Origin of the sequence: Paenibacillus turpanensis, from assembly GCF_011421635.1 — a bacterium.
Lineage (GTDB): Bacteria > Bacillota > Bacilli > Paenibacillales > YIM-B00363 > Paenibacillus_AK > Paenibacillus_AK turpanensis.
Genome location: NZ_WTLI01000027.1, coordinates 1 through 57,671 on the forward strand (window position 1 = coordinate 1; position 57,671 = coordinate 57,671).

Annotated in this window: 57 protein-coding genes, 1 tRNA gene, 1 pseudogene and 1 riboswitch (1 of these 60 running past the window's edge); of the genes and pseudogenes, 1 reads left to right on the plus strand and 58 read right to left on the minus strand. The window is 52.2% G+C overall.

Going from position 1 to position 57,671, the window contains the following annotated elements; genetic code table 11:
- Positions 1–420: 420 nt before the first annotated feature.
- The 53 genes and pseudogenes from lysS to GQS10_RS20510 all read right to left on the minus strand — a co-directional run bounded on the left by lysS (position 421) and on the right by GQS10_RS20510 (position 53,219).
- Positions 421–1,938 (minus strand): lysine--tRNA ligase, encoded by a 1,518-nt coding sequence (lysS, locus tag GQS10_RS20250; protein ID WP_424991815.1) that lies wholly within the window; start codon positions 1,936–1,938, stop codon positions 421–423.
- Positions 1,939–2,022: 84 nt separating this feature from the next.
- Positions 2,023–2,499 (minus strand): transcription elongation factor GreA, encoded by a 477-nt coding sequence (greA, locus tag GQS10_RS20255; RefSeq protein WP_166245661.1) that lies wholly within the window; start codon positions 2,497–2,499, stop codon positions 2,023–2,025.
- A gap of 222 nt (positions 2,500–2,721) precedes the next feature.
- Positions 2,722–3,732: a tRNA dihydrouridine synthase DusB gene (gene dusB / locus GQS10_RS20260; RefSeq protein ID WP_166245663.1), complete on the minus strand. Its 1,011-nt coding sequence runs from the start codon at positions 3,730–3,732 to the stop codon at positions 2,722–2,724.
- A gap of 36 nt (positions 3,733–3,768) precedes the next feature.
- Positions 3,769–3,975: a helix-turn-helix domain-containing protein gene (locus tag GQS10_RS20265; protein WP_166245665.1), complete on the minus strand. Its 207-nt coding sequence runs from the start codon at positions 3,973–3,975 to the stop codon at positions 3,769–3,771.
- Positions 3,927–4,433, minus strand: a complete 507-nt coding sequence (folK, locus tag GQS10_RS20270; RefSeq protein WP_166245667.1) for a 2-amino-4-hydroxy-6-hydroxymethyldihydropteridine diphosphokinase — start codon at positions 4,431–4,433, stop codon at positions 3,927–3,929. The genes GQS10_RS20265 and folK overlap by 49 nt, the downstream gene beginning before the upstream one ends.
- The gene (folB, locus tag GQS10_RS20275) at positions 4,430–4,798 is read right to left on the minus strand and encodes a dihydroneopterin aldolase (protein WP_166245669.1); all 369 of its coding nucleotides are present in this window, start codon (positions 4,796–4,798) and stop codon (positions 4,430–4,432) included. The genes folK and folB overlap by 4 nt, the downstream gene beginning before the upstream one ends.
- Before the next feature lie 20 nt (positions 4,799–4,818).
- Entirely contained in the window at positions 4,819–5,580 is a 762-nt protein-coding gene (folP, locus tag GQS10_RS20280; RefSeq protein WP_166245671.1) for a dihydropteroate synthase, read from the minus strand.
- A gap of 59 nt (positions 5,581–5,639) precedes the next feature.
- Positions 5,640–6,509, minus strand: coding sequence for an aminotransferase class IV (locus GQS10_RS20285; protein ID WP_166245673.1), 870 nt, complete (start codon positions 6,507–6,509; stop codon positions 5,640–5,642).
- On the minus strand, positions 6,506–7,090 hold the full coding sequence (pabA, locus tag GQS10_RS20290) for an aminodeoxychorismate/anthranilate synthase component II (RefSeq protein ID WP_166245675.1): 585 nt from the start codon (positions 7,088–7,090) through the stop codon (positions 6,506–6,508). The genes GQS10_RS20285 and pabA overlap by 4 nt, the downstream gene beginning before the upstream one ends.
- Positions 7,091–7,121: 31 nt before the next feature.
- Positions 7,122–8,684 carry an anthranilate synthase component I family protein gene (locus GQS10_RS20295; protein ID WP_166245677.1) on the minus strand — a complete coding sequence of 521 codons (1,563 nt, stop codon included), beginning with the start codon at positions 8,682–8,684 and terminating at the stop codon, positions 7,122–7,124.
- Between the two features lie 168 nt (positions 8,685–8,852).
- Positions 8,853–9,791 carry a cysteine synthase A gene (gene cysK / locus GQS10_RS20300; RefSeq protein WP_166245679.1) on the minus strand — a complete coding sequence of 313 codons (939 nt, stop codon included), beginning with the start codon at positions 9,789–9,791 and terminating at the stop codon, positions 8,853–8,855.
- Positions 9,792–9,907: 116 nt separating this feature from the next.
- On the minus strand, positions 9,908–10,915 hold the full coding sequence (locus tag GQS10_RS20305; RefSeq protein ID WP_166245681.1) for a peptidylprolyl isomerase: 1,008 nt from the start codon (positions 10,913–10,915) through the stop codon (positions 9,908–9,910).
- A 28-nt stretch (positions 10,916–10,943) separates the two neighbouring features.
- Positions 10,944–11,816, minus strand: a complete 873-nt coding sequence (gene hslO / locus GQS10_RS20310) for an Hsp33 family molecular chaperone HslO (protein ID WP_166245683.1) — start codon at positions 11,814–11,816, stop codon at positions 10,944–10,946.
- 26 nt (positions 11,817–11,842) lie between these two features.
- On the minus strand, positions 11,843–12,607 hold the full coding sequence (locus GQS10_RS20315) for a type III pantothenate kinase (protein WP_166245685.1): 765 nt from the start codon (positions 12,605–12,607) through the stop codon (positions 11,843–11,845).
- Positions 12,604–13,482 carry a carboxylating nicotinate-nucleotide diphosphorylase gene (nadC, locus tag GQS10_RS20320; protein WP_424991816.1) on the minus strand — a complete coding sequence of 293 codons (879 nt, stop codon included), beginning with the start codon at positions 13,480–13,482 and terminating at the stop codon, positions 12,604–12,606. Before nadC ends, GQS10_RS20315 begins: the two co-directional genes overlap by 4 nt.
- Complete coding sequence (gene nadB / locus GQS10_RS20325; protein ID WP_166245689.1) at positions 13,460–15,097, minus strand: L-aspartate oxidase; 1,638 nt, start codon at positions 15,095–15,097, stop codon at positions 13,460–13,462. Before nadB ends, nadC begins: the two co-directional genes overlap by 23 nt.
- A 34-nt stretch (positions 15,098–15,131) precedes the next feature.
- Positions 15,132–16,070, minus strand: a complete 939-nt coding sequence (gene nadA / locus GQS10_RS20330; RefSeq protein ID WP_166245691.1) for a quinolinate synthase NadA — start codon at positions 16,068–16,070, stop codon at positions 15,132–15,134.
- A 297-nt stretch (positions 16,071–16,367) separates the two neighbouring features.
- Entirely contained in the window at positions 16,368–18,308 is a 1,941-nt protein-coding gene (gene ftsH, locus GQS10_RS20335; RefSeq protein ID WP_166245693.1) for an ATP-dependent zinc metalloprotease FtsH, read from the minus strand.
- A gap of 73 nt (positions 18,309–18,381) precedes the next feature.
- Complete coding sequence (hpt, locus tag GQS10_RS20340) at positions 18,382–18,918, minus strand: hypoxanthine phosphoribosyltransferase (protein WP_166245695.1); 537 nt, start codon at positions 18,916–18,918, stop codon at positions 18,382–18,384.
- Between the two features lie 76 nt (positions 18,919–18,994).
- The gene (gene tilS, locus GQS10_RS20345) at positions 18,995–20,440 is read right to left on the minus strand and encodes a tRNA lysidine(34) synthetase TilS (protein WP_243735305.1); all 1,446 of its coding nucleotides are present in this window, start codon (positions 20,438–20,440) and stop codon (positions 18,995–18,997) included.
- Between the two features lie 44 nt (positions 20,441–20,484).
- Positions 20,485–21,390, minus strand: a complete 906-nt coding sequence (locus GQS10_RS20350) for a serine/threonine protein kinase (RefSeq protein ID WP_341805110.1) — start codon at positions 21,388–21,390, stop codon at positions 20,485–20,487.
- A complete protein-coding gene (locus tag GQS10_RS20355; protein ID WP_166245772.1) occupies positions 21,374–22,126 on the minus strand; it encodes a vWA domain-containing protein in 753 nt (250 codons plus the stop codon). The genes GQS10_RS20350 and GQS10_RS20355 overlap by 17 nt, the downstream gene beginning before the upstream one ends.
- 519 nt (positions 22,127–22,645) lie before the next feature.
- Positions 22,646–23,557: an AraC family transcriptional regulator gene (locus GQS10_RS20360; protein ID WP_166245697.1), complete on the minus strand. Its 912-nt coding sequence runs from the start codon at positions 23,555–23,557 to the stop codon at positions 22,646–22,648.
- Between the two features lie 234 nt (positions 23,558–23,791).
- Entirely contained in the window at positions 23,792–26,290 is a 2,499-nt protein-coding gene (gene spoIIE / locus GQS10_RS20365; RefSeq protein WP_166245698.1) for a stage II sporulation protein E, read from the minus strand.
- A gap of 356 nt (positions 26,291–26,646) precedes the next feature.
- Positions 26,647–26,720, minus strand: a tRNA-Met gene (locus GQS10_RS20370).
- Between the two features lie 257 nt (positions 26,721–26,977).
- On the minus strand, positions 26,978–27,478 hold the full coding sequence (locus tag GQS10_RS20375) for a S1 domain-containing RNA-binding protein (RefSeq protein ID WP_166245700.1): 501 nt from the start codon (positions 27,476–27,478) through the stop codon (positions 26,978–26,980).
- 96 nt (positions 27,479–27,574) lie between these two features.
- Positions 27,575–27,901: an FtsB family cell division protein gene (locus GQS10_RS20380; RefSeq protein WP_166245702.1), complete on the minus strand. Its 327-nt coding sequence runs from the start codon at positions 27,899–27,901 to the stop codon at positions 27,575–27,577.
- 38 nt (positions 27,902–27,939) lie between these two features.
- A complete protein-coding gene (yabQ, locus tag GQS10_RS20385; RefSeq protein ID WP_166245704.1) occupies positions 27,940–28,536 on the minus strand; it encodes a spore cortex biosynthesis protein YabQ in 597 nt (198 codons plus the stop codon).
- Positions 28,533–28,817: a sporulation protein YabP gene (gene yabP, locus GQS10_RS20390; protein ID WP_166245774.1), complete on the minus strand. Its 285-nt coding sequence runs from the start codon at positions 28,815–28,817 to the stop codon at positions 28,533–28,535. The genes yabQ and yabP overlap by 4 nt, the downstream gene beginning before the upstream one ends.
- A gap of 81 nt (positions 28,818–28,898) precedes the next feature.
- Positions 28,899–29,192: an RNA-binding S4 domain-containing protein gene (locus GQS10_RS20395; RefSeq protein ID WP_166245706.1), complete on the minus strand. Its 294-nt coding sequence runs from the start codon at positions 29,190–29,192 to the stop codon at positions 28,899–28,901.
- A gap of 9 nt (positions 29,193–29,201) precedes the next feature.
- Positions 29,202–29,474 carry an HU family DNA-binding protein gene (locus GQS10_RS20400; protein WP_166245708.1) on the minus strand — a complete coding sequence of 91 codons (273 nt, stop codon included), beginning with the start codon at positions 29,472–29,474 and terminating at the stop codon, positions 29,202–29,204.
- Positions 29,475–29,645: 171 nt separating this feature from the next.
- Complete coding sequence (gene yabN / locus GQS10_RS20405) at positions 29,646–31,187, minus strand: bifunctional methyltransferase/pyrophosphohydrolase YabN (RefSeq protein WP_166245710.1); 1,542 nt, start codon at positions 31,185–31,187, stop codon at positions 29,646–29,648.
- Between the two features lie 13 nt (positions 31,188–31,200).
- Entirely contained in the window at positions 31,201–32,883 is a 1,683-nt protein-coding gene (locus tag GQS10_RS20410; protein WP_243735306.1) for an oligosaccharide flippase family protein, read from the minus strand.
- A gap of 109 nt (positions 32,884–32,992) precedes the next feature.
- Positions 32,993–33,535 carry a stage V sporulation protein T gene (gene spoVT, locus GQS10_RS20415; RefSeq protein WP_166245714.1) on the minus strand — a complete coding sequence of 181 codons (543 nt, stop codon included), beginning with the start codon at positions 33,533–33,535 and terminating at the stop codon, positions 32,993–32,995.
- Between the two features lie 337 nt (positions 33,536–33,872).
- The gene (locus tag GQS10_RS20420) at positions 33,873–34,946 is read right to left on the minus strand and encodes a peptidylprolyl isomerase (protein ID WP_166245716.1); all 1,074 of its coding nucleotides are present in this window, start codon (positions 34,944–34,946) and stop codon (positions 33,873–33,875) included.
- Entirely contained in the window at positions 34,933–38,460 is a 3,528-nt protein-coding gene (gene mfd, locus GQS10_RS20425) for a transcription-repair coupling factor (RefSeq protein WP_166245718.1), read from the minus strand. The genes GQS10_RS20420 and mfd overlap by 14 nt, the downstream gene beginning before the upstream one ends.
- A gap of 51 nt (positions 38,461–38,511) precedes the next feature.
- Positions 38,512–38,745 carry an anti-sigma-F factor Fin gene (gene fin / locus GQS10_RS20430; RefSeq protein WP_166245720.1) on the minus strand — a complete coding sequence of 78 codons (234 nt, stop codon included), beginning with the start codon at positions 38,743–38,745 and terminating at the stop codon, positions 38,512–38,514.
- Positions 38,746–38,794: 49 nt separating this feature from the next.
- Positions 38,795–39,370: an aminoacyl-tRNA hydrolase gene (gene pth / locus GQS10_RS20435; RefSeq protein ID WP_166245722.1), complete on the minus strand. Its 576-nt coding sequence runs from the start codon at positions 39,368–39,370 to the stop codon at positions 38,795–38,797.
- Between the two features lie 167 nt (positions 39,371–39,537).
- The gene (locus tag GQS10_RS20440) at positions 39,538–40,185 is read right to left on the minus strand and encodes a 50S ribosomal protein L25 (protein ID WP_166245724.1); all 648 of its coding nucleotides are present in this window, start codon (positions 40,183–40,185) and stop codon (positions 39,538–39,540) included.
- Between the two features lie 81 nt (positions 40,186–40,266).
- Positions 40,267–41,217 carry a ribose-phosphate diphosphokinase gene (locus GQS10_RS20445; RefSeq protein ID WP_166245726.1) on the minus strand — a complete coding sequence of 317 codons (951 nt, stop codon included), beginning with the start codon at positions 41,215–41,217 and terminating at the stop codon, positions 40,267–40,269.
- A 43-nt stretch (positions 41,218–41,260) separates the two neighbouring features.
- Positions 41,261–42,652 (minus strand): bifunctional UDP-N-acetylglucosamine diphosphorylase/glucosamine-1-phosphate N-acetyltransferase GlmU, encoded by a 1,392-nt coding sequence (gene glmU / locus GQS10_RS20450; protein ID WP_341805112.1) that lies wholly within the window; start codon positions 42,650–42,652, stop codon positions 41,261–41,263.
- Between the two features lie 103 nt (positions 42,653–42,755).
- Positions 42,756–43,040, minus strand: a complete 285-nt coding sequence (spoVG, locus tag GQS10_RS20455; RefSeq protein ID WP_166245728.1) for a septation regulator SpoVG — start codon at positions 43,038–43,040, stop codon at positions 42,756–42,758.
- A gap of 127 nt (positions 43,041–43,167) precedes the next feature.
- Positions 43,168–43,548, minus strand: coding sequence for a RidA family protein (locus GQS10_RS20460; RefSeq protein ID WP_166245730.1), 381 nt, complete (start codon positions 43,546–43,548; stop codon positions 43,168–43,170).
- Between the two features lie 41 nt (positions 43,549–43,589).
- Complete coding sequence (gene purR / locus GQS10_RS20465) at positions 43,590–44,414, minus strand: pur operon repressor (protein WP_166245732.1); 825 nt, start codon at positions 44,412–44,414, stop codon at positions 43,590–43,592.
- A gap of 138 nt (positions 44,415–44,552) precedes the next feature.
- Positions 44,553–45,407 (minus strand): 4-(cytidine 5'-diphospho)-2-C-methyl-D-erythritol kinase, encoded by an 855-nt coding sequence (gene ispE / locus GQS10_RS20470; protein ID WP_166245734.1) that lies wholly within the window; start codon positions 45,405–45,407, stop codon positions 44,553–44,555.
- 682 nt (positions 45,408–46,089) lie between these two features.
- Positions 46,090–46,269 (minus strand): annotated as a pseudogene (locus tag GQS10_RS20475) (small, acid-soluble spore protein, alpha/beta type); the annotation flags it as partial.
- A gap of 130 nt (positions 46,270–46,399) precedes the next feature.
- Positions 46,400–46,672 carry a biofilm formation stimulator Veg gene (gene veg, locus GQS10_RS20480; protein WP_166245736.1) on the minus strand — a complete coding sequence of 91 codons (273 nt, stop codon included), beginning with the start codon at positions 46,670–46,672 and terminating at the stop codon, positions 46,400–46,402.
- Between the two features lie 146 nt (positions 46,673–46,818).
- Positions 46,819–47,676, minus strand: coding sequence for a sporulation peptidase YabG (gene yabG, locus GQS10_RS20485; protein WP_166245738.1), 858 nt, complete (start codon positions 47,674–47,676; stop codon positions 46,819–46,821).
- Positions 47,677–47,855: 179 nt separating this feature from the next.
- The gene (gene rsmA / locus GQS10_RS20490; RefSeq protein WP_166245740.1) at positions 47,856–48,746 is read right to left on the minus strand and encodes a 16S rRNA (adenine(1518)-N(6)/adenine(1519)-N(6))-dimethyltransferase RsmA; all 891 of its coding nucleotides are present in this window, start codon (positions 48,744–48,746) and stop codon (positions 47,856–47,858) included.
- Entirely contained in the window at positions 48,743–49,294 is a 552-nt protein-coding gene (gene rnmV / locus GQS10_RS20495) for a ribonuclease M5 (RefSeq protein WP_166245742.1), read from the minus strand. The genes rsmA and rnmV overlap by 4 nt, the downstream gene beginning before the upstream one ends.
- Before the next feature lie 130 nt (positions 49,295–49,424).
- On the minus strand, positions 49,425–50,564 hold the full coding sequence (locus GQS10_RS20500; protein WP_166245744.1) for a ubiquitin-like domain-containing protein: 1,140 nt from the start codon (positions 50,562–50,564) through the stop codon (positions 49,425–49,427).
- Between the two features lie 210 nt (positions 50,565–50,774).
- A riboswitch (cyclic di-AMP (ydaO/yuaA leader) is annotated at positions 50,775–50,957 on the minus strand.
- 175 nt (positions 50,958–51,132) lie between these two features.
- Positions 51,133–51,918, minus strand: coding sequence for a TatD family hydrolase (locus GQS10_RS20505; protein ID WP_166245745.1), 786 nt, complete (start codon positions 51,916–51,918; stop codon positions 51,133–51,135).
- A gap of 20 nt (positions 51,919–51,938) precedes the next feature.
- Positions 51,939–53,219 carry an HD domain-containing protein gene (locus GQS10_RS20510; protein WP_166245746.1) on the minus strand — a complete coding sequence of 427 codons (1,281 nt, stop codon included), beginning with the start codon at positions 53,217–53,219 and terminating at the stop codon, positions 51,939–51,941.
- A gap of 342 nt (positions 53,220–53,561) precedes the next feature.
- Between GQS10_RS20510 and GQS10_RS20515 the strand changes: the two genes are divergently transcribed.
- Positions 53,562–53,816: an AbrB/MazE/SpoVT family DNA-binding domain-containing protein gene (locus GQS10_RS20515; RefSeq protein WP_166245778.1), complete on the plus strand. Its 255-nt coding sequence runs from the start codon at positions 53,562–53,564 to the stop codon at positions 53,814–53,816.
- An 88-nt stretch (positions 53,817–53,904) separates the two neighbouring features.
- On the opposite strand, the gene rsmI is transcribed toward GQS10_RS20515, so the two are convergent.
- The 5 genes from rsmI to holB form a co-directional block, all read right to left on the minus strand.
- Positions 53,905–54,798 (minus strand): 16S rRNA (cytidine(1402)-2'-O)-methyltransferase, encoded by an 894-nt coding sequence (gene rsmI, locus GQS10_RS20520; protein ID WP_166245748.1) that lies wholly within the window; start codon positions 54,796–54,798, stop codon positions 53,905–53,907.
- Positions 54,791–55,555, minus strand: coding sequence for a methyltransferase (locus tag GQS10_RS20525; RefSeq protein ID WP_166245750.1), 765 nt, complete (start codon positions 55,553–55,555; stop codon positions 54,791–54,793). The genes rsmI and GQS10_RS20525 overlap by 8 nt, the downstream gene beginning before the upstream one ends.
- Positions 55,556–55,627: 72 nt before the next feature.
- On the minus strand, positions 55,628–56,017 hold the full coding sequence (gene yabA / locus GQS10_RS20530) for a DNA replication initiation control protein YabA (RefSeq protein ID WP_166245751.1): 390 nt from the start codon (positions 56,015–56,017) through the stop codon (positions 55,628–55,630).
- Positions 56,018–56,041: 24 nt separating this feature from the next.
- On the minus strand, positions 56,042–56,851 hold the full coding sequence (locus GQS10_RS20535; protein WP_166245753.1) for a PSP1 domain-containing protein: 810 nt from the start codon (positions 56,849–56,851) through the stop codon (positions 56,042–56,044).
- A protein-coding gene (gene holB / locus GQS10_RS20540; RefSeq protein WP_166245754.1) for a DNA polymerase III subunit delta' crosses the window boundary here: on the minus strand, positions 56,838–57,671 show its 3' portion. Its footprint extends 162 nt past the window's final position; the window shows 834 of its 996 coding nt (coding positions 163–996); its start codon lies beyond the right edge, outside the window; it ends in the stop codon at positions 56,838–56,840. The genes GQS10_RS20535 and holB overlap by 14 nt, the downstream gene beginning before the upstream one ends.

A 57,671-nucleotide genomic window follows, 5' to 3' on the forward strand; every position in this document is an offset into this window, starting at 1 on the left:
TCGTTGTTCAGTTTTCAAGGAGCACTTGTCTTGACTCACCATCAAGTAAGTCTTTGTGTCGTTTCTCTCTCGAGGCGACAAGCAATAGAATATCATAAAAACAAACCTAATTGCAAGTGCCATTTTCAAGAAAAGCGGACTTTTCAAGATCCTCGTATTCGCAGCACCATATTTAAGAGCTGCCAAACGTAAATCTTAACCGTCATCCAGCATCCTTCAACCCGCTTGTCCTGTAGCAGAAACACCGAGTGATCCGGGCGCCGTCCGAAGCGGCAAGAAAGAATATAGCATAGTCTGACCCCCGAATGCAAATCCACATCAAGGAAAATAAAAAAACATAAACGCCGGCCCAATGGACCGGCGTTATCAAACCTATCGAAGCTATAAACAAGCCCCGCCAGCTCGAATTAGTCGAACGGTTTATTCCCCAGCGCGCTCGCGCATCAACGGGAACAGCAAAACATCGCGGATCGACGGCGAATCCGTCAGCAGCATCACCAAACGGTCGATGCCGATGCCAAGCCCCCCTGTAGGCGGCATGCCGTATTCCAACGCACGAATGAAATCATGATCCATTTCATGCGCTTCGTCATTGCCCTGCTCCTTCTCGGCCAGCTGCGCTTCAAAACGCTCCCGCTGATCAATCGGATCGTTTAGCTCCGTAAATGCATTGGCATGCTCTCTCGCTACAATAAACAACTCAAAGCGATCCGTGAAGCGCGGATCCTCGTCGTTTTTCTTCGCAAGCGGCGAAATGGCAACCGGATGACCGTACACGAACGTTGGCTGAATCAGCGTCTGCTCAACGAATGTTTCAAAGAATTGATTCACAATATGCCCAAACGTCATATGCGCCTCTACCGGAACCTTATGCTCCTTGGCGAGCGCATGCGCTTCTTCGTCCGTCATATGGCGCGAGAAATCCACACCCGTCACTTCGCGGATCAAGTCCACCATCGAAGCACGGCGCCATTGCGGCGCAAGGTTAATTTCCTGCCCTTGGTAAGTAATTGTCGTCGTTCCAAGCACTTCCTGTGCAATATGCGCAATCATTTCCTCAGTTAAGCGCATAATATCTTTATAATCAGCATACGCCTCGTACAGCTCGATCATCGTGAATTCCGGGTTATGTCTTGTCGACACCCCTTCGTTCCGATAAACGCGGCCGATTTCATATACTTTTTCCATACCGCCGACAATAAGACGCTTCAAATGAAGCTCAATGGCAATACGCATGTACAATTCCATATCGAGCGCATTGTGATGCGTTATGAATGGACGAGCCGCAGCACCGCCTGCGATGGAATGCATCGTTGGCGTTTCGACCTCAAGATAGCCGCGTGCATCAAGATACCGGCGCATCGATTGAATGATCCGCGAACGGGACACGAACGTTTGCTGAACCTCAGGGTTCATGATCAAATCGACATAACGCTGGCGATAGCGCATTTCAATATCTTTCAGACCATGGTATTTCTCTGGGAGAGGGTATAATGATTTCGTTAAAATTTCAACTTCCTTTGCTTTGACGGAAGTTTCGCCTGTTTTTGTTTTGAACACAACGCCGCGAATGCCGACGATATCCCCAATATCCAGAAGGGAGAATGCCTCATAACGCTCGCCGCCAACGGCATCTTCACGAACATAAATTTGAATTCTGCCGGACAAGTCCTGGATATGCGCAAAGCTCGCCTTGCCCATTTCCCGCTTTTGCATGATCCGGCCTGCAATGGACACCTCATAGGCTTGTCCATCCAAATCCTCTTTGCTGACTTCCCCGTACGCCTTCAAAATGTCTCCGGCCGACTGCGTCCGTTCAAAACGGGCACCAAACGGATCGACGCCCAGTCCGCGCAGCTGATCCAGCTTGGCACGGCGGATTGCCAGCAGCTCGTTTTCTTCATTTTCCGGTGTGGTTGTTACTTTTTCCATATCCATTGATCGGTTACATCCTTTCCACTCCGCAAGGTGCGGTATACACGAAACAGGCCGCATGGTTGCAGCCTGTATCCGGTAGAAGCTTTATTTTTTAATGTCGACAATTTTATATTGAATGATACCCGCTGGAACGCTCACATCGACGGTCGAACCCTTTTTCTTGCCCAAAATGGCTTTCCCGACCGGACTTTCATTCGAGATTTTATTCTGAAGCGGATCGGACTCGGCCGTGCCGACGATCGTATATTCCAGCTCATCCTTGAATTCGAGGTCTTCAAGAATAACGGTGGAACCAATGCCTACCGTCTCGGTATCAACTTCGTCGTTGTTGATAATGCGGGCATTACGGAGCATCTTCTCCAGCGTAATGACGCGGCCTTCCACGAAGGCTTGCTCGTTCTTCGCGTCCTCGTATTCGGAGTTTTCGCTAATATCGCCGTAACCGATGGCCACTTTAATCCGCTCGGCAACTTCACGGCGCTTAACTGATTTCAAATATTCAAGCTCTTCTTCGAGTTTTTTCAGACCGTCTTGGGTTAAAATGACTTCTTTTTCGACCATATCCAACGAACTCCCGTCATGTGAATTTTCATGCATACCATGCACATGGATGAACAAAGTGCAGGCTGAGCTGCCAGGCATGAATGTATGTTTTTCATATATATTATACAGCCGGCGATCGTGATGACTTGGAGGTTGCTAATTTATTGCATGATTATATGCCAGCCAAATGGAAATGTCAACGCGAACCAAGGATAGAAAACTGCGCAGGAGCTTTACTTTTTAGTGAACGGCAGTTTCCATATCCAGATCCGCTTCCCGTTCTTGGATCGTCCGCACATACTCCTCCAACGTGCTCACCATACCTTCACGGGTAGTCGTCTCCATAATGACGTCCTTCACCCGGGCTGCGCCAGGCAAGCCCTTCAAATACCACGCCATATGCTTGCGCATCTCTTTAACGGCGGTCGACTCTCCCTTGAGCTTAATAAGCCGGTCCAGATGCAGCTGGGCGATGCTCATTTTCTCCGCAATGGACGGGTCCGGCGGCAGCGTGCCCTTCGTCAAATATTCAACCGTGCGATACAGCATCCACGGGTTACCGAGTGCCGCCCGGCCGATCATAACGCCGTCCACACCGGTCGTATCGATCATGCGCTTTGCGTCCTCCGGCGTCAAAACATCTCCGTTGCCGATAACCGGGATGGAAACCGCCTCTTTAACTTCTTTTATAATTTCCCAATTTGCCTTGCCCGTATACAATTGCTCGCGCGTACGTCCGTGAACGGCAACCGCCTGTCCCCCTGCACGCTCGATAGCCTGGGCGTTTTGAACCGCGTAAATATGCTCGTCATCCCAGCCAATCCGCATTTTCACCGTGACCGGCTTTTCAACCGCATCTACTACGGAAGCGACCATTTCATAGATTTTGTTCGGATCGAGCAGCCACCGCGCCCCGGCGTCGCATTTGGTCACCTTCGGCACAGGACAGCCCATATTAATATCGATAATATCGGCATTCGTATGTTTATCTACATGCTTCGCCGCTTCGACGAGCGTCGTTTTGTCCCCGCCGAAAATTTGCAGAGACAGCGGTTTTTCCCGATCGTCCACGTAGAGCATTTCCATCGTACGCTGATTGCCATGCACAATCGCTTTATCGCTTACCATCTCCGCACAAACGAGCCCGCAGCCGAATTCCTTGGCGATCAGCCGGAAGGCCGGGTTACACACGCCCGCCATCGGCGCGAGCACAACGTTATTTTTCATTTCAATTGAACCGATTTTTAGCATGCTGCTAGTTCACCTGCCTGTCTGTTTAAAATGAGGCTACTCCGACGACTTTAGCTCTTGCACGTCGATCCCGAGCACCTCGGATATTTTGGTCAAAATGCGCGCATCCGCTTTCCTTGTTCCGCGTTCGATGGAGCCGAGCACGGCCACCGAAACCTCCAACGCTTCCGCCAGTTCCGCCTGGGTATATCCCTTCAGCTTCCGAAAAGCCCGGACCCGCGCCGCCAACTGGTTTTTTTCCATAGCGTCACGTCTTCCTTTCCATGCAGTTTATCCAATGATGTCCTAATGAATTCGAATTCGGGTCTCACATCCGCAAAGGGGATCAGCACAAAGGCTCTCTCAACCATCCTTGGATGCGGGAGTACAAGCTCATCCGTGCTTAACGTTTCGTTCTCATACATAAGCAGATCCAAATCTACAGTTCTCGGGCCATTCGGAATCGTCCGTTCCCTTCCTAATGCCCGCTCCACTTCCAGCATAAACTGCAGCAGCTCGAGCGGCTTCAAAGACGTTTGCAATTCAGCTGCCATGTTCAAAAAACGAGGCTGCTCTAGATAGCCTACAGGCTCCGTTTCGTAAATATGAGAGCAGGCTGCAACTTGAATGGCCGGATGATCGTCTAGACGTCTTAAAGCAAGCTCTAAGTATTGGCTGCGATCCCCTAAATTCGAACCGAGCGCGATCCAAGCCGCACTCATTGCCGCCCCCTGCCGCGTACGATTTCAACCGCTACGCCGTCAAAATGCGCTGCTACAGGCGGGTTCGGCTTTGTGAGCCGTACGGTCACTGCATTTATATTAGTATAAGCTTCGAGTACAGCGCTTGCAATCCGCGAAGCGACCGCTTCGACTAATTTATAGGGAGGCCCCTCGACAATTTGTTTCACGAGCTCGACCACTTCGGCGTAATTGACTGTAGCCTCCAGATCGTCCGTATGTCCGGCCTTTTGCAGGTCAAGCTCTAGCATGAGATCTACGATAAAAAGCTGCCCGAGAACGGTCTCCTCGGGCAGTACGCCATGACGGCCAAAAAAACGCATGTTGTTAATGTGCAGTTTATCCATATTCGGTTAACTCCCTTTCCTTACGACAGACCGAGCATCGTATCGGTCATGAGCGCGGCCCGTTTCATCTGCTTCACATCGTGTACCCGTAAAATCCGGCAGCCTTGCGTGATGCCCAGCACGCCGGTTGCAATCGTGCCTTCCACGACGTCATCGGCGGGAAGCTGCAGCGTATCGCGAATAAATCTTTTGCGTGAGGTTCCCAGCAGTACCGGATACCCCAAATCGGCAATTTCTTTAAGGTTTCGCATGAGTAGCAGGTTTTGCTCACGTGATTTGGCAAAGCCGATGCCGGGATCCAGCCATATGTTTTCCTTGCGGACTCCCGCCTTCAGGGCGAGGTCTACGGAGGCAAGCAAATCACGCTTTACATCCTGCAAAAAATCATCGTACACCGGCTGCTCGCGGTTGTGCATTAAGACCGCCGGGCAGCCCCGCTCCGCCGCGAGGGCCGCCATATCCGGGTCCTTGCGGAAGCCCCACACATCATTGATGATGTGCGCCCCCGCATCCAAGGCACGGCGTGCCGCTTCGGCCTTGTAGGTATCGACCGAGATCGGCACGCGCAGCCGCCCCGCCAGCGCTTCAATCGCCGGAAGAATCCGGCGCAGCTCCTCGTCCAGCCCGACCGGAGCCGAGCCCGGCCGGGTTGACTCGCCGCCGATATCGATCATATCGGCGCCTTCCTCCTCGAGCCGAAGCGCGTGCTCCACCGCCCGCTCTACAGCGGTATACCGTCCTCCGTCCGAGAAGGAATCCGGCGTTACATTTAAAATACCCATAATGAGGGTTCGTTTTGTCGAAAATATCGATTTCGTATCCAGCACGATTCATCCCTTATTTATGTAAATTTACGATACAAGTCAATCAGCTGCCGCGTGATCGGACCTGCCTCCGCAGAGATTCGCTTCTGAAGCCCCGTCTCGTCCAAAAGCGTCGTGATCGGAACAATTTCTTGGACCGAATTGGTGACGAACACTTCATCCGCAAGCATGAGCTCGTCCCACGTATAGAAGTGCTCGCTGCATGCGAGCCGCGCCTGCTCTGCTAATTGGAGGACAAACGCTCGCGTAATGCCGGGCAGCGCTCCAGTGTCGAGATGAGGGGTGCACAGCGTCCCTTCCTTCACGAAAAACAAGTTGCTGACCAGCCCTTCGCACAGCCAGCCTTCCGGTGTCAGGAAGAGTCCCTCCGCCCCCGCTAACCATTCGTAGGAGGCGAGCTCGCGCTTCCCCATGATGTTATTCATGTAGTGAAACGACTTTAGACGAAACGTTCCCGTCTCCAGCCCCGAGCGGGTTAGGCGCAGCTTCTGCAGCGCCCGTCCATGGCGGTAAAGCCCCTCCGATGGTGCCGGAAGGGGCTTTACATAAACAATGTCCAACGGCTCGGCGTATTCCTCGAGAGGAAGGCCAAGCGGTGCCGTGCCGGCGGATACCGACCAGCGTACATAGCCATCCGCTATGCCGGCGCACTCCAGCATCCGCTGGATATGCAAGACCGCCTGTTCGTGCGAGGGGCGCCGCCAGCGAATGCCAAGCTCTTCGCACCCGCTCTCGAGCCTCGCCATATGCTCCTCGAGCAAAAACGGGCGTCCGTTATATGTGCGGAACGTTTCGAACAAACCCATACCGTACAAAAAGCCGTGATCCGTTGCCGGAATCACAGCCTCCTGTTCGGACAGGATCGAGCCGTTAATCGAAATGATCATTTCGCGGCTCCCGCTCCCGCCCCTTGAATAAAGTTTTGCAGTAAGCGGTGTCCGTGATCCGTAATAATCGATTCCGGGTGAAACTGTACTCCTTCGATCGGATACGTTTTGTGACGAAGCCCCATAATTTCGCCTTCTGCCGTTTCTGCCGTAATTTCCAGCTCCTCCGGCAGGGTTTCCCGCTTCACGATTAAGGAATGATAACGCGTCGCTGTATATGGAGATGGGATTCCTTCAAATATAGTACGTCCGTCGTGGACGATTTGCGATGTTTTCCCGTGCATCAAGCGCTCTGCGCGAACCACTTCTCCGCCGAACGCCTGGCCGATGGCCTGATGCCCCAGACAGACACCCAGGATCGGAATTCGCTCCTTAAACCGATCGATAACCGCCAGTGAAATCCCCGCTTCATTCGGAGAGCAAGGCCCCGGTGAAATCAAAATACGGTCCGGCTGAAGCGCCTCAATCTCATCCAGCGAAATTTGGTCGTTGCGGTGAACCACAACCTCTTCTCCCAGCTCACCTAGGTATTGCACCAAATTGTACGTAAAAGAATCGTAGTTGTCGATCACTAAAATCATGCTCGTCTCCTCCTTCTCATTCTCAGCTCAGCTATACCGGAACGTCGGTTTGCTCTTCGGCCAGCCGCTCGCTGTACAGCAGCGCTTTCCATAAAGCCTTCGCCTTATGAAGCGATTCGGTGTATTCCCGGTCCGGGTCGGAATCGATAACGATTCCCGCACCCGCCTGTACATGCGCTTCGCCTTCCGCAACAACCAGTGTCCGTATAGTTATATTAAATTCCATATCACCGGTATAGTCAATCCACCCCATCGCTCCAGTATAAGGACCGCGGCGCACCGGTTCGAGTTCCTCAATAATTTCCATCGTCCGGACCTTTGGCGCACCGGTTATTGTCCCTCCCGGGAAAACCGCAGCAATCACATCATAGGCGTCGCGCTTCGCCGCCAGCTCGCCTGTGATTTCCGAGACCAGGTGCATCACGTGAGAGTATCGTTCGACGACCATCAGCTCATCGACCTTCACGCTTCCGTACGCGGATACTCTTCCGATATCGTTGCGGAGCAGATCGACAAGCATAATATGCTCGGCATTCTCCTTCTCGCTTCCGCGAAGCTCCGCTTCCATCCGGGCATCCTCGTCGGGATCCGGACCGCGCGGTCTTGTGCCGGCAATGGGACGGGTGGACAGCTTGCCGTTCTCCAGCCGTACAAGCAGTTCCGGCGACGCGGACACCAGAACCTGCCGGCCGAACCGGATCAACCCCATATACGGCGAAGGGTTAAACAGCCGCAGCCATTCGTATACATCCTCGGGAACCGCCTGCGTCGGCCTGCTTTGGCGCACAGACAAATTCACCTGAAACACATCACCCGCCGAGATGTACGCTTGAATGCGCCGAACCGCTTCTTGGAACTGCTCCCTGCTAAAAGAACGCTTAAGTCCCTGCAGCGCGTCGATATCCACCTGCAGCTGATCCGTCAGCTTGAATCGCTCCAGCGCCGCTTTGCGCTGCAATACAGCCGGATTTCGTTCGGCCGCCTCCATCCAGCGCTGCCACTGCGCGGCCATGGCCTGCGCCGCCTGCCGAGCTTCTTCGAATCGCTCATGGAGGGGGCGCGCTGCTTCTAGCTCGGAATCCTGGCCGCCCACATGCTGCTGAACGCAGACCCAAACCTCGCGCTCCACCAAATCGACGCACCAGATTCGGGTAAAACGCATGAACAAGTAATCGGGCACCGGCAGCTCGTCCGCGGCCAGGCTCGGAATTCGTTCAAGGGAACGTACGACGTCGTAGCCCCAGAACCCAACGCATCCGCCCGTAAATTTCGGAGCCCCTTCTGCTTTCGGGGCGCGATAGGGCTGCATCCACTGCTTTACCTCCTGCAGCGGATCTGCCGTTGCATCGGGCTCTCCCCCTACCTTCCCCGCAATAAACGATTCCGGCTTCGTCCCGATAAAGCAGTACCGGCCATCCTTTCCGCTTTCCAGCACAAACGCTTGCTCGGAAGCTTCCCTCCACATTTCTTCCCATGTCGCTATGGTTCCGGTAAATGGTATGCGCAGCAAATAAGGAAGCATCGTGTACCCATCCCGCTGCCACTGGTTCCACTGTTCATAGGTTGTCCATTGTTTTACAGCATCATTATCCATGCGAATCCAGCAGCCTCCGTTTTTTCGTTGTACACTAGTCTACCCGAATCCTGTATATCCCGCACTACCTTTTTCACATCAATTTAATAAAAACTTTCGTAATTGAAACAAAAAACCGGAGGAGCAGCTCCCCCGGTCGTAACTTTCGTTTTTCAACGCTGTATGGTACTACTCTTCGAATTGGTACAGCGGTGTGCTGAGGTAACGTTCGCCATTGCTTGGAACGATCGCAACGACACGCTTGCCTTTACCCAGCTTCTTTGCAACCTGAAGTGCGGCGTAGATCGCTGCACCGGAGGAAATACCTCCAAGAATACCTTCTTCCTTCGCTACACGGCGGGAAGTTGCGAACGCATCCTCGTTTTCTACTTGAATGACTTCATCGTAGATTTCCGTGTTCAGGATGCTTGGCACAAAGCCTGCGCCGATGCCCTGGATTTTATGCGGGCCCGGTTTGCCGCCCGACAATACCGGCGATGCAGCCGGCTCAACCGCAAATACCTTCAAGCCAGGGAACGCTTCCTTCAATACGCCGCCTGCGCCTGTAATCGTACCGCCGGTGCCGATCCCGGAAATGAATGCATCCAGCTGGCCGTCATGCGACTTGATCGCTTCAACGATTTCCGGTCCAGTCGTCAAACGGTGAATTTCAACGTTTGCCCGATTGTCGAACTGCTGCGGCATGAAGTAGCTTGGGTTTTCGGCCTTGAGCTCTTCCGCACGGCGGATCGCACCCTTCATTCCTTCCGGTCCCGGTGTAAGCACAAGCTCTGCACCGTACGCACGAAGCAGGTTACGGCGCTCCATGCTCATCGTTTCAGGCATCACGAGGATCGCTTTGTACCCTTTCGCAGCCGCTACCATGGCAAGACCAATGCCTGTGTTGCCGCTAGTCGGCTCGACAATAGTGTCACCCGGATTAAGCTTGCCTTCGCGCTCCGCCGATTCGATCATATTAATCGCAATCCGGTCCTTAACGCTAGCGCCCGGATTTTGATATTCAAGCTTTACATACACTTCAGCGCTGTCTTCCGGAACGACGCGGTTCAATTTGACAAGCGGAGTGTCACCGATTAATTGCGTAATGTTTTGCACAAGCTTTGCCATGAGAAGCCCTCCTCAAAGGATACGGTTATATAAGTGCAGTCCTACTTTGCATTAATCCGAGTAATCAGGTCGGTTTTAAGAACATATTACCAACCAAGCTCACGATTGTCAACGCCTTATTTATATTTTGGATCGAGGATTTCAACCTTCCAGTGCTCCCGAAGCTCACGCACGAGATCGTTCATTGGCGGAGCCTTAGCTAAGGCGAGCTCCTTGCGAACGGCTTCACGGACCTGCTTCGGGTCCCGCCGGTTCAGCTCTTGACGGTCAAGCACCTTTAGCACCTCATACCCGTTATCGACCGCTACCGGTCCTCCAACCTCACCGGGCTTCAGCGAGCGGACAAGCTGCATTACTCCCGCGGGGAGAAACGGATCGTCTTCGTCAATCCAGCCCAGATCTCCGCCAGCGTTGGCCGTGTTCGAATCCTTGGAATAGGCGCGTGCCAGCAGTTCAAAATCGATTCCTTTTAGTGCATCCGCCATTACTTTATCGGCCTGCTCCTGAGTGAACGTTAAAATATGAGCGACCCTTGCTTGAATATGAGGCTGAAATTCCTCTGCATGCTCCCGAATGTAGTCTTCCACTTGCTGATCCGATATGTAGATCCCTCGAATCGCGATTTTTTCCAACAGCAGCCTATGCTCTACATCCTCGAGCAATTCTTCCTTGCTTAACCCAAGCTGTTCCTTCATGGATAAGTAAAATGATTCCTCACTGTCGTACCCCTGCTGCATCCGCTTTAATTCTTGGTCCATTTCGTTTTGATTCACTTTCAGACCCAGCTCCGACGCTTCCAGCTGCACGGACTTCCGATCAAGCAAAACTTGAAGCAGCTCTGCCCCGTATTTATCCTGCAATTGCTCCTGCAGCTCTGCCCCGGTAATGGAAAAACCGCCGACCCTAGCGATTACATTCGATTGGGGATTCGACGGTTCTGGCTTCTCCGTTTGAGCCGGAGGATTGACGGGAGCTTTCGGCGATTCCGGCGGTGTTTGTTCCGACGAATCCGGCTCCAGCGGTGCCGAGGTCTGAAAACGTTCATTGACGAGAAGGACAGAGAGAACGATGACAAGCAATGTAAGCACGCCGACTGCGGCCCACAATCCTTTTGTTCGTTGCATCGTATTTCAATCCTCCATCCGCTTATCCTTATCCGATTTGATCCGCGAGCCCCCGCAGTTCCTCCTCAGTGAACGGATAGATCTCGTTGCAGTAATGACAATTGAGCTCTGCACCCTTATCTTCGTCCGCAATGGTATTCAGCTCGCCTTTGCCAAGTGAAATCAAGCTGCGCTCTACTTTTTCCCGGGAACAGCGGCAGGCAAATCGTAAATCCATCCGTTCCATAATTTCGAGATCCTTCAAAATACGCTCCAGTACCTGCTCGATTTCCAGCCCTTGATCAAGCAGCGTCGTAATCGGCGGAAGCTGCTGCAGCTCTGCTTCAATGCTTTCGACGTCCTCATCGGAAAGCCCCGGAAGCAGCTGAATAATAAAGCCGCCAGCGGTGCGGATCGAATAGTCCGTATCTACGAGCACTCCAAGCGCTACAGCGGAAGGCGTTTGCTCCGATTTCGCAAAATAATACGTGAAATCCTCAGCGATTTCCCCAGATACAATCGGACTGCTGCCATGATAAGGCTCACGCAGCCCTAAATCCTTAATGACCGTCATATAGCCGTCGGTGCCCACCGCCCCGGCTACATCGAGCTTGCCTTTGGCGTTCAGCGGGAGCTCCACATGGGGGTTCGCGACAAAACCGCGCACCTCTCCCTTGGCGTTTGCTTCCGCAACTACTTTCCCTACGGGGCCTCCGCCTTCAAAGCGTACGGACAGATGCTCTTCGCCCTTCAGCATGGCCCCCATCATCAATGCGCCAGTCGCCGTCCGGCCCAGCGCTGCCGCTACGACCGGGAACAAATCATGCCTGCGGCGCAGCTCTTCAACGATGCCCTTCGTCATGGCGCCAAATACACGAACTTTTCCGTTGAACGCCAGCCCTCTTACCAAGTAATCCTGCATGGTTATCCACCCTGTATGTATTTTCGTTACTGGTTTCGCTCGTAAATGATTTGAAGTCCCTGCAGCGTGAGCAAAGGATTGACCGTCGTAATCGTGCGGGATTCGCCGGAAATCAGTTCAGCCAGCCCGCCTGTCGCGATCACCTTTGTCTTTGTACCAAATTCCTCTTCCATTCGCTGCACAATTCCGTCCACCTGACCGGCATATCCGTAAATAATTCCAGCCTGCATCGAAGTAACGGTATTCCGGCCAACCGTGCTTTTCGGTTTCACTAGTTCTATGCGCGGAAGCTTTGCCGCACGCTGATACAGCGCTTCCGTAGAAATACCGATGCCCGGGGCAATCGCCCCGCCGATATATTGACCGTTTTCATCAATATAGCAAAAGGTTGTCGCCGTTCCGAAATCAACGATAATGAGCGGAGGACCGTAGAGCTCCATAGCTGCCACCGCATTGACAATCCGGTCCGCGCCAACCTCACGCGGGTTTTCGTACCGGATATTTAGGCCAGTTTTGACACCCGGTCCAACAATTAACGGCTCTTTGCCAAAATATTTAGCGCAGGTGCGTTCCAGCGTCGGTGTTAACGGCGGAACAACAGAGGAAATGATAACCCCTTGGATCTCCGACATCGAGAGGCGGGAATGGCCGAACAAATTGTAGATGATCATCCCGTACTCATCCACGGTTGCAGAACGGTTGGTGGAAATCCGCCAATGGTAGCGCAATTCCTTGCCTTCATACAAGCCCAGTACGATATTGGTATTCCCTACATCCATTACAAAAATCATCGGGACACCGCCTTTTTTTCATTCAGGTCGAGAGAGATGTCGATCGTGCTGACGGAGGACGTAAGCCCGCCAACCGACACAATATCAACCCCGGTTTCCGCGATATTCCGAATCGTTTCCAACGATACTCCGCCTGACGCTTCGATTAATGCCGGTCGTGCGGATGAGCGAATATAGGCGACTGCTTCCCGCATGGTATCCAGCGCCATATTATCCAGCATAATAATATCCGCCCCGGCCTCCACCGCCTCTCTGACCTGAACAAGCGTCTCCGTTTCCACTTCAATTTTCATCGTATGCGGGATGATCTCCCGCGCAGAACGGATCGCCTCGCGGATTCCTCCGGAACCTTTGATATGGTTGTCCTTAATCATAACAGCGTCAAATAAACCGTAGCGGTGATTGGAGCCTCCCCCGACACGGACCGCATATTTCTCCAGCATCCGATGGCCTGGGGTCGTTTTGCGCGTGTCGGCCAGTTTGGCCGGCAGGCCTTCAATGGCATCCGCGTACGCGCGGGTTTTGGTTGCGATGCCCGATAGCCGCTGAAGCTGGTTTAAAGCAAGCCGTTCTCCTTCCAGGACCGAACGGGTATCTCCTTCAATAATGGCAATAATATCGCCTTTCTTCAAGACGTCCCCATCGTGTTTTTGCGCGGTAAATTGCAGCTCCGTGTTCACTACGGCAAACACCTCGCGGGCAACCGGAATACCGGCTAAAATACCGTCCTGCTTGGCATGAATAATCCCCTTCGAGCGATGACCCTGCGGAATCGTTGCAGAAGAGGAAATATCGCCGAGCGGCCCCAGATCCTCTTTCAGCCAATACCGGATTTGCTCCTGCAGCTCCCGCTTATTTAATAATCGTTCCGGCATCGACATGCCCCTCCTCTCGAACCCCGTGCTCGCGCTGATGGAGAATATGCTTCTTCCACACGATATCATCGCGTTCGGGGAAATCCTCACGGAAATGCGCACCGCGGCTTTCCTCACGTATTAATGCCGCTTGAGAAGTCAGCAGCGCGCAGGTCAAAAGATTTGCAAACTCATACTCTTCCTGCTTTGTCAGAAGAGAATCATAAATCGGCAGCTGCCGCTTCAGCTCTTCAATCGCTTTGCGCAGCCCCTTCTCCGAGCGAAGCAGACCGACGTGGCGAACCATGATTTTTTGCAGCTTCAGACGTTTTTCCACGATCGCCTGTGTTGGCGGATATTTACGCTGATGGTCGTAGTCAAATTCCGGCTGCGGTTCCTCCGAAATCGGATCCAAATTTTCGATATGCTCAATAATCCGTCTACCAAACACGATGGCTTCCGACAGCGAATTGCTTGCAAGACGGTTCGCCCCGTGCACACCGGTGCAGGAAACCTCACCGCAGGCATACAGACGCTTCACCGAGGTTTCACCGCTCAGCCCTGTTTTCACCCCGCCCATCATATAATGTGCGGCAGGTGCGACCGGAATCCAGTCTGTCGTCATATCCAGGCCGTAACGCAGGCAAAACTCATAAATGGTCGGAAATCGGTGACGAATCAGCTCGGGCGATTCATGGGTAATATCTAAATAAACGAAGGTGGATTTCGTTTCATCCATTTCATTGACGATGGCTCTCGCGACCACATCTCGCGGAGCCAGCTCCAGCTGCTCATGATACTTCTCCATAAACCGCTCGCCGCGAATGTTGCGCAGCACGCCGCCCTCGCCGCGAACGGCCTCTGATATAAGAAATCTTGGCGCTCCCGGATAACAAAGTGAGGTAGGATGAAACTGCACAAATTCAACGTCCTGAATATGTGCTCCGGCGCGGAAGGCCATAGCGATTCCATCGCAGGTCGCGACCTCCGGGTTTGTTGTGTATCGATACAGCTGACCGGCTCCTCCGCTGCACAGGATCGTTGCCTTTGCTTCGAGATAAACCTTAGATCCGTCCGGCTTCTGAACAACAGCTCCGTAGCAGACCCGTTTATCTGTCACAAGATCTACTACAAAATGGTCATCCCAAACGGTGATCCGCTTGTCTTCCTTGGCTTTCTCCGCAAGCGCTCGGACAATCTCGTACCCCGTCGCGTCCCCTTGTGCGTGCAGGATGCGCCGCTGACTGTGCGCCCCTTCTCTCGTTAAGGCGTAGGTGCCGTTTTCCTCTTCGTCAAAGACTGTCCCCATGCGGATTAAGTCATGAACCCCTTCGGGGCCCTCATGCACCAAAATCTCCACTGCATCATGCGAACAAAGGCCAGCCCCGGCAATTAGAGTATCCTGGCGGTGGTAAGCGGGTGAATCGTCTTCGGAAAACACAGCGGCAATGCCGCCCTGTGCGTATCTCGTATTGCTCTCATATACGGATTTTTTGGTGATCAAAAGGACATTGTGCTTTTCACTCGCTTTGATCGCAGCAAACAAGCCGGCGATTCCCGCTCCGATGACGATAACATCCGTTTGTTCGCGTGGCAGCTCATGTAAAGACAAATCAATTAACGTTCGAGGGATCATGGGACCTTCACTCCTTTGCAAGAAGCAGCGCATGCTACTTCACTTGCAGCATGCGCTCCAGGGACAATTTCGCTTTTTCGGCAATGTGCGGCGGAACATAGATCTGCGGCTGCATCGTTTCCAAACAGCGCACCAGCTTCTTCAGGTTGTTTACCTTCATATTCGGGCATACCAAATACTTCGTTGCGAAATGGAACGTCTTATGCGGGCTGTCCTTGCGCAGCTGATATCCCGTTCCGTCCTCCGTGCCGACGATAAACTCATTGTGCTCGGATTCCTTGCAATACTTAATGATGGCTGTCGTACTGCCCACAAAATCGCCCAATTCAACCACTTCCGGTCTGCATTCCGGATGAACGACGAACTTGGCATTCGGATACTTTGCCTTCATTTCCTCGACATCTTTCACCGTCAGCATGTCATGCGTATTACAATAACCTTCCCAAATGATCATTTTCTTGTCGGTGTATTGGGAAACATAATGTCCGAGATTTTTATCCGGTACCCAAATAATCTCGTCTGCATCCACTGACTGAATTACCTTCACGGCATTCGCCGAGGTGCAGCATATGTCCGTCTCTGCTTTAATTTCCGCCGACGAATTAATATACGTCACCACAACTGCATTCGGATGCTGCGCCTTCAGCTTGCGCAGGCCGTCCACATTCACCATATCGGCCATCGGACATCCGGCACGCTCATCGGGGATCAGCACTGTTTTGTTAGGAGCCAAAATTTTTGCGCTTTCCCCCATAAAATGAACGCCACAGAAAACAATGGTATCTGCATCCGTTTCTGCAGCCTTCTGAGCAAGCAGAAACGAGTCTCCGCGAAAATCGGCTACTTCTTGGATTTCATCACGCTGGTAATAATGTGCAAGAATAATAGCATTCCGTTCTTTCTTTAATTGCATCAACCGTTCTTTCAGCTCGCGGTTTTGTTCCGCGCGGCGTTCCAGAGCTAATGCTTCCATGACGCCCCTCCTCATGCTGCTAAAGTTTGAGATTTTTTTCACAAATGCCAACCAAAGAAAAAGCGGACGATGATATAACAAAGGAAGAAGGTATTGTTTATTATGTCCGTTTTGTGGCGAATTAGAGTTTAGATCTAATTTACAGAATCTTCACAGGTAAGTCAATGCGTGAACGGCATTATAAAAACATTATTTGGTTCATTTCGTTTTCCCGTAAAAAAAGCTGCCTCTCCCAAATTCCTTTGGAAAAGACAGCTTTATCATTCCCTTCAGAAGAGCTCCAAAACCAAGGAAACATTACTCGGTTTTGTTGTCATCCTTCTTCTGGATATTAATTCGAACGTCATCTTCTTTCGCCGGAGCAGTTGACTCGCCGTCCTTCGCAGTAACCTCTTCGGCTTCCACGTCGATCACTTGATCTAAGCTGCCCTTATCCACCAGACTCTTGATTTGCTCCAGATCGAGGGTTTCCTTCTCAAGCAGCGTTTTTGCAATTAAATGCATTTCACGCTCATGCTTTTGAAGCAGCTCTTTACAACGATCGTAGCATTGGCGAATAATGCTTTGCATTTCCTGGTCAATTTCATAAGCAATCGCATCACTGTAGTTCTGCTCATGCCCCAGATCACGCCCCAGGAAAACTTGGCCCTGCGAATTGCCGAACTGCATCGGTCCGAGCTTATCGCTCATACCGTACTCCATAATCATCGAACGAGCGATACCCGTCGCTTGCTTGAAGTCACTGTATGCGCCGGTGCCGATTTCGCCAATAAACAGCTCTTCCGCGACACGGCCTCCAAGAAGTCCCGTTATTTTGTCGAGAAGCTCCTGCTTGGTCATCAGCATCCGGTCTTCCTTCGGAAGCATAATAACATAACCGCCAGCGCGACCGCGCGGAATAATCGTGACCTTATGCACCATGTCGGCATTCTCGAGGAATAAGCCACAGACGGTATGTCCTGCTTCGTGATAAGCAACGATGCGCTTTTCACGCTCACTAATGACACGGCTGCGCTTCTCCGTACCTACAATGACACGGTCGATCGCTTCGTCCACTTCGGTCATCGTAATATCCTTCCGATTACGGCGTGCAGCCAGCAATGCCGCTTCATTCAACAGGTTTTCCAAATCGGCACCGGTAAAGCCGGTGGTCCGTTTGGCGATCGTTTCAACATTTACATCCTTAGCAAGCGGTTTGTTGCGGGCATGCACCTTCAACACCGCTTCGCGTCCTTTCACATCCGGACGGTCAACCGTAATCTGACGGTCAAAGCGTCCCGGACGCAGCAAGGCTGGGTCTAGAATGTCCGGGCGGTTGGTCGCTGCAACGATAATAATCCCTTCGTTTGCGCCGAAGCCGTCCATTTCGACAAGGAGCTGGTTAAGCGTTTGCTCGCGCTCGTCATGTCCGCCGCCAAGGCCTGCGCCCCGTTGACGTCCAACAGCGTCAATCTCGTCGATAAAAATAATACAAGGCGAATTTTTCTTCGCATTCTCAAACAAATCACGTACCCTCGACGCACCGACACCGACAAACATTTCAACAAAGTCGGAGCCGCTGATGCTGAAGAACGGAACACCCGCTTCTCCCGCAACCGCGCGTGCAAGTAAGGTTTTACCGGTACCCGGAGGACCTACGAGCAGGACCCCTTTCGGGATTCTTGCTCCCACTGCGGCAAACTTGCGAGGATCCTTCAAAAATTCGACGACCTCGACAAGCTCCTGCTTTTCCTCATCTGCTCCGGCAACGTCTTCGAACGTAACGCGCTTCTTCTCTTCATTATAAAGACGCGCCCGGCTCTTGCCGAAGTTCATGACCTTGCCGCCGCCACCTTGAGCTTGATTCAGGAGGAAGAAAAACAAAATAAATATAATGACAAACGGAATGATCGAAGTTAGGAGCGTGATCCAGGTGCTGGGCTCCTCCATCTTCTTCCAGCTTTCTTTAATTCCGCTTGTCTCCAATAGCTCGACTAACCTCTCATCCACAGGGGCTCGGGTCTCGAACGTTTCGTTGTTTTGACCCTCGGGAGCTTTGTACTTCCCGTTGATGAGATATGTATAACCATCAAATTGAACGGATACGTCTGTGACGTTCCCATCCTTGAGCTCCTGCCGGAACTCATCATAGCTGATCGGTACCTTCTGCTCATTCTGCGTGCTGATAAAATGGATAATCCCGACCGCTACCAAAAAGACGATCAAATAAAATCCGGTGTTCTTAATGATCCGATTCATCCCCTACCTCCTCTCAGCGGCAACTTTGTTTATTTTACCACAGCATAACCACCCATCACAACAAACGGGGATGCTAGCTGTAAACCTCCGGCTTTAACACGCCGACGTAAGGAAGGTTTCTGTATTTTTCCGCGTAATCCAGCCCATACCCCACGACAAAAGCATCCGGGATCAGGAAGCCGCGGTAATCCGGCTCAAGTCCAACCGTACGGCGGGCCGGCTTATCGAACAGCGTAACGACCTTCACGGAATGTGCGTTCCGCCGCTCTAAATTGTCAATTAAATAGCTAAGCGTCAATCCGCTGTCGATAATATCCTCTACAATGAGGACATCGCGGCCTTCCACCGGCGTATCGAGATCCTTGATGATCTTTACGACCCCGGAGGATTTCGTCGCAGCACCGTAGCTGGAAACGGCCATAAAATCGATTTCAAGCGGAATGTCTAGCTTTTTCACAAGGTCGCTCATAAATAAAAAAGCGCCTTTCAGCACGCAAATCACCAGCGGATTGCGGCCGCGGTATTCCTCGCTGAGATGCTTCCCCAGCTCAACGATCTTTTCTTGAATTTGTTCCTCGGTAAATAAGATTTCTTCGATATCCTGGCGCAAGCTGCTACCTCCTAATGATGTGAACCGTTTGCAACGGTCCGTGTTTCTTATCCTATGAAGCAAGCTTTGAATCCATTCAATAAAAATAGCTGATTTTCCATGCCCGAAGCGTCTGTCCCGTAACCGCTGCCGCGTCGGAACGCTTGACTCCCGGAATCCAAATCGGGTTGTTGCCTGCATCCACCAGAATCGGCAGACGATCTCGCCGGGATGGAGGCACCTTCGCATCGATGAGCATATCTTTTACCTTTTTACTGCCGTTTAATCCATAAATGCGCATCCGGTCTCCCGGCTCCCGGCTTCGCAGAGCAAGAGGCTTTAGAAGCTGGTCCCAATCAAAGATAGCCTCATTCTCAAGGAGGCCGTGAAGATGCGTGGCCACATCCGCTGTCAGCAGCTGCGTTACAAAATATCCGCCTGTTTCGGGAATCTCCTGCTTCGTCTCCGTTTCCGAAGGTTCCAAAATTGCGTGCCGAAACGACTTCGCTATCGATGCCTGTAGAGAAACGGTTTGAAAGACGAGCTGATCATATTCCCTGCGAAAACGGACACTGCCTCCGAGGTCAAGCTGAACGGAGGATTTATCCCGCTGGAGGGCAAGCTGCTTCACCTTTTCAATAAGCTGAAAGTCCAAAGAGGGATGATCAGAAAAAAGATAATTTAATATTAGTTTAATAATTCTTCTTTGTAAAGCGAGGTCAGCCCCTTGGAACTGCAGGCGATTCAGCGTACAACAGCCGTCCGACTGCCTGACATTCTCCGTGAACCAGCGCATCGCTGCCGCGTCCAAATATGCATTGTCCGCCCGCGCCGTTTCGGCTAAATGCAAAAGCGCCTCCTCCAGCTGCGGATTCCACTGCTTAAGGTACGGGATAATATCCAAGCGGATTTGATTGCGAAAATATTTGCGGGTGGCATTGCTGCTGTCTGTGCGGGGAGCCAGACCCTGCTCCTCGCAATAAGCGATCAGCTCGTTTTTGCTGATCCGCAGCAGCGGTCGCACGAGCTGCAAAGCCTCACCGCTTCCGGCAGAGGCACCCCCGGCGCTGCGCTTCACCGGAATGCCGGCAAGCCCGGAAACGCCAGTTCCGCGCAGCACGCGCATCAGCACCGTTTCGGCTTGATCGCCGGCATGATGGCCGAGGGCCAGCTTGGCCGCCCCGACTTCCCGCGCGGCTTGAAAGAGCAGCGCGTACCGCTTTTCCCTTGCCAGCTCCTGCGGATTACCGCCTGCGGCGGCCAGCTCCTCCGGCATATTGAGCTTATAGGCGAAGCAGGGAAGGCCGAGCCGCTCCGCCAGCTCGCGGACGTAAGCTTCTTCGGCGTCGGATTCCGCTCCGCGGAAGCCATGATTCACATGAGCCGCGGCAAGCTTAATCTGAAGCTTCGCCGACAGTTCCCATAAGACATGCAAAAGAGCGACTGAATCCGGACCGCCGGATACAGCCGTCACCACTGTATCTCCGCAGCCGATTAATCGCTCTTCTTCTATCGTTTGCAGTACCATGTCCTGCAGTTTCAATGACCCAACCTCCAACGTCCCCGAACTTCACAAAAATGCTCCGCTTAGCGGAGCACGATAAACAATACGGATGCGAACAAGAGCAGGGAGGCTGCAAACAAACCGGAAATCCAGCCTACCATAACACCGGTTGACGCGTGGCCTTCCTTCGCGTTGGCCTGCTTCCGCCAATCGGCCAGTGCCTCGTCCGCATCGACATAACCGCCCTGCAGCGCCTTCTTCAAAAAGGCGCGAATCTTACGGCAGGCCGGCGCGCGATCGGCAATCTCCATGAGCAGCGTGAGATTTCGCATTTGCGGCAGGATCGGCTCGTCCAGCTTACGCTGCGGATCAGCCAGCTGCAGCAGCAAAACGGCAACCGAGAATAAATCATAGGCCGGATTTGCCGTCCGGCTTCCTGCATTCCAATATCCGCGGTCGTACAGCTCCGTAAACTGCTTCACCGATCGTCCAGCCGCAGTGACCCCTCCGAAATCGATCAAATCGACTTTGCCGTATTCCGAAACCAAAATATTGCTCGGCTTAATATCCCCGAACACCCACCCGCTCCGGTGCAGCTCCGCCAGCTTTTCAAGCAGGCTTCTGCCGATGACCTGAAGCCAATCCAGCCCGTTCTTCTGAATATAGGACGAAACATGCTGTCCCTTCACATACTTCATAACATAGAAAGGATACGGCTGGCCTTTCACATAATAATCGTCGACCTCCAGCAAATACTGCTGCGCGGTGCGGCTGGACTGCTGCAGCGCCTGCAGCGCATTCACTTCCGACTGCAGGTCGAGAGGATCAAACCCGATTTTCATGGCATATAACGCGCTTGCTCTGCGAACCAAGTACACCTTTCCGTTCGCGCCTTGCCCAAGCAGCGCTTCGATTCTATATTCGCCCTTTCTCCATTTCCCGATAATCATCGAGCCCGGTGAGAAATGAGGCTCAAACGACGTAATCACTCAACATCCCGTCCCTATTTGTTGTCGTTCCGGCAATCGCTGCTGTTGAATCCTGCTGTTCTGTTCCGTATACGAAATACCGAACCACATCCTGCAAGGCGGGACCCGTAGGCGTCGTTCCCTGCATCGTTAATTTTACAAGCAAGCGGTCCAATTCCGCAATATTATTCGTCCACGGACTGTCCATAACAGCATATTCGCCCGGAAGGTTTCCCGGGAAATAAAATACCGCGACCTGACTGCTGCCCTGACGGGCGCGCAGGCTGAGCGATAAATCAGCGATCGCTTCCCGAACCGCCTGCAGCTTCGCCCTCATGCTGGCACTGGCATCAACCAGCACCGCAACCTTAAGAGAAGAGCGTTCCGTCAGATCGTCCATGACCTGTACGACCTTGGCCCGCTGCTCCAGCGGCAGCTGCTCCACGGCGCCGTTACCGCTCCCTAGAATTTGCTTTAACTCCTTACTCACAACCTGATGAATCGTATGTGTAACCGTGCGGCGCGTCATCATTTGCACCGTTTGCGACAAGTCCCGGGAATGTACAACGCGGCTCATCCCGCCCCCGGCTTTGGCAATCTCCTCAATTTCCCGTTCTCCCCGAGCCGTCCACTCGCCGCCGTCTGTGATTCCGATAACATTAACAATAATTCCTTCCGCACGTGCTTCCGCGGCGCTTACCGCTGGAGATATCCCGACATTGGAACAACCGTCTGTCAGCAAAATAATTTGTTTCAGCATACTGATCCCTCCCGCGAACTCTACGAATTCCCCTAGTAGTCTCAGTCTCGCCCAAATGGTTCCAGTATAATCAAAAGAACGAAAAAAAGAAGGCCTCCGCAATTAGGCGGCGCCTCTTAGTCCGGTTCCTCCAAGGCTGACATTCACGGACCTAGCCCTTTTAAAAGGTTAATCGCGAAATGGCGCGTTACATCCAAGTCCGAAAGATGGTTCCGTATGCCCTTAGTAAGCGCAATCGAGCAGGTGTTGCTAACAGCCAGACGCACTAACATGAAAAAGATCGCCCCCCCACCTATATGCTAGCTCGGTGGACTGGACGATCTTGATTCGCAACCAAATCGCTCTCTCTATAATCTGCAAAGCTCTATACTAGATGAGAAATAAAACATGCGAGACGGAGGACCCGCTTCACATGAATGAATTTACATTACTCTTGCTTCGCTGTATCATTTCCCTCGACCGCCTGAAGATGACCCCCGCCTCCGCCTTCTCCCTCGCTAGTGCACCCGCCATGGGTTATCCTTTGTTACACGCTTTAACAGGTCTCGCCTCAATATAACCTCTGTAGCCTTGGGGGACTAATTGAAATCTCGGCCCGTCCTCGTCCGCCCATTCAAAGCCATAAATTTGAGGGTTGTAGCTCTTCATCACATTCCATAGATCCCCAATCGCTTGTTCGAACCGCTCGTCCTCGAACGGGGGGCCTTGGAACACCATCATCTGGCAGGCTGGCAGATCGATGATTTCAAAGCCTTCCGGCACCTTACCGGAATAATGTTCGGACACTTCAACACCTTGAGCATAGACCGATGTACCGGGTTTTCGAAGCCCTTCGGGGAGCCACATTCCGATCGGTTCGTACAGCGCTTCTTGGATCGACGTAAGCGTATCCCATACGTCGGAACCGGTTTCCTCACAGTATTCGAAGTAATGGGTTGCATGTTGGCCGCGTTTCAAGATTAGCTTCCTCGGCGGACGATCGACGACTTGTACGAATACCGTGTTTACATTCGATGGGCTTGACATTGTATCCTCTCCTTTTTGTAGGGTGAGATAGTAGTCACGGACTCGGGAAGGCATAAACAGCTGAATAGGCGGCGCTTCCTTGCAGAAAGACCGAGGGTTAACGCCGAAATGCTTCGTGAACGCTCTGGTGAACCCCTCATGTGAATCAAAAACGAATTCGAACGCCACGTCCGTTACTTTAACCTCTTTTTCCTTCAGCTTTACCGCAGCCAGAGATAGCCGAAGCGCTCGAATATACTCGAAAGGCGTTTGGCCGAGCAGTTCCTTAAAAATTCTCGTAGAATGCCACGGTGAGTACCCGGCGGCGCTAGCGAGCATACGCAGCGTGATCGGTTCGGTAATGTGCTCGTCAATATACACCTGCATCTTGCTGACGGCACTGATTTTCTCCCAGTGATCCATGCCCCCACCTCCTTGCCTCAAGGATACTTCAGTCACAATAGCCGTACTTGACCGTGGTTGCGCTCTTTCATGTGTCATTCACACTTATCATAAAGGACAATCGAGAAGAAAGCATCGCCCAAATCCGGACGAAGGATGGCTCACAAACAGCAAGAAACCCCTCCGTGGAGGGGCCAATTGGATTGAGAAAACGTCTTCTCTCCTTTGCCGGGGATGGTCGCTTCTTCCCCTTCTTTAACTTACCGTCCGAGGACGCTCGATATTGTGCATGCCATGCCAGCGGAAGGCCGCCCACTCCGGCTTAAACTTTTCTACCTTCGCCACGAGCACCGTCATATCGTCGTAGATTTCGCCTTCGTGATGGCGGAACACCGTCTCCAGCAGGCAATCGGCAATATCCTGCGGATCGTCGGTATGCATTTCTTGAATAATGCGTTTCATCCACAGCTCTTTATTCACCGCATGACCCGGCGCATCGTAAATGCCGTCCGTCATCATGATCAAAATATCACCCGGCTCCAGCTGCTGGCTGATCAAGTCCACATCAATTTCCCGCAAAATCCCTACCGGTAAATTGTTGCCCGTGATCGGAATTACTTGGTTGCCCCGCTTAATAAAGCTTGGCGTCGAGCCGATTTTCATAAATGTCGTATTCGCGTTATACAAATCGATGATCGCCACGTCCACCGTTGCATATACCTCATCCGAGGAACGCAGCAGCAGCACCGAGTTCACCGACTTAATCGCCAGCTTTTCATCCATGCCCGATTGCAGCAGCTGCTGCAATATCGACAGCGCCGCGCTGCTTTCCGCCCGCGCCCGCTCGCCGTTGCCCATACCGTCGCTGACGGCTACGGCAAACTTCCCGTTGCCAAGCTCGACCATGCTGTAGCTGTCTCCGGAGAGCAGCTCGCCGTTCTTGGCCGCCGAAGCGATGCCCGTTTCAATCGAATATTCTTTCGCCGAACCAAACATAACGGTACTGAAACCGTCGGAAGGCACACCGTTTTTCTCATGCTTCACGGCAATGTTCTCGCCCAAAATATCGGACAGCAGCGGCGCAATAATTTTGCGGCACTCGTCCAGCCCTTTGTTATATTGGTGTATGATCTCAATTTCCACATTGCCTTCATCCAAGCTCACAATGTCGATGCTGTAAATGGAGAGGCCGAGATCCTCCAGCGCATGGCGAATCTGCTCCTCCTGCAGGAACAGCTCATGCCCTTCCCGCTTAATTTCGCGCGCCAAATCCTCCATTACCTGCGACACCCCGGAAAGCTGCTCTGCCACGAGGCGGCGGCTTTCCGATATTTGCTTTTTCCAATGCTGATCGTATTGATACTGCTCGTACTGCTGCTTCATCACATCCAGCACAAGATCCGTTTTGACGCAGGATTGCTTCCATTCGTTCTTAAGCTGCTTCTTGCTGAACTCCGGCTCCATTTCGATACTCGTCATCATATCCGTCATGTAGGTATAGGTACGGTAAAACTTTTCGTCCCAGCACTGGCGCTGCTTCCAGCATCCGGCGCACGCTTTTCCCGCCACGGCATTCATGAAATGGCCGACTTCCTCTTCACGGTGCTGCACTTGTCCGGATGCTTCCGGCGCAACAAGGATAAAGCTTTTGGAGAGCTGACGGAACACCTCTGAAAATTGCTCTACCCGACCAGCAGTAATATCCCGGACACGTCGTGCATAGTCATGATATGACTTCACATTTTCTGCGGTTCCCGGCACATATTTGGCAACGACTTGAATGAAGCTTTTCGGGGTCATGAGGAACATAATTACGGCAATTGAGGATTCGAGCAGCGACTGGAGCACCGCACCGGCTTCTCCAACGTATACCGATAAAATGGACGACCCGATTAAAAGACCCAAGCCGACGGCCACCTTGCCCCCTTGATTGAGCAAACCTGCCAGCATTCCTGCGAACGCAAGCAGGCTGATCTGATAAATCGACTCCACACTTGCCAAGCTCAAAATTAATCCCGTCACGACGCCCACAGAGGCTCCCAGCGGCGCGCCTCCAACAAAGGCAAACAGCAGAATAAAATAACGGGACATGATATGTTCGACCGAAGCGCCGCTGACCATCCAGCCCACCGTGCCGGTCATTACAGAAGCAAGCAAAATGATTAGGCAAATGATTTCTTCGTTTTTAAGGTTGTAATTTTTACGTGTGAGGGTAAACACCGGAATCGCCTGCAAAAAGATCATGGTCAGCACGAGGCTGAGTAATGATTCGACGCCCGCCATCAGCACCGTATAGGCGCCCAGCTCGTTTTGCACTGTAAAATAGAAGAGCTTCACCAGGAAGGCCGACGCGAACACGATGATTGGCACCGACGAAAGCTCCGATCGTTCAAAACGCTCCATGGCACGGTGAATCAGCACAAAAACCAGCATTTCACCGATAATGATACCAGCCTGCATTTGCATCGATAGAACACTTCCCGCAAATACCAGAAGGCCTGTCCAGCCGGCCAGGTCTCTACGCAATATATACACTGCCGCAAAAAATGCAGCCGCAAAAGGAGAGAGCTCGTCCAAGATCGTAGCGCGTCCTAACAAAAAAGCCATGATCAGCAAAAGAAGCGACCATTTCTTAGCGACAACGGTCTGCCATATCCGGTTTTCCGCTATGACTTCTTTTCCTGCCGTTTTCGATTTGCGCCACATTTGATCCCACTGTGCTCCAACGTTCTCCACGACATTCCATTTCATCATACGATAAGGCACCACCTAATCCGTTTTATGTGCTCTCATTATATAAAGAAGCTAGCATAAAGTTTGTCACAATGAGGTGGTTGCTAGAAAGAAATTTCCGACAAAAAATCAGCGCCTCGATGTCAGCTTGAAAGCGTACAGCAGCAAGGGTTTAGCCAGCCGGCTGTGCAGCATGCGTCGAATCAGGCGCAACCATTCGTCACCCTGTTGGGGAAAAACGCTGTCGATATGTAGAGAGCGGGGGAAACGAACCAAACAAGATGAGCTGTACCATCAAAAAAACATGAGGCCGCAGAAAACCATACAATACAAAAAAGTCGCCCCGCAAGGGACGACTTTTATGATTTGTTTCTGTATAGCGGCGGAGGGGATCGAACCCCCGACCTTACGGGTATGAACCGTACGCTCTAGCCAGCTGAGCTACACCGCCACATTTTCAAGTGGGACAGAGTACAGTATAATCGGGTGCGTGCCGCTTGTCAAGTTGGGGTTTGGTGGAATGGGTGGTCTGCCTTGGGCAAAGAAAAAAACCGCCAGATCTGGCGGTTTTCCCANCATTTTCAAGTGGGACAGAGTACAGTATAATCGGGTGCGTGCCGCTTGTCAAGTTGGGGTTTGGTGGAATGGGTGGTCTGCCTTGGGCAAAGAAAAAAACCGCCAGATCTGGCGGTTTTCCCATTTTATGCTTTAAACACGACGCGCGCCGCGGCCGCCGCGTTTGGATTCGGTATTCTTCTTAAGAGATGAAATCCGCTCTTCGCTGTCTTTCAGGAACCTCGACATTTTGTCCTCAAATGTCAGCCGATTCCCGCCACCGCCTCTGCGATCTCGATCAAAGCCTCCGCGACCTCCACCGCCTTGACCTCCGCCGCCTTCGCGATCTTCTCTGCGGAACGGTCGATCATTACTGCGTGGTGGCCTGTCATTGCGTGGTGGCCTCTCTCCTTCCGGGCGATCTACTGCTTTCCGGATGGAAAGACCGATCTTGCCGTCCTTATCTACGTTAATGACTTTCACGGTGACAACATCGTCAATCTTCAGATGATCTTTAACATCCTTAACGTAGTTGTCGGCAATTTCGGAGATGTGCACGAGTCCAGTGACGCCCCCCGGGAGTTCGACAAACGCTCCGAAATGGGTAATTCCTGTCACTTTCCCCTCAAGCTTGGCGCCCACTTCAATTGACATAAAAGTAAATGATCCTCCTTAAGAATTTAAGATAAAGTCGGCTAATCGGATTATACCTGATGGCTCATTCTCCGGTCAACTTGGGGATGAATGCCATTAGGAACCAGGTTTAGGCGGTGTTAAGGTTACATCGCCCGGCCGACTCATTTGAAAGTCTTTACGAACCCTCTGTTCAATATATTCCGGAGTGTTCAATCGGGTGATTTCCAACTCATACTGATCATGAAGTTGCTGCGCTTCCTGGAACGATTTGTCCAATCGCGAGAGATCGGTTTCCGAACGACTTAGCTGCTCCCGCTGCTGCCAAATGGTCCATATGGAAGACAGTAGGAAAACCGCTACAAACAGGAGCCATAACTTCGTCAGCCGCTTCAGCTTCGTCGACGATTGATCTGCTGTTCCTGTTGATGCTCTTGAGCCCATCACAAGCCTCCTGGTACAAATGCTACTTCCTTCCGCCGCTATCGCTTCAGCCAGTCTTTAAACCAAGGCCAAACGTTCTTCAGCTTCGTTCCGAACGTCTTCAGCCCCTTCGGCATTCTTACATGCTTCTGCAGCGGGCGAATGATCGGACGAAGTAAAAAACGAAGCAAGGACCACAAAGGATACAGCAATTGTACCATAAATTTGTATAAGAATATAGATACAGCGAGTAAAAATCCAAAAAGCAGGACAACAAATCGGTACAGCAATTTGAGCGGTTTCAGGATCAATAGATCCGCAAGGCGCAGCAAAAGCTTGTACAAACGAATAATGGTGTCTATCACCCAATTGATCACTTGAATGGCGAAACTGCTTAGCAAAGCGAAATGAAAACAGACGCCGATCAGCAGGCCTAAAAAGACATGGTAGCGGATTTCACCGAAATTGCTGTGGTATAAGACCCGGAACGAAAACAGGGTGGCGACTAAAATGTACACGACGTCGCAAAGCGGGAGGAGCCAGCGGGGCGCCCGCAGCCGAGCTGCGAGCACCCTGTAAACGTCGAACATTACTCCGAGCACGACTCCGCTCCCCGCCATTGCTAGTAGGGTGTAGAACTGATTGGCCGCGTTCACTTGAACAGCTTCCCGAAAAAGCCTTTCGACTTGCTGTCCGAGCTTCCGTCCACGTAAGCCATTTCGTCTACCAATCCCTCAATCGCCACCAAGCCCTGCTCCAGATTTAAGTTTTTGATATGTAAATTGTGGCCTTTAATGACGAGGAAGCCGCACTCCGTTTCCAGTAAAAATTCCTCGCTGTCAAAGCTCTCGACGTTTTTCACCCCGGTCACTTCAAGCAATTTTCGGTTTAGCATCTTCACTTCTTGACGTTTTCCCGGCTTGCCCGCTTCGATCATGGCATGTACCCCTCCCTTTACCACTAACATATGGGGGCCGTCCGTTTTTTAGAACATGCGGGCAAAAAAGAAACGAACAGGCTATTCCGCCTGTCCGTTTCCAAGCCATGGATCGTTATCCTTATGGCTTTCTTCTTTAATTACCGTATACAGCTGTGCGGCTTCTTCCTTGCGCGGGTTCTCGGCGATCTTCTCCACGCGAACCGTCACGCTCTTTTGGCCGAATCGAACCGTCAGCTCGTCTCCCGCTTTCACGGTGCTGCTCGCTTTCGCTTCTCTGCCGTTAATCCAAACCCGCCCCTGCTCCGACACATCCTTCGCCACCGTACGGCGCTTGATGAGCCGGGAAACCTTTAAAAATTTATCCAGCCTCATCGGCTTCTCTTACTTTACTGCGTCTTTCAGCTTGTTTCCTGCCTTAAATGCAGGAACCTTTGTTTCCGGAATGCTGATGTTTTCGCCGGTTTGCGGGTTGCGGCCCGTGCGGCCGGAGCGTTTGCGGGTTTCAAAAGTTCCAAAGCCGATCAGCTGTACCTTCTCGCCGGAAGACAGTGCATCGGTTACTTCTCCAAGAAACGAATTCAATACCGTTTCAACGTCTTTCTTCGTCATGCCGCTTTTCTCAGAGATGCTGTTGATCAGGTCTGTTTTGTTCATGATTCTTCCTCCTAAAATTGTTCGAGCTCATCATTCATTCTCATGTAAGGCACAATCAGGCATGCACAACAGCCCAGCTGCGCTGCGAATCAAACCTGAAGTACGTTTTATGTATTCTTTGCTTCGCAGGAAAATCCTTCTATCTGCGCAGCTTACAAGACATTTTTTTTATTACGGCCTTACAGGGAGCGACTTAGCCTCCTGCCAAAACGACTCCATCTCTGCTAACGTAGTCTCGGCAAAATCAACACCTTTTAAACGGAGCTGCTCCTCAATATACGAAAAACGAGTCATAAATTTGCGGTTGGCGGCCGCCAGCGCTTCGTCCGGGTCCAGCTTTAAGAACCGTGCCAAATTCACCAGCGCAAACAGCAGATCGCCGAACTCCTCCAGCTGCTTCGTTTTGTCCCCATTCAGGGTTTCCGTAAGTTCCGCCCATTCCTCCATCACCTTATCCTGCACATCCTCGATCCGATCCCAGTCAAACCCGACCTTCGCCGCCTTTTTCTGCAGCTCCAGCGCTTTGAGCAGACCTGGAAGCTCACGCGGAATCCCGGACAGGACGGACAGCTTGGCCGGATCTACTCCCTTGTCAGCCTTCTCCTGCTTCTTGATTTCATTCCAATTCACAAGCGCATCCTCGGCATCGTCCGCCGATTTCTCTCCGAACACATGCGGATGGCGGCGAATCAGCTTTTCATTCAAGGTTTGGATGACATCGTAAACCGTAAAGGCGCCGGTCTCCTCTTCCATCTGGGAATGCAGCATAATTTGCAGCAGCACATCCCCAAGCTCCTCGCACATGGCATCCGGATCGTCGTCGTCAATCGTCTCCAAAACCTCATATGTTTCCTCAATGAGGTTCCGTCGAATCGAAGCATGCGTCTGCTCCCGGTCCCATGGACAGCCGTCCGGACTGCGCAAAATCGCGACAATTTCATGCAGCCGGTCAAAATGCCGCAGCCGCAGCCGTTCGTCGCTGCCGCCGGGTACGAATATCATGCTGAGATTGCCGTAAGGCTGGCCGTGATCCAGCTCGTGGAGCGGTATCGTCTCGATCCGTTCCTTACCCTTGACCCCCAGCTCATGAGCGACCTTTACCGGGTAATCGGGCGGATACACCTCCATCAGCGTCAGCTTGACGTCGGAGGCAACCGTATTGTCATACACCTGTCCGATCAGCAAATGCCTTCTTGGCTGGAGATCTCCGCGATAGAGCGCACCGCTTTCCGTATTCACATTCTCGATGGTCGGAAAGCCGCCCATTGCTGTTGCATCAAGGAGCTGAAAGCCTTCAATCGGATCGATGCGAAGCGCCAAAAACGCACGGTCCAAGAAGCTTTCGCCGCCCTCGCACTGCACATCGATGCCGCGTACCGGTCCTTCCTCCAGCAGCAGCCGCACCGTCTGCTCGGCGACCATTGGATGGCCGGGCACCGCGTACATCACCGGCTCGGTTGAGCCAGCGTTTCCTGCTTCCTGGAGCAGCTGATCTACAATGCGGCGGTACACCTGCTGAAAAGTCCCCTCCTGCTCGTATGTTTCATCGAAGCTTTGGAACGTTACGCCATGCTCTCGGAGCAGCTCCACGACGGGATGCTGCTCGGTCCGCAGAAAGATACGTCCGGAGCTTTGCAGCTTGCGCCATATGCCTAAGGTTAAATGATCCGGGTCGCCGGAGCCAAGGCCAACGATATGTATGCTTGCAGTCATAGGTGCTGTCCTCCTACCTGTTCAATTTTATAATCAGCCGCTTCACAAAGCCGGGAAGCGGCTCTAATTCATGCTCGGGCATCATGCCGACGGCTGCGGCGGTGCGCAGAAACACGGCGGCGCCGACGGGCACGCCGACTGCGCAGATGAGCGCGCTTAGCGCGCGGCCCTCTAGGCCAAGCAGCTGCGCCACGGCTTCCTCGCAGAGGAGCCGGACGAGCAGCACGGCGGCGGCCATGCTCGCGCACGGCGCCAGCGAGCGCAGAAGCGTCCGGGCGGCGCCGAGCCGCAGGCCGCGCCGTTTGAGCGCGGCAAGCTGGGCTGCCGCCGCAGCGGCGAGCGCGATGGCCGTGGCCGCAGCCGCCGCGGCGATCCCCCACAGGGGGAGCAGCACGGCGGCGGCCGCCACCTTCAAGAGGAGGGCGGCGGGCACGGCGAGAGCCGGTATGCCCGCGCGCCCCAGCCCTTGAAGGAGCGCTGCCGTGACGGACGCTAGGGCCGCGAAGCAGGAGGCTCCGGCGAACCAAACGACCGCTGCCGTTCCTTTGGCGTCGGCGAACAGGAGCACGTTCACCGGCTCCGCCAGCAGCGCCAAACCGAGCGCCGCTGCGGCGCCGAACAGCCACGTCCAGCGGACGGCCTGCTCCGCGTTGACGCCTCCCTCTTGATGCGCGGCCGCATCACGCGCATCAAGGCCTGCCGCGCCGGCGCTCCCGGCGCGATCCTCGGCTAAGGCGGGGACGATCGCCGCCGCCACGGCTCCAGCGAGCATGACGACGAGCTGCATGAGCGTTTGTCCCCGCGAGAACGCGCCGAAGTCGCTCATCGCGTCGTACCCGGCGGCGCCTTCAGCGTACGAATGCCGCATCACGAGGAAGACGTCGGCGAACAGCAGCAGCGGAATTAACAGCGAGCCGACCACAATCGGCAGCGCTTGTACAGCCATGCGGACAAGCAGCCCCGCAGTGCGGCCCGCTTCCGGCTGCTTCCGGGCGGCTGACCGCCCCGGCCCCCGTCCTGCAGTCCTGCCTCCTCGCTTATACAGCGCATATGCGCACAGCAGCCCGGCCGCGCCCCCAACGGCGGAGCCGCCCATCGCGCTCGACGCGATAAATTCCGGCCCGGCCGCCACACGCAGGCCGTAAAACAGCAGAGCAATAATAAAGGCAACGCGCACCGCCTGCTCTGCCGTTTGAACGGCGGCCGACGCCATCATGCGGTCGAGGCCTTGAAAATACCCGCGGAACACCGCCGATACCGGCATCACCAGCACGGCCAGCGCGGCCGCCTGAAGTGCCGGCGCCGCTGCCGCGTACCCGATCCAGCCGGCGAACACCGGCGCCGCCACAAACAGCACCGCACCGCCGAGCAGGCCGCCGGCTCCCATAAGCCACAGCCCCGCCCGCAGTACAGCGGGCGCGACACCGCCGCTTCCGTATGCGCCGTCCGACCGGCCGCCGCTCTCTGCAGCGAGCTTCGACACCGCGAGCGGCACTCCCGCGGACACCGCAAACACAAACAATTGAAAAAACGGGTACACCGCGTTATAGATCCCGAACGCGGCGTCCCCCGCAAAATTTTGCAGCGGAATTTTTTGTACCGTCCCCAGCAGCTTCACGACCACCGCCGCAGCTCCCAGCACCGCCGCTCCCTGCAGCCAGCTCCGGCCGGCTTTATTTTCCCGATATGAGGGCATCGTTCAACTCTCCCTTGTTGTCCCCCTCATTATACTTCAAGCCGCCGACAAAACAAAAAGCTCCCTCGAAATATCGATTTCGAGGAAGCCTCATGTATCGTTCAAAATCTTATTGTTCCATTTGCTTCGCAAGGAAGCCGGCAGCGGTTTCTGCCATTTTTTGCTCCATTTGTCCCATCTTCACGCCATCCGTTTTGCTAATAAGAATAACGGAACCGATTGGGTCGCCACCCGCTACGATCGGCGCGATTACATAAGAGGTGTAGCTCTCCGGTGTTTCCTTGCAAAGCTCATATTCGCCAGGTGTTGCTTCGCTGACCGCCTTGCGGCTCTCCATGCAAGCCTCCACCGTGCTGCCGATTTGCTTATCTAAGTATTCTTTCTTCGATGCCCCGGCAACAGCGATAATGGTATCGCGGTCCGAAATCATTGTAATATGGTTCGTGCTTTCATTCAGGGATTCCGCATATTCCTTGGCAAAGTCGCCAAGCTCTCCGATCGGAGAATACTTCTTCAAAATCACTTCACCGTCACGGTCGACGAAAATCTCTAACGGGTCCCCTTCACGAATACGGAGGGTACGACGAATTTCCTTCGGGATAACCACTCTTCCTAAATCATCGATGCGACGAACAATACCAGTTGCTTTCATTGTCTTGTTGCCTCGCTTTCCTTGAAGATTAGATGCCACCTGGATCATTCATTTATGGTGATGGGAGGGGTTCGTATCTCTGTCTTTAGTATGTTCCATCTTTAGAATCTTATTCACAACATTGACATTCCTTGGACACACCGTAGAGACTTGGAAAATCGTTTTCGTCTTGAGCTCCAGTGAAGCTTGTGTGTAGTATGTACCAATTACTCCAATGTCAAAACGCCAATTCGATGTAAAACAATGGGACTTCAGCCCGCTCACCCTCGCTGCTCCCTGGATCCTTGCTTCCTTCAAAAAAAACGAGCCAAGGCCTCAGCCCTGACTCGCTTCATTTCTACTTCTTCTCTGTTGCCGCATCTCCGGCCGGAGCGTTTCCGGTTCCCGTTCCTGTGCCAGCACCCGCATCGCCGCCTGTAGCCGCTCCGCCTTCCGCAGGCGTCTCCACTGGCAGCTTAATCTCCGTGATTAAGCCCGGCAGCTCCTTCTCAATAAACTCCGACAGCTTCTGACCCGCCAACTCGCTGCGAATTTGCTCCTTCGCCTCGTCGTAGGCTTTCGTCGTACGCTTGTCCACTCTCATCACATGGTAGCCGAAGGATGTCTCCACCGGCGGCTCGCTAATTTGACCGACCGGAAGCTTTCCGGCCGCTTCACGGAAAGCCGGCGCCCAAGCGGTTTGTCCCAGATTCTCATCGGCGTAGGTTCCTCCGACATCCTTGGAGCCCGGATCCTCCGAATATTCCTTGGCAAGCGCGGCAAAATCGCCGCCCGCTTTCAGCTTGGCGATGACCTCTTCCGCCCGCTTCAGCGCTTCTTCCTTCGATCTCAGCTCTTTCCCGGTCGCTTGATCCGTTAAGCCAATCAGAATGTGAGATACCGTTGCCGTATCAAAATAATACGGGTCGGCTTTCAGACTTTCGTCATACTTGGCTTTCACCATATCCTCGGTCACATTTTTCTCTTCCGCCATGAGAGCGGAGAGACTGTTTTCGATATACGCTTGCAGATCCGATTCTTGTAAATTGTTGTTCTTCAGATCGTTTTCAAGCGCCTTAGCGTCCTGAGCATTATACATTGTTTTTAACTGCTCAATCTGTTCCTTCGCCTTTTCCGAAGCTTCCTTGCGCGTCGCTTCATCCGCTTTCGCCGAAAGCAGGCGCAGCCCGATCAGCTGCTTCACCATCGCATCACGGAACTGCGGGTCATCCTTGAAGGAAAGGTACATCGGATTGAAAAAGGTTACGGTATTCACGAACGTGTCAAACTCAGTCTGTGTTACGGTGCCTTCCTTGTAGGTGGCAATAACCGTCTTGTCCTCTTTTGCACCGCCGCAAGCAGCGCTGAAAGCAGCCGTAGCAGCAATCAGCAGCGCCAAAGCGACAGGGCGCAGGGCTTTATGGAGCCGCATTTTGCAGTTCCCCTTTCTTTTTAAGCACTTCGTTGTATTTTACCAAAAACTTCTCCAGCATTTCCAGCCCGGCTTCCTGCGTCATCCCTCTTGCGGAAAGAGCAATATGAATTTGTGGTCCCGGAATGACTCTTACCTTATGCTCAAAGGTTTGGCTGAGCTTAACCAGCTTGGTTCCCTCAATAGCTTCGTTCTGGCTTGGATCCATCAAAATCGTAATTTCATCACCCTTGCGGGCCATGCTTCGGATTTTATACAGCATGCCGTATACGCGAATACGCGAAACCCGCATGAGCGCCACTACCGATTCCGGCGGCTCGCCGAAACGGTCGATCAGCTCGTCCTGTAAGTCTTCGGCTTCCTCCAGACTGCGCACCATCGAAACTTTTTTATAAATTTCAATTTTCTGCGTACTGTCGTAAATATATTCGGACGGAATGTACGCATCGACGCTGTAATCGATTTGCGTAACCCACTCGCGCTCCGGCACCTCGGCGTCCGCACCGTCGATGCCCAGCTTCAGCCGGTTAATTTCTTCCGTCAGCATTTGCGAGTAGAGATCGAAGCCGACCGAGGCGATAAAGCCGTGCTGCTCCGCCCCAAGCAGATTACCCGCACCGCGAATGGCCAAGTCGCGCATGGCGATTTTGAAGCCCGAGCCAAGCTCGGTAAACTCCTTGATCGATTGCAGGCGCTTTTCCGCAACCTCGTTGAGAACCTTATCCCGTTGATACGTAAAGTACGCATAGGCGATCCGGTTGGAGCGTCCAACCCGTCCGCGCAGCTGGTACAGCTGGGATAAGCCCATTTTGTCCGCGTCATGAACGATCAACGTGTTTACATTCGGGATGTCTACACCGGTTTCGATGATGCTCGTGCTCACTAGGACGTCAAACTCTCCATCGAGGAAATCGAGGATCGTCTTCTCCAGCTCCTGCTCGGACATTTGCCCGTGACCGACCGCCACTCTCGCTTCCGGCACCAGCATGCGGATTTGATCCGCCATCTGATGGATGCCCTGGACGCGGTTGTACAGGTAATACACCTGGCCGTTTCGGGCCAGCTCCCGCTCAATCGCTTCGCGCACAAGCGCCGCACCGTATTCGACCACATATGTCTGCACAGGAAAACGGTTTTCCGGCGGCGTCTCGATAACGGACAAATCGCGCACCCCGAGCATCGACATGTGCAGCGTACGCGGAATCGGCGTCGCTGTCAGCGTCAGCACATCGACATTCGTTTTGAGCCGCTTCAGCTTCTCCTTATGCGTGACCCCGAAGCGCTGCTCCTCGTCGACGATCAGCAGGCCGAGGTCCTTAAATTGTACATCCTGCGAAAGCAAGCGGTGCGTTCCGACCAGCACATCGACCGTCCCTGCCTTAACGCCCTTGATCGTCTCGTTCTGTTCCTTCTTCGTGCGGAAACGGCTCAATACCCCAACCGTGAACGGATAACCGCTAAAACGCTGCTTAAATGTTTCAAAATGCTGCTGCGCGAGGATCGTCGTCGGCACAAGCACCGCGACCTGCTTGCCTTCGATCGCTGCCTTAAACGCAGCGCGCACCGCGACTTCCGTCTTGCCGTAGCCGACGTCGCCGCAGAGCAGCCGGTCCATCGGCCGCGACTTCTGCATATCCTTCTTGATTTCCTCAATTGCCCGCAGCTGATCCGCCGTTTCATCGTAAGGGAAGTTATCCTCAAATTCCTTTTGGTACGGCGTATCCGGACCGAATCCAAAGCCCGGCGTCGCCTGCCGGGCGGCGTAAAGCTTGATCAGCTCATCGGCAATATCCTGCACCGACGAGCGCGCCTTCGATTTGACGCGCTGCCATTCCGAGCCGCCGAGCTTGTAAATCTTCGGCTCCTTGTCTTCGGCGCCGACATATTTCTGCACCATATCGATTTGCTCGATCGGCACAGACAAACGGTCCCCGCCCGCATAAACGATATGCAAGTAATCCTTATGGATGCCGCCGACCTCAAGCGTGCCAATGCCGACATATTTGCCGATGCCGTGGTTGACGTGAACGACGTAGTCGCCCACCTTCAAATCCATGTAGCTCTTAATCCGCTCCGCGTTGGCAATCTTTTTATCCGATTTTTTCGGCTTCCGGTTGTTTTTCTGGGTAAACAGCTCATTTTCCGTAATAACAATCAGCTTGATTGACGGCAGCTCAAAGCCCGCCTGCAGCGACCCGTTGTTAATTTCCGGCTCATCGATTTGATAATCCTGCAGCACCCGGCGGACACGTTCGATCCGCTCCTGCCCGGAAGCGAGAATCATTACCTTCGAGCCGGCCTTTTTCCAGCGCTCCATCTCCGCTTTCAGCACATTCATTTGCCCGTGAAAATGCTGCATGCTGCGCGTCATGAAGTTCACGATGTTTTGCGGCTGCGTATGCGGAATCTGACGTAAAAAGAGCGACATATACACAACCTGAAACGGCTTATGGAAAAAGAGAGACTCATAGCTTTTGGACAGCACAAAGGAAGGCAGCGTCTGCCCTTCGGACAGCAGCGACGTCGTCCATTCCGCCTCGTCCTTTTCCAATTCCTTAACGGTTTCCAAAAGGCGGGTCGGTTCGTCCATTAGCAAAAGCGTTTCTTTCGGCAAATAATCCATCAATGTGGCGCGTTCGGGGTAAAGCAATGAAATATATTTATAAATTCCTTGAAAATACATATGTTCCCGAAGCCATTCGATTTCTTTGCCGAGCTCCTGTGTGAGCCGGTCGCGTACCTGCCGGTCGTTCATCTTGCCGAGCTGCTCCTGCAGCAAGCTGAAGGCATGATCCGCCGCATTCTCGAACCGTCTGCGCTCAGCAAACACTTCTCTTGCCGGCAGCAGGTCGATCCGCTCCTCCTTATCGGTCGAGCGTTGATCGCTGACATCAAACTGGCGGATCGTATCGATTTCATCGTCGAACCACTCGATCCGGTACGCCGACGCCGAAACCAGCGGGAATACGTCCAGAATCCCGCCGCGAACGCTCAGCTGGCCTCTGGACTCGACGCGATCCACCCGTTCGTAGCCGTACGATGTCAGTCTCGTAATGACCTGCTCCATTTCAATCGTTTGCCCTACGGCAAGCGTGGTCGTCGATTCTGCAACCACTTGCGCCGGCGGCAGCAGCTTTCGAACCGATGCATACGGAGTGACAATCACTCCACGAAAGCCCGAGGCAATCTTTGAAAGCGCTTCAATTCGTTGAGACGAAATTTCCGGACTTGCAATCGCCGCCTCCGCAGCAATCGATTCGTTGCCCGGTAAAAACAACACCTGGTCTTTCGGCAGCAGCTCCGCCATATCTTCTACGATTTTTTGCGCGGAAAACATATTATGCGTTACGATCACGATCGGACGCTTCAGTTCATGATAAAAAGCGGCAGACATAACCTGCCGCACAGAGCCGGAAAGCCCGGAGACCATCTGCTCCTTCATTCCGGCTTTGACTCCCTCAAGCACCGCTCGAAAATCCGAATCGCGGGAAAACACTTCTAGCAATTCGTTCATCGTGTTAAGACACACCTTTCCAACCCAACTCAGCAGCTTAAGGATATTTTGTTATTGGAGGGGGCTTGGAACCAGAGAAAGCTCCGGATTCGCCTCAAGCGCCTGCCTGCAGTAGTCACAGGTCACGTTGACGGTAATGTCTCCATTCATATCATAGGAGATCATTTCGTCCCGTTCTTCCTCCGTTAAAAAATGAAAGCCCAGCTTGTTCTCATCCACTTGACTGTGGTTTTGCCATTCGTCCACCTTGCTGCGGCAGTGACGGCAAATGTACTTTACAGACATATTTATGCCTCCTAGAGTTCACCTATACCCTCTAGTATGGCCCATTGCCTTATCCCTTCATTCCGTTCCCGTTAAATTTCGCCATCACTTTTTCGAATGGATCCGTCAAACAGGCGGAAACGGCATCGCAGGTCGCTTGGATCATATTCTCCAGCGCTTCTGCTTCTTCCTTTCGGAAGCTGGAAAGCACATAATGTGCAATGTCGACCCCTGCGGGCGGTCTGGAAATCCCCATCCGCACGCGGTTAAACGATTGCGTCCCCAAATGCTGAATCAAGGACTTAATTCCGTTATGGCCGCCTGCCGAGCCTTGATAGCGCAGCCGGATTTGACCCATCGCCGTATCCAAATCATCGTACAGAATAAGCATATCGGAAAGGTCGGCTTTATAAAAATCTTGAAACGCCCTCGCGCTTTCTCCCGACAGGTTCATGTACGTTATCGGCTTGATCAGCACGACCTTCTGCCCTTGTACCCGGCCTTCGCCCAACAGCGCCTTGCACTTGCTTTGAGACACATCAATGCCCCACTTCTCAGCCAGACGGTCAATCGCCATAAAGCCGACATTATGTCTGGTGGAGCGGTATTCATTGCCCGGATTGCCCAGGCCTATAATCCATTTCATATGAAACCTCTCGTTCCCTTGGCACTTTCCGAATCATTCCAATTATACTGTAACGGATTCCGAAGATCAAAACGAAAGAACCGGCCGCCCGAAGACGCCGGTTTCTTTCTATAGAGAACACCCTTAAGCGATATGCCCTGATTCCCACACCAAGGTTATTGTTACTCTTACTCGTCTGTTGCCGCCGTAGCCGCAACCACGCCAGCTTCATTCGCCTGCGCTTCCGCCGCATCCTTCTGTTCATCCGCTTTTGCTTCCGGCACTTCCTTCTGCTTCAGCAGAACCGTCGCGAGCAGCTCTTCCGGATTGGAGCGCAGCTCAATACCTGCCGGCAGCGCAACATCTTTCGCAAACAAGTGCTCCCCGATCTCCAAATTCGATACATCCGCTTGAATGGAATCCGGGATTTCACTCGGCAGGCAGCGGATTTCCAGCTCTTGATTCATCGCCTGCAAAATGCCGCCCTCCTGCACGCCCTTCGCCGTACCGACGAATTCGACACGGACGGACGCCTTCACCTGTTCATTCATGTTGACTTGGTACAAATCGATATGCAGCAGCTTATTCGTCACCTTTTCCCGCTGGATCTCGCCAAGCATTGCAGAATGAGTCTCGCTGCCGTTTACATTTAGCTCAAGCAAGCTGCTCGGGTTTGTGCGCAGCAGCTGGATTAATTCCTTTTCATCTACCATGATCAATGTATTCGGAACTTGCTTTCCGTATAATACTCCGGGTACTTTCCCGCTCGCACGAAGCTCCTTCAGCTCATGCTTCGTCGACGTTTCTCGACTTTCCGCTTCTACACGCAATGCCATCGAACAAAAAACCCCCTTAATTTCCTAGACATGATATCTTTACCATCATGCCCAGAACAGGGGGTTTCTAATCCATCAATCTTAATCCTCGAACAGGGTGCTGATCGAAAGCTCCTCGTGGACGCGGATAATCGCCTCACCCATCAGCTGTGCAACGGAGAGAGCAACGATTTTCGACGAAGGCTGCTCATGTGTCAGTTTAATCGTGTTCGTTACCACGACCTCCTGAATCGGCGCCTCATCCAAACGCTGCATCGCCGGACCGGAAAGCACCGGGTGCGTACAGCAGGCGTACACATCTTTTACTCCGGCTTTCTTCAACGCATAAGCGGCAAGTGTAATCGTTCCTGCCGTATCGATAATATCATCGATAAGAATGGCCGTCTTACCCGCTACTTCTCCGATAATATTCATGACCTCGCTCACGTTCGGCTCCGGACGGCGCTTGTCGATAATGGCAAGCGGCGCGCTTAAGTAATCCGCAAGCTTTCTGGCCCGGACGACACCACCGTGGTCCGGCGATACGACAACGACATCACTCAAATTTTTCTGCTCAAAGTAATGACCTAAGATCGGTACTCCAAGCAGGTGATCGACCGGAATGTCGAAGAAGCCCTGCAGCTGCGTAGCATGCAGATCCATCGCGATGACGCGATGCGCGCCGGCCGTCATAATTAAGTTTGCCACCAGCTTTGCTGTGATCGGATCGCGCGAACGCGCCTTCCGGTCTTGACGAGCATAGCCGTAGTAAGGAATAACGACGTTAATGCTCTTCGCCGAGGCCCGCTTAAGGGCATCGACCATAACGAGCAGTTCCATTAAATGCTCGTTTACCGGCGCAGACGTCGATTGAATGATATACACATCGGCGCCGCGCACACTTTCATTGACTCGTACTTGGATTTCCCCGTCGCTGAAGCGCAGTACGTCTGCGTCTCCGAGCGGTACACCAATATAATCTGCCAATTCCTTTGCAAGCTCAGGGTTCGCGTTACACGTAAACACTTTCAGCTTCGGGTCGCGGTAAGACATCGGTTATAGATCCCTCCAAAAAAGATTACGGTTGCTGCTTCGATTAGTTGTTCTTCTTCATTGCTGCGAATTTTTGACGTATCTTAACGGCGTAGCCCGTTTTGTTCGTTTGACGCTCTCTGGCAATGGCCAGATCGTCTTCCGGCACGTCTTTGTTAATCGTGGAGCCTGCCACAACGTAAGCTCCGCGTCCGACACGTACCGGAGCAATCAGGTTTACGTTGCTGCCGACGAACGCATCGTCGCCGATTTCGGTGATATGTTTATTAAAACCGTCGTAATTGACCGTGATTGCGCCACAGCCGATATTGACGTTTTTGCCAACCTTGGCGTCTCCCACATAAGAAAGATGGGACACCTTCGTACCTTCGTCAAGCACTGCATTCTTAATTTCGACAAAATCGCCGATTTTGACTCCTCTGCCAAGCTTTGCACCCGGACGCAAATAAGCAAACGGGCCAACCGTGCTTTCCGGCCCGACTTCCGCTTCGGATAACACAGATTGCTTAATGGAGACGCCGTCACCGATGACCGAATTTGTAATTTCCGTATTCGGTCCAATCACGCAGTCTTCACCGATAACAGTCTTGCCGCGTACAACGGTTCCCGGCCAAATGACCGTATCCGAGCCGATCTTAACGTCCGCTTCAATATAGGAAGAAGCCGGATCGATAAAGGTGACGCCCTCGACAAGCAGGCTGTGTACGATACGCTGACGCATAATCCGTTCTGCTTCCGCCAAAGCAACCCGATCGTTTACTCCGATCGTCTCTTCCGGCTGATCGGTGCAATAAGCTTGAACCGTTTCGCCTTCCTGCTTTAATATGCCGATCACATCGGTTAAATAATATTCCCCTTGGGCGTTCTGGTTGGTGACCTTCGCCAAAGCGGCAAAAAGCTTCGCGTTATCAAAGCAGTACGTTCCCGCATTGACCTCGCGAATACGCGTCTGCTCCGGCGTGCAATCCTTCTGCTCCACAATGCCCGTTACCGCTCCGGAGGCATCGCGAATGACCCGCCCGTATCCGTGCGGGTTGCCGAGCTCTGCGGAAAACAGCGTAGCTGCCGCTCCCGTCTCTTTATGCAGTGCGATCATAGCTTCCAGCGATTGCTTTGTAAAAAGCGGAGTGTCCCCGCATACGACCAGCGTAATCCCCTGTTCGCCGCCAAGAATATCTTCGGCCTGCTTTGCTGCATGGCCTGTTCCAAGCTGCTGCTCTTGCAGCACATATTGTCCGCGGTCTCCGAGATAGCTCTGTACCGCTTCGGCCCCGTGCCCTACGACAAAAACCTTCTTGCTAACGCCGATTGCGTCAAGCACATCCGCTACGTGGCCTACCATCGGCTTCCCGCAAACGGGGTGAAGCACCTTGTAAAGCTTCGACTTCATGCGCTTTCCTTGTCCGGCTGCCAGTACAATGGCCATTATGTTCACACTGGTTCCCTCCCGGTAAAGGCTTTCTCAGAGAATCTTAACTTACTTTACATAAAAAAGAAAGAGAGCCTGCTTGGCTCTCTGTGAACTTTCTTTGTTGATTTTACGCACCTTCTGAGATGATGTCTTCTTCGGCGGCAGCGCGATCATACTCCGCAAGAACTGCTGCTTGAATTTTTTCGCGCGTCGCGGAAGAGATCGGATGCGCGATATCGCGGAATTCACCGTCTGGCGTCCGCTTGCTCGGCATCGCCACAAACATGCCGTTGTTTCCATCAATAACCCGGATGTCGTGGACAACAAACTCGTTGTCGATTGTAATTGATGCGATCGCTTTCATTCTTCCTTCGGAATTAACACGACGCAATCTTACGTCTGTAATTTGCACCAAGATTCACCTGCCTCAATGTTGTTGGTTTTGGTATGTAATTCCACAAGTTTGGGCAAATTCCTTCTTTTTTTCCGGTAATTTGCAATCTTTTTTTCCGGAATTTATAAATTTAACTAATTTCGACCTATAACGCCACAATCAGTTCTATTTCGACAAGAACATCCTTCGGTAAACGCGCGACTTCCACCGTGGAACGAGCCGGCTTATGTTCGCCGAAGTAAGAAGCGTAGATTTCGTTGACTACTCCAAACTGGGTCATATCCTTCAGAAAAACCGTCGCTTTGATCACATCGCTGAGTGCAGCTCCGCTTCCGGCTAGAACTCCCTGCAGGTTTCGAAAAACTTGATGCGTCTGCTCCTCAATTCCGCCTTCAACCAGCACTCCTTCCGCCGTCAGCGGAATTTGACCGGATGTAAAAAGCAGATTCCCGAATTTTACTGCCTGCGAATACGGACCGATTGCCGCAGGCGCCGCTGTAGTCGAGATTAATTCTAGCTTAGACATGCAATTCCCTCCTAGGATGCAACAGCTGAAATAGCCATTATTTATTCGAAAAAGTTTCCTGGTTTAATAATGATCTGCTTCGTCTTCGGATCCACACCATGCACTTTAGCCAGCGAAACGTACTGGTCGACCAGCCGTTCCTCACCGTCCATTTCCCCAGCTTCCATAAGCACGCCGACACCGGCAACAGTCGCCTTGAATTCCTGAAGCAGGTCGATCATGCCGCGAATGGTTCCTCCGGCTTTCATAAAATCATCAATAATGAGCACCCGTGATTGCTCGGCCAGCGCTCTGCGGGGCAATGACATCGTTTGAATCCGCTTATTTGAGCCGGAGACATAGTTAATGCTTACTGCAGAGCCTTCCGTTACCTTGTTGTCACGGCGGACAACGACAACCGGCACATTCAGCTGTGCCGCAGTCGCGTAAGCAAGTGGAATCCCCTTCGTTTCCACCGTCATCACAACATCAAAATCACGCGCTGAAAAAATGGACGCGAACATTTTACCGATGTCATTAAGCAAACGAGGATCGCCCAGCATATCTGTCATATACAAGTAGCCCCCGGGCAAAATCCGTTCCGGCTGTTGTAAACGCTCGCACACACGAAGAATCGTTTCTAAAGCAGTATCCTTCGGAACCTTTGGGGTAAACTTCACGCCGCCGGCTGCCCCTGCAATCGTATGCAGCTCGCCGAGCCCCTCATCCTCGAACACTTCTTTAATGATCGTTAAATCCTCGCTAATGGAGGATTTGGCTGAACTATAACGTTCCGCAAACGTAGTTAACGGAATTAATGTATGGGGACGAAAAAGCAAGTATTGGGTCATTTCCACCAACCGTGCACTTCGTTTTAACTTCTTCATTGGTCTACACACTTCCCCCAGAATTCTGATGTCAACAAAGTTGACGCATCAAATCCGAATAATATAATCAGAATATAACATTAATATCCGTATTTTTGCAAGAAAAAGATGGCAATTGGCTGCCATCTTTGGTTATCGCTATGTTAAGAGCCGAACTGCATACACTTCTTTGCAAAACCCTCTCAAACCATTGTAGATTCGTGTCACCTTTGATTCCTTAAGCACAAGCCCGAATACGGTCGGTCCGCTCCCCGACATTAATACCCCATCGGCGCCAAGCCGAATAAAAGCATCTTTCAGCTGACGGACCTCAGGGTAGAGCTCCAGCGTTACATCTTCCAGAACATTGCCCATGGATCGGCAAAGCATGGCAAAATCATGCTCCCGAATGGCCTGCAGCAGCTGGGACGTCGGCGGATGATTTTTGATTTCATTCGCTCTCAGTTTTCCATAAACATCGGCGGTAGATACATTAATCGGCGGCTTCGCCAAGATGACCCAGCACTGCGGCGGAGCGCCGATCGGCTCAAGCTCCGTTCCTCTGCCGCGCGCAACTGCCGTTCCGCCCTTCACACAAAACGGAACGTCGGAGCCGAGCTCCGCTCCTAACGCTTGCAGCTCCTCCAGAGGAATATTCAGCTTCCAAAGCTTATTCAATCCGCGCAGCGTTGCCGCGGCATCACTGCTGCCCCCGGCAAGTCCGGCAGCAACCGGTATATGCTTGTCCAGGTGGATATATACACCCTTCTTTACTTCATATCGTTCTTTTATCAGCTTCGCAGCCTGAAAAGCCAAGTTTTTCTCATCAAGCGGTATGTATCCAACCTGGCTGGATATGATAATGGTGTCCCTCGGAAGCTCCTCCATCGAAAGCCTGTCTGCGAGATCAACCATCGTCATGACCATTTCAACTTCATGATACCCATCGCTGCGCTTTCGCAAAACATCCAGCGAGAGATTGATTTTTGCCGGCGCCTTCTCGTAAATTTTCACCGTGTTTCCCCTTTTCCTGCATGCCGCTTCAAATCGCCGTACTTACGCGGACCTGATCCCGCGAAAACTCTTTTTGTCATTATAACAAACAGACCCAGTAAATGTGAAATGTCCTTCAAAACACTGTGCTTTTCCTCAGTTGTTTACTTGTTTGCTGGTTGTATAAAAAGAACCGGACAACATGCGTCCGGCTCCCTGTGTTATATAATTATATTTTCGACTGCTGTTCAGCGGCGCCAGCCGTTCCGGCCGCTCCCGTCGGAATAAAGCCGTTTGGATTAACATATCCTTGACCCGCCCCGTACTGCCCCGGAGTCACGCTTTGCCCGTAAGGCATGGACACTGCTCGCGTGTTCATCGTCTGGCCACCGTACTGGTAGCCGGCATTCCGGCTGTCCGGCACACCCGCCGTATATGCTGCGGTGATGCCTTCCTGCTGCCGATAAGGAGATGGCGCCCCTGCGTACCCGGCACGTTGCTCGGAAGCGTTCATACCACTACGCGCATACGCGTTATAATTCGAATATCCTCCACCGGTGGTTCTGCCGCCCGTTTGCCCAACGCCAGTTCGTCCGCTATAAGCTGCTGCGGATGGATATCCGCCGGCAGTACCTGCCGTAGGTGCCGATGGCATAGGGTAAGCCGCCGCCCTTGGAGCTTCCTTCTGCGCTGCGGCGGGTGCTGCTTTCTGGCTCACCGCAGATTCTGCGATCTGGAGTGCGCGCTTGACCATATTACCGGCGTCTTTGGTCGTAATGCCGCCCCAGCCTTCCTTTTCCACTTTATCATAAAAGCCCAAATCCTTCGCTAATTCATATTTTAAGCCTTCCGACATGACTCCGCCTCTCCGTCTGCGACCCATCATCATCCCTCCAAAGGTTTGGTTTGGGAATTATTTTGCCGAATCGCACATTTTTCATACTGTTAAATACAGGATTCAGGCGTAAAAAAAGAAGCCTAGATCGTATCAGGCTTCAACATGATAGGTTAGCTTAATTCATGTAGCTAATCCGGACTTGTCCATCGTCATTGCATACGGTGACTTCCACGGACTCCGTTAATATATCTGCGTAGCTGTAAGATACGCGTTTAAAAGCATGCTGCTCTTGATCCAGTTTCACGATGAAAACAGAAGGGTAGGTTTCTTCCAAAACGCCGGTTCTTTGAATGGTCTTTCGCCGACCGCCGTTTGCTTTTAAAACGATCTTTTGCCCGACATGAGCTTCCAAACTGCGTTTGATTTCCAACAGCGCATTTTTAGCCATTGTCAACTACCACCTCTTTCCTACTACATTATAGCGGAAAAGAGGCGGTATGTCAAACAAGGGGAATTATTATATCAGCGGATCAAAGCTGTTGTCAACGAAATTTGCGCATTTGCAACGAAAATTTTGCCCATTTTGGTCCATTTTTACTTGTTTAACGGGACTTTGGGCATCCCAATCCGGTAGCTTCCGCGGGTTTCAATCCCGCCCAGCCCTTGAAAACCGCTCACTGTGTGCTGAACGACATCGTAAATGTTAACGGTATCCTTAATCGGGGTGTACGCCGATTTGATTGCAATAAATACAGGGTCCAGCGCATGAATCAGGACGCGGTTCGGAGAGCTTGCAAAATTCGCGCCCGCTTGCAGCAGCGCTTCAAAATGCGACTGGCAGGCGCCGGCAATGATCGTTAAAGCGTCGCGATTGCGCTCGTAATTACGGGCTATCCGAACGGCTTGCACAAAATGTCGCGAATTTTTATAGTTGTCGATATTTAGCCGGTTGCCGTCTCCCTGTTTGCGAAAGCTGTCATGTCCTGTAACGACAACGACATCAGGCTTGACGCGAGGAAGCAGGTGGCGAAGAGCTTCAGGAATTTCCGATTCGGCCACATGGCGACCTTCTGCAGGAACCTGCATTTCCCGGTAAAGCTTCAAGCTTTTTTGTAAGTAATGGGCATCCCCGTCCAAGTGCAGCACGGTGCCTGGCACTTCAAAATACGGCTGTCCGCCGTTAGCCTTACGAATAATTTCTTTATCTAAATTTTGCTGCAGCAGCCTGCGGCACTGTCGAATTTGCTCGGATGACCGCAGCAGCTTTTCGGATGCGCCCCGGTCCCAGCGGTCGGTATCGTCTTGAAACGGCTCTAAATCCTCCAGCGGAGCATCCGCCAGCAGCCGATAATCGACACCGCAAATGATCGCCCGATCCCCCTCGACAGCCAGCAGGCGGAACAACAAGTCATTTCCATATGATTTGCGGGTTACGTAATCGCCCGTTTTCATGTGCTACATCCCCTCCCTTCCTGTATCCTATGGCAGGGATGGGCGTTTGGTGCATATGCGTCAAACGAGCTTTTGCATGATCGAGGAGACAAAATGAAGGCTGGCTTTGTCCCGATTTCCCTAGAAATCGACTCAGCCAGCCTACCACTTGCACCTCACCGCTCGTGCGCTGCTTGCTCTTAGCTTCTACCTTCAGCAAGCGCCTGCTCGAGAGTCTCCGTCAGCCTCGCAAATTCCTGCAGGCTGAGCGTCTCGCCGCGACGGACAGGATCAATTCCTGCGGTCTGCAGCAGCTCCTTGACTCGCTCCTTCTCCATCCGTCCAGAGAAATGGCTCTGCAGGTTGTTCGAGATCGTCTTCCGCCGCTGGGCGAAGCAAGCCTGCACCACTTCAAAGAAGAAGCGTTCGTCCGACACCTGCACAGCCGGCGTCTCGCGACGCGTAAGCCGGATCACCGCCGAATCGACATTCGGCTGCGGAATAAACACCGTATGCGGGACGATCGTCACCAGACTCGTCTCGCAGTAATACTGCACGGCAACCGTCAGGCTGCCGTAATCCTTCGTGCCCGGCGCCGCCGCCATGCGTTCCGCCACTTCCTTCTGAATCATAACCACCATATGTTCAAACGGAAGCCCTTCTTCCAGCAGCTTCATTATAATCGGCGTCGTCACATAATAAGGGAGATTCGCGACCACACTCACCTTCTCGTACCCCTGGAAGTACTCCTTCCAAAGCTGGTGCAGGTCGTATTTCAGCACATCGCCGTGATATACCCGCACATTGGGATACGGCTCCAAAACCTCCTGCAGGATGGGCAGCAGCCGCGTATCGATTTCAATGGCAGCGACCTTGCCCGCTTCCTTAGCAAGCCGTTCGGTGAGAGCGCCGATGCCCGGGCCGATTTCCAATGCTCCCTTGCTTTCGTCGAGCTCAGCGGCCGCTGTTATCTTATGTAAGATGTTATTATCGATCAAAAAGTTTTGGCCCAAGCTTTTCTTAAACTGAAAGCCGTGCTTTCCGATGATTTCCTTGGTCCGTCGCGGCGTCGCGATCAGCATATCGCTCATGGTTGACCCTCCCCGTTATCCACTTGCCGTACCGCCCCCAAAAGCTCCTCACGGGTAATTTGCAGCGATACACAGCGCTTGTAAAATTGCTTCCCGTTCGCATAACCGATCCGCAGCAGCTTTCCGACCTCTTCCCGCCGTTTTGCCGCTTGCGGGTGGACGATAAGCCCCGCGTCAATCAGGTCGCTCCAGGTTACCTGCGGCTCGGCGTTCTCCATTTCCGAACGCACCTCGTCTAAGGCCCTTCGGATTACCTCTGGCGATGCATATTCCACACCAAGGTTCCGCTTCCCCTCGGCTTCTTCGCGCGTCAGGAACGCGTGCTTGCAGCCCTTCACCCGCGCGGCGACAATCTTGCGGATACGCTCGCCCGCATGATCCGGGTCGGTAAAGATAATAACGCCACGGCGCTTCTGTGCAATTTCAATGCGGCGCAGCACATCCTCGCCAATCGCCGAGCCTCCCGTTTCGATCGTATCGGCTTCTACGGCACGGCGAATCGCCACCGTATCCGCCTTGCCTTCGACGACGATCACTTCCTTGATCATCCCGCTCCCACTCCGTTCGCATATTCGCAAAAAAGAAGAGGTGCCGCAAGCAGCGCGCTTACAGCCATCCCTCTTCTTCCATGTATAATTTCATTCAATTGTATCAGTTTGCCCAATTCATCACAAATGATTAGTTCGTTGCGGGCTTCGTCGGTCCGATGACATATACGGTATACCCTTTTTTCATCCCGAAACGCGACGCATAATCCCCGCTATCAAAGTAAACATCAATATGATTCCCTTTTACAGCGCTGCCTTTATCCTCGGCACGGCGGAAGCCGATACCGTCAATATAGACCCACCAGCCCATCGGAATAACCTTCGGGTCAACTGCGATCGTCCGGCCCTCCGTTACCGTTGTACCGGAAAACGTCTTGCCGTATTGCGGATGACTCTCGTCCTTGCCCGTCGATTCTACCCCGGCCGAGTAAGCCGTTAGGGTTACATTTTTTAAAATTTGCTTATAACCGAAGGTCACGCCGCTTTTTGTCGCTTGATCAATGTTAGGCGACGATGAGCTCAGAACCACAACAGGGCTCTTCGTTCCGACTGCAACGACCTTGTTTACACTTTCAGACTGCACGGTTTCCTGCAGTACGTTTTGTGCGACGAGCACGCCGTCTTCATATACGTTCTCGATCTCTTTGACAAGCAGGCCTTCCTTGCCTTCCTGCACGACCTGTTCTTTGCCCTTGACCAGTTGAGTGTCTTTTTTCGTAACCGTTTGGAACGGAATCGTCTCTTGAAGCTGCTCCACCTTTTTTTCGACACGAACGACTTGAAGCGCAACTTTTTCAGTGATCGGTGCGTCTAAAGAAGGGAATACCTTATCAAGCTCACCCACCGTAATTCCGAGATCCGTTAACGCCTCTTGTACGGTTTTACCGACGGTATATTTTGTTTCTGTTTGACCGCCAACCGTTAACTCTACCGGAACGGCATGCGTAATCGTTACCGTATCCCCATTCGTAATTTCGTCTTCTGCCCCTTTGGAAATCCGATCATGCTCACTGAAGGCAATATTATGCTCTTTCAGTACTTCCGATACTTCCGAAAGCTCGGTATGGACGACGGTTTGCTGTCCGTCAACTACAATGGTGACCTTCTTTACGTCCGTATAAGACATCAAAATCAAAAACAGTGCAATCATCGCTCCGGCAATGCTGCCGGCTAACGCTAAACGACGGATTTGTTTCCGCTCCAAGCGCCATGCGAAGGTCCATCCGGATGATCGCGTTACATGGGTGTCCTCTGCTCGGATTTGGCCCACTTGCTCGGTCCTCCTTCATAGCCCCGCCTTTGCTGAATCTTCAGTGATGACGATTCGACGCGACTATCAAAATGTCAACCCTCCCCAACTTCACGTCTGCCCAGCCGCCGTCTTTCTATGCAAATAAGCATAAAAAGCCGACGACAAGAGGAACTCTTATCGCGGCTTTCTCACGTTTAGCACATGATGAAAGAAACTGAATGCCCGATGACGTTGCCTCTCTAACGCTTACGAGGTTAGCTGTCGGATTCGGACGTGAGAGTTGCCCTATCCGCCCTTGCGCCGTATTAGATCGGCGTGTAGCGGAATTCACCCCTAGAATGCAGACGGCAGTGCCGGAGCATTCAATGCGGTTCCCCCGTTTCCCTTACGGAAACTCAGCGAGATTGGAAGATGCTGCATATGAAGTTGTTGAAGCTTTATGCTCTGTATCATACTCGCTGGCTGGTATTGTTGTAAAGGGGACGAAAGGCTCCAAATTTGTTCGAAAACGGCCGTTTTCGCAAATTTTAAAGCATGAAAGCCTTCACATTGCACCTTTCTCTGGTTCGATCTCACTCAATCCCGCTCAATCTTCCGTTTTTTTGATTCTACCAAAAACTGTAAGTGCATTTTTGGTGGTAATCGCTGCAATTTCCTCTAAAGTTACCCCTTTTAGGTGTGCCGCTTCCTCCGCAACCAGCCGAACGTATGCGGTTTCATTGCGCTTCCCACGATATGGATGAGGAGTCAAATACGGCGCATCGGTCTCCAGCAGCAGCCTGTCCAGCGGCACCTGCTCAAGCACCTCTTTTGGCTGACGCGCATTCTTGAACGTCACCGGCCCTCCAAAGGAAATGTAAAAGTTCATATCAAGGCATTGCTTCGCGGTCTCCCAGCTGCCGGAAAAGCAATGCATGATGCCCCCGACATCCTCCGCTTTTTCTTCGCGTAATATTTCAATAATATCCTGATGCGCGTCGCGGTTATGGATCACAATCGGCATCGACAATTTACGAGCAAGGCGGATTTGCTCGCGGAACACCTGCTTCTGCACATCCTTCGGTGAGGTATCCCAATAATAATCGAGGCCCATTTCCCCTAAAGCAACAACTTTGGGATGTGTTCTCGCCAGCTCCTCAATCCAATCCAGGTCTTCAGGCTTCATATCAATTGCATCCTGCGGGTGCCATCCTACTACGGCGTACACGAAAGGGTATTTCTCGGCAAGCTCCAGCGTCGTCGGAATCGTCTCGCGGTTGAAGCCGATGTTTACAATGGTGGACACTCCCGCTTCTCTTGCCCTTCGAATCGCTTCGTCCCGATCGTCATCAAATTTATTGGAATCCATATGCGTATGTGTGTCGACTAACATTTGTATTCGTATGTCTCCTTTCATGATCCAAGCAGCTTGGCTACGGACGGGGTTACTGCTGCCCGATGCTTTGCCAATAAATCCGCCGGATAAAACAACTGAACTTTTCCTTTATGTACGCCGCTGATGGACCGGACAATTTCCGATACGTGCGAAATTTCTACGAGCTCCTGCTTTTCCGTCAGCAAATAAATCGGTGTCGTTTTCTCTTTCGAGCCCCCCGGCTGGTATACATCGTAAGGCTGATCTGTCGGAAAATCCATTTCTACATAATATGTCGAATCCGCCCCTAAGGAATCAAGCAGCGACTTGAGCTCATTCACCGCTTCCTCATCCACCTGATCCAGGGTTACATACTTAAACAGCTTTCGTTCCAAAAATCTTCGGCATAAATCCGCTAAAATCGGATCCTTTTCCATCGTCCACTGCATGAAGGTAGTTTGAATAAAAGATTCATCAAGCCGCAAATAGTCCTCAACGGTTAACGTATTGGCCAGCAAATCGTCCAACGGATGTAAAAAGAAGCCGAAGGAATAGCCCTGCTGATGCAAATCACGAGCCCGCAAGAAAATTTTGCGCAAAATAATCTCAGAACTGCGGGTTACCGGATGGAAATACACCTGCCAGTACATCTGATAGCGGGAGGTTAAGTAATCTTCAACGGCATGCATGCCGCTTTCCTTAACGACAATTTTTCCTTGGTAAGGACGAACGACACGTAAGATGCGGTCTATATCGAAGGTACCATAGTTTACCCCAGTAAAAAATGCATCGCGCAGCAGGTAATCCATCCGATCCGCATCCAATTGGCTGGAGACCAGGCCAACTACGATGGGCTTCTCATAAGTTTTACAAATCACGTTGGCTACTTTCTGCGGAAAATCAGGGGACACTCGCCGCAGCACTTCATTTACTTCCGTATCTCCCAGTATGATTCGGCATGACCAATCCTCATGCATCACCTTAAACACCTTTTCAATAGAGTGGGAAAAAGGGCCGTGCCCAACGTCATGAAGCAGCGCGGCGCAAAGCGAAAGCAGCCGTTCCGAGGCTGGCCAGTCCTCATATGCCGCCCGTTCAAACCCGGATATAATCTTACGCGTGATTTCATACACCCCAAGGGAATGGGAAAAACGGCTGTGCTCCGCACCATGGAACGTGAAAAACGAAGTGCCCAACTGCCGAATCCTTCTCAACCGCTGAAACTCCTTCGTATTAATTAAATCCCAAATGAGCTGATCTTGAACGTAGATATATTTATGTACGGGATCCTTAAATACTTTTTCTTCCTTAAATATCATGCAGTACCCTCCTAAATTTTTTTCATCAACCGAATTAAATATCTACACTTACTTTTTAATTCGACATTTTTCGCTATTAACTTGTCGAACTCCTCTCATTTCCGTTTCCAATCACAGCAATAAAAATTCGACAAATCTCTGTAATTCCTCTCCAATTATATCCACTGGTTTGATTTGATTTTATCGTAATAACAAGGATTGTCCACAAAATCGTTAAAAATATTGTCGAAAAATCAGAAATAAAGTTGAATTTAGTTATTGACTGTTATGGCAATGGCTGGTATCATGAAGTTACAAAGATTGTCGAATCATGACGACAAGATGTCGAAAGGGGACTCTTATATAATGAAATCAACAGGAATTGTACGTAAGGTCGATGAGCTGGGACGCGTTGTTATTCCAATTGAATTGCGCCGCACTTTAGGGATTGGCGAAAAAGACGCGTTGGAAATTTATGTAGACGGCGAGCGCATTATGCTCAAGAAATATGAGCCTGCATGCATCTTCTGCAGCAATGCTGATAACGTTTCCTACTTCAAGGGGAAAATTGTTTGCAATTCTTGCATCTCAGATTTGCCTACCCCTGTGACAAATTAGGAATTATCGTATATAATAAGAACATAACCCATGTTAATTCTAACCTTTTTATATCTCCTTGTTGTCCCAAGACGTGATGTCCCTCGCATTACACGTCTCGGGACCTTTTTTTGTTCTCATCCGTATGTACGATTTGGTACACTTCCCGCTTCGGCAGTTTACGGTCACCAGCCGTCAACTTAATCGCTTCCTTGCTGTTTCCGGTCTCGCGCTCGTAGTGAGCTACATGCTCTTCAATAGATAGGCTTGCCCACCACTGCTCCCCTTCCGCTTGCGCACGCTCCTCTTCCGAAGCCCCTTCCAGCACAAGCACGAATTCGCCCTTGGGCGGGTGCTGCTCCAGATGTCCGAGAATCTGCTCCACCGTGCCGCGGATCGCTTCCTCATAACGTTTCGTAAGCTCGCGGACAAGCGCCGCTTTCCGCTGCATGCCCCATGCTTCGCCAACCGTTTGCATCGTCGCTTCAATGCGATGCGGCGATTCATAGAAGATCATCGTAGCGTCGCAGCCCTTCCATTTATCGAACAGCTCGCGCAGCTTCTTCTTCTCTCGGGGAGGGAACCCCAGAAAAAGAAACGAATCCGTCGGCAGTCCGGAAATAATTAACGCAGACAAAGCGGCGTTCGCACCGGGTACCGGAATGACGCTGATCCCAGCCTCAATTGCCAGCGCCACCAGATCCGCACCCGGATCGGATATGGCCGGCATTCCGGCATCGCTCACCAGCGCGACCTGCTGCCCCTCCAGCATAAATTTGATCAGCTCCGGTCCGCTCGCCATCTTGTTATGCTCATGGTAGCTCACAAGCCTCGGCCCTTCGATTTCAAAATGCGTCAGCAGCTTCTTCGTCTGCCGCGTATCCTCGGCTGCGATCCAGTCGGCCTCTTTCAAAATACGAATAGCCCGGAAGGTCATATCCTCCAAATTACCGATCGGTGTGGAAACCAAGTATAACGTTCCTGCCTGCTGTATATTACCCATCCTGATCACCGTCCGTTAAATGTAGTTGCTTCCCTTCAAATATGCGCTGCAGCTCCGCCGTGTATGCTCCATTTTCTTCATGAACGATAAAAGGCGGAAGCAGACGCAGCTCCGGCTTTCCTTCCTTTGCCGCTTCCACCAGCACCATGTTTGCTTCGGCCCCCAGCTTAGGGTGAATGAAGCGAATCCGCTTCGGCTCTAACCGGTACGCCCGCATCAGTGTAATAATATCGATGAGACGTGAGGGACGATGCACCATTGCCGCCTTGCCTCCGAACTTTAGAAGGCGGCTGCAGCAGGCAATGACATCCTCCAGCGTGCAGTACACCTCATGTCTTGCCGCGGCGATATAAGAATTCGCCTTTCGATCCCCGCTCGCCACTGGCATGTAGGGCGGATTAACGGTGACGACATCATATACCCCTGTACCCGTTTGTTTATGAATTTCTTTTAAGTCTCCGTGAAAGACGTTCAGCTGTTCCGCCAAACCGTTCATTTCCACATTCCGGCTCGCCATATCGGCCAAGCGCTCTTGAATTTCTACACTGTCAATCAGTGCTTTCGTTCTCGTGGAGAGCAGCAGCGGAATAACCCCGTTGCCCGTGCACAAATCCATGACCCGGCCACGGGCCGGTACGCTGCAGAAACGGGCCAGCAGCACCGCGTCCAGGGAAAAAGCGAACACCTCGTCGCTTTGTATAATTTTGAGCTGATGTGTCAGTAGGTCGTCAATCCGCTCGCCTTCTCGAAGCTGCACCGCTAATCATTTCCTTTCAGCAATTTATATACGAAGAAACGCCGCAGGAACCCCACGGCGCTACAAGAAACCTTATCTCACATCTTTGTTCAAGAACGATAAGCAAAATAAGCAGTCGCCCTCGATACGCAAATGTCCATAATACACATTACAAATATGAAAGCCTTCATGATATAAGCGCGCTAAGTTGTCATGACCTTCACCTACGGCCGTTACCGCAGCTTCCGAAGGCGCAGGATGGTGCTCCCCGGCTTCCGGCTCCTCATGAGCCATGCCCTCAGGAAGTGGCTCCTGTTCCTCTCGCTTAATTAGCTTGCGCAGCTGCGAGTTTTCAATACTAAGTCTATTGTTCTCCTCTAAGAGGACAACGAGCTGCTGCTTCACATCCGCAAGCTCACGCTGTATGGTGTTCACCTGATCTTCCAAGCCGCAAACCTGTTCGTAAACGTCTCTTTTGTCCACCGTTCCACCCCATACCTTGCGCCCCTACTGCATGACGACATCGTCGAAAGGCAGCTCCATGACTTTTCCGCCCTGCTCGAACAGCCTTACCTGTGCCATACGGTTGTCCAGGTTTAGGCCGACAACCTTTCCGTTACCCAGAGAAGTAAGCACCATAGCTCCAACCGTCGGCATCTCATCCTTGCTGCTTTCGTAGTTATCGTGCTCGAACTTTAAGCAGCACATGAGTCTGCCGCAAAGACCGGATATCTTCGTTGGATTCAGCGATAAGCTTTGATCCTTCGCCATTTTAATCGAAACCGGCTCGAAATCCCCAAGCCAGGACGAGCAGCAAAGAATGCGTCCGCAGGGACCTAACCCTCCGAGCAGCTTCGCTTCATCCCGAACCCCGATCTGGCGCAGCTCAATGCGTGTGCGGAACACGGAAGCCAAGTCTTTCACCAATTCCCGGAAGTCGACACGCCCTTCGGCGGTAAAATAAAAAATGATTTTGTTGCGGTCAAACGTATATTCAACGTCCACCAGCTTCATCTTGAGCTGATGGCCACGAATTTTATCTACGCAAGTTTTAAACGCGTCCTTTGCGGCCGCTTTATTTTCTTCAACAACCCCTGCATCTTTCTCATCCGCAATACGGATCACCTTTTTTAAAGGAAGCACCACATCGTTTTCACCGACTGTCTTCTTCGGGGTGACGACTTTGCCGTACTCGATACCGCGAGCAGTCTCAACGATGACGTTGTGCTCTTGATGGACCGAGAGGTTGGAGGGGTCGAAGTAGTATACTTTACCCGCTTTCTTAAAGCGGACGCCTACAACTTCATACGTTTGCATACGATCCTCCCTGTAACGATATGACAAACTGCTCCAGCACAAGCTGCGGATTCGCATGGAAACGGAGCCGTTTCTTCCCTTCCATCGCATGCTCCATCATTCGAACCCATTCTGCGGCAGATTTCGCGAATGCTTGCTTGGAAAGCCAGTCCGTCTGGTCTATATAAACGATCGATTGCTTAACACCGCTTTGGATCGAAATCATATCTTTAAATAATAGAAGAAATAAATCAAAGCAGGTTTCCAGACCTTCCTGCAGATCTGGCTTGGAAAGCAGCGCATTGGCGGTTACCAATGCCGATCCGGAGCCGGAAAGAGACTCCTTCGCTAATTGTAACACTAGGTTTCTCATCTCTGCAAACCAATTTAATTGGATAAAGTCCCGCGCCTGCTCAATTCCTGACGAAATTCGCACCGCCGCACGAACGAGCGGATCCGGCCTGCCCTCCTGACGGAGAAGTTCTGCCATCGTACTCGCAGGAAGCGGAGTAAACGGAATCCACTGCGCCCGCGATTTGATCGTTGGCAGCAGAGCATGTCCGTTGTCCGTAATGAGGATCGCCGTCACCGCCTGCGACGGTTCCTCCAAAAATTTAAGCAGGCTGTTCGCTGCCTGAACCGTCATCCGGTCTGCGGCTCCGAGAATGTACACACTTCGCTTTGCCTGAGACCGGTAGGCGAACTGCTTCTGCAGCTCGCGGATTTGCTCAATTTTGATGCTGCTGCCTTCCGGCTCGACCATGACGATGCCTTCATGATTGCCGCTCGCCACCTTGCGGCAGGATAGGCATGAGCCGCAGGCGTCCTCTCCATGCGCCTC

Coding starts and splice junctions, on each gene's coding strand:
- folK (WP_166245667.1), bottom strand. CDS start 4,433: ATGAGTGCGGCTTGGATCGCGCTCGGTTCGAATTTAGGGGATCGCAGC.
- GQS10_RS20440 (WP_166245724.1), bottom strand. CDS start 40,185: ATGGCATTGCGTGTAGAAGCGGAAAGTCGAGAAACGTCGACGAAGCAT.
- folB (WP_166245669.1), bottom strand. CDS start 4,798: ATGGATAAACTGCACATTAACAACATGCGTTTTTTTGGCCGTCATGGC.
- cysK (WP_166245679.1), bottom strand. CDS start 9,791: ATGGCAAAGCTTGTGCAAAACATTACGCAATTAATCGGTGACACTCCG.
- yabN (WP_166245710.1), bottom strand. CDS start 31,187: ATGACTGCAAGCATACATATCGTTGGCCTTGGCTCCGGCGACCCGGAT.
- ftsH (WP_166245693.1), bottom strand. CDS start 18,308: ATGAATCGGATCATTAAGAACACCGGATTTTATTTGATCGTCTTTTTG.
- GQS10_RS20505 (WP_166245745.1), bottom strand. CDS start 51,918: ATGTTAGTCGACACACATACGCATATGGATTCCAATAAATTTGATGAC.
- yabP (WP_166245774.1), bottom strand. CDS start 28,817: ATGATCGAAGCGGGCAAGCCGGGAAAACGTCAAGAAGTGAAGATGCTA.
- GQS10_RS20410 (WP_243735306.1), bottom strand. CDS start 32,883: ATGCCCTCATATCGGGAAAATAAAGCCGGCCGGAGCTGGCTGCAGGGA.
- mfd (WP_166245718.1), bottom strand. CDS start 38,460: ATGAACGAATTGCTAGAAGTGTTTTCCCGCGATTCGGATTTTCGAGCG.
- GQS10_RS20295 (WP_166245677.1), bottom strand. CDS start 8,684: ATGGATAATGATGCTGTAAAACAATGGACAACCTATGAACAGTGGAAC.
- rsmI (WP_166245748.1), bottom strand. CDS start 54,798: ATGGGTAATATACAGCAGGCAGGAACGTTATACTTGGTTTCCACACCG.
- purR (WP_166245732.1), bottom strand. CDS start 44,414: ATGAAGAAGTTAAAACGAAGTGCACGGTTGGTGGAAATGACCCAATAC.
- nadC (WP_424991816.1), bottom strand. CDS start 13,482: ATGCCGGAACGATTATTAAATAAGCGGGAGCTGCAGGAGCAAATCCGG.
- yabG (WP_166245738.1), bottom strand. CDS start 47,676: ATGAAAACGGGCGATTACGTAACCCGCAAATCATATGGAAATGACTTG.
- GQS10_RS20420 (WP_166245716.1), bottom strand. CDS start 34,946: ATGCGGCTCCATAAAGCCCTGCGCCCTGTCGCTTTGGCGCTGCTGATT.
- GQS10_RS20315 (WP_166245685.1), bottom strand. CDS start 12,607: ATGATTTTTGTAATGGATGTAGGGAATACCAATATCGTACTGGGCTTG.
- GQS10_RS20380 (WP_166245702.1), bottom strand. CDS start 27,901: ATGGGCTCAAGAGCATCAACAGGAACAGCAGATCAATCGTCGACGAAG.
- folP (WP_166245671.1), bottom strand. CDS start 5,580: ATGGGTATTTTAAATGTAACGCCGGATTCCTTCTCGGACGGAGGACGG.
- nadA (WP_166245691.1), bottom strand. CDS start 16,070: ATGGAAGCATTAGCTCTGGAACGCCGCGCGGAACAAAACCGCGAGCTG.
- spoIIE (WP_166245698.1), bottom strand. CDS start 26,290: ATGATGAAATGGAATGTCGTGGAGAACGTTGGAGCACAGTGGGATCAA.
- lysS (WP_424991815.1), bottom strand. CDS start 1,938: ATGGATATGGAAAAAGTAACAACCACACCGGAAAATGAAGAAAACGAG.
- pabA (WP_166245675.1), bottom strand. CDS start 7,090: ATGATTTTAGTGATCGACAACTACGATTCTTTTACGTACAATTTGGTG.
- spoVT (WP_166245714.1), bottom strand. CDS start 33,535: ATGAAAGCAACTGGTATTGTTCGTCGCATCGATGATTTAGGAAGAGTG.
- GQS10_RS20360 (WP_166245697.1), bottom strand. CDS start 23,557: ATGGATCACTGGGAGAAAATCAGTGCCGTCAGCAAGATGCAGGTGTAT.
- GQS10_RS20305 (WP_166245681.1), bottom strand. CDS start 10,915: ATGCAACGAACAAAAGGATTGTGGGCCGCAGTCGGCGTGCTTACATTG.
- greA (WP_166245661.1), bottom strand. CDS start 2,499: ATGGTCGAAAAAGAAGTCATTTTAACCCAAGACGGTCTGAAAAAACTC.
- rsmA (WP_166245740.1), bottom strand. CDS start 48,746: ATGAGCGATATGCTGATCGCGACGCCGCGACGGACCAAGGAAATCATC.
- GQS10_RS20375 (WP_166245700.1), bottom strand. CDS start 27,478: ATGTCAATTGAAGTGGGCGCCAAGCTTGAGGGGAAAGTGACAGGAATT.
- pth (WP_166245722.1), bottom strand. CDS start 39,370: ATGAAATGGATTATAGGCCTGGGCAATCCGGGCAATGAATACCGCTCC.
- GQS10_RS20460 (WP_166245730.1), bottom strand. CDS start 43,548: ATGTCTAAGCTAGAATTAATCTCGACTACAGCGGCGCCTGCGGCAATC.
- GQS10_RS20535 (WP_166245753.1), bottom strand. CDS start 56,851: ATGCAAACGTATGAAGTTGTAGGCGTCCGCTTTAAGAAAGCGGGTAAA.
- veg (WP_166245736.1), bottom strand. CDS start 46,672: ATGGCTAAAAATGCGCTGTTGGAAATCAAACGCAGTTTGGAAGCTCAT.
- nadB (WP_166245689.1), bottom strand. CDS start 15,097: ATGATCCCTCGAACGTTAATTGATTTGTCTTTACATGAGCTGCCACGC.
- fin (WP_166245720.1), bottom strand. CDS start 38,745: ATGTCTGTAAAGTACATTTGCCGTCACTGCCGCAGCAAGGTGGACGAA.
- rnmV (WP_166245742.1), bottom strand. CDS start 49,294: ATGATCAAGGAAGTGATCGTCGTCGAAGGCAAGGCGGATACGGTGGCG.
- hslO (WP_166245683.1), bottom strand. CDS start 11,816: ATGCAGGATTACTTGGTAAGAGGGCTGGCGTTCAACGGAAAAGTTCGT.
- GQS10_RS20265 (WP_166245665.1), bottom strand. CDS start 3,975: ATGGAAAAAAACCAGTTGGCGGCGCGGGTCCGGGCTTTTCGGAAGCTG.
- GQS10_RS20510 (WP_166245746.1), bottom strand. CDS start 53,219: ATGATATTTAAGGAAGAAAAAGTATTTAAGGATCCCGTACATAAATAT.
- dusB (WP_166245663.1), bottom strand. CDS start 3,732: ATGCTAAAAATCGGTTCAATTGAAATGAAAAATAACGTTGTGCTCGCG.
- GQS10_RS20445 (WP_166245726.1), bottom strand. CDS start 41,217: ATGTCTTACCGCGACCCGAAGCTGAAAGTGTTTACGTGTAACGCGAAC.
- GQS10_RS20400 (WP_166245708.1), bottom strand. CDS start 29,474: ATGAACAAAACAGACCTGATCAACAGCATCTCTGAGAAAAGCGGCATG.
- GQS10_RS20395 (WP_166245706.1), bottom strand. CDS start 29,192: ATGAGGCTGGATAAATTTTTAAAGGTTTCCCGGCTCATCAAGCGCCGT.
- GQS10_RS20285 (WP_166245673.1), bottom strand. CDS start 6,509: ATGATCATTTCGATTAACGGCTCGATCCTGTCCGAACAGGAGGCTGTG.